Genomic DNA, 42654 nt, shown 5'->3' with positions numbered 1-42654 from the left:
CAACGGTAACGCCGACACCGACCGTAACGCCAACACCAACGGCAACGCCTGTCGGCAGCACGGCAACGATCTATTATAAGAATGCGGCTTATAGCAGCTCGTATATCCATTATAAGCTCGATGGTTCAACGGTCTGGACGACGTCTCCAGGCGAGCAGCTTCAAGCTTCTGCTTTTACAGGATATAAGGCGGTTACGATTCAGTTGGACACGGCAGCTGGGCTGACCGCAGCCTTTAATAATGGCAGTGGCACATGGGATAACAATGGAGGCAATAACTATCATTTTGCTGCGGGCACCTGGAGTATGGTGAATGGCAACATCACCGCAGGAGAACCACAAGCAGATAGTGTTACATTCCGAGTAACTGTTCCTGCGTCTACTCCTGTGAGTGGTCCCGTTTATCTCTCCGGTTCCTTCAATAGCTGGAATGCGGCAGATCCGAACTACCAACTGACGAAGGGCAGTGATGGTATTTACTCCATCACACTAAGTCTACCGGCGGGAACAGCAATTCAATACAAAGTTACACGAGGCGCTTGGACTAATGTGGAGGTGAATTCGAATGGATCGGATCTTTCCAATCGAACCCTTACGCCATCAGGCGGTGCACAAACCGTAAATCTGACGGTTCAGCGCTGGAAGGATCTATAAGCTTCATAATATCTATTGCTTAAACACACCAAGGAGCGGCTCCCGTATGGGGCCGCTCCTTGGTAAGCAGTATGAAGCTTTTTAATTGCAGAAAGTACAATTAGACTTTCTGTTTGAAGCTGGAAGAAAGGTTTAACTGTATTTTGTGCAGTAGAATTCAGGAAAAAGACTGTTTTTTTGCCGATTTCACGAGTTTTGACTGCACAAAGTGCAATTAAATCGAATGTTACCCATCTTATAAGGATTTCTATTGCACAAAGTGCAATTAAATCCGATGTAGCCATTTTAGCTACTCAAATTCGATCAAGCTAAAACAGTTACTCCAGACAATCAAGCCGAATGGCATGCAGCGCAACCAAGCTTCCCACCTCTTCACTAAGTTCCCGCCGGGAACTGGGATCTCATGGTTGACTCACGAGGAATGAGTTCTGGCTCGAGAAGCAAATGCCTAGAGGGGATGTTGTTATTACGAATGCGTTGCATCAGCAGCTCGCCTGAAGATACCCCTAGTTGGAATGTGTCGATATTCAGCGAGGTTAGAGGAGGCGTAGTATAACGGGATAGAGGATATTCATCAAAAGCGGCGATACCGAGCTGTGATGGAACATGAATATCCAGTGATTTTGCAGCTTGAAGCACCCCGAAGGCAACATAGCTGTTCATGCATACTACGGAGTCTGGTCGATCTTCGCTCTGTAGAAGCTCAAGTGCAGCATGATAGCTCTCATGTTCATCAGCCTTACAATTGATAATCCATTGCTGCTGATCTGCAAGATCTGCTTGCTGCAATGCTTGCAAATATCCACTCAGGCGATGAGTATAAATCTTTTCCTGCTGCTGCCCGCCTATGAAGGCTATTTTGGAATACCCCTGCTTTATTAAATGTGAGGTCAGCATGCTGCCGCCTGCTTCATTATCGAAATCGACCCAGCTTCCGGGAGTCATAATTTCGCCGATGGAGATGTAGGGAAACTCTAAGCGGTTCAGTTCTTCGCAAAGCTCTTCCGTAAGTACGGAGTTATTCGCTATGATTCCGTCGACACGTTTGCTGAATACAAGTCTATTTAGAAAATGTCCTTCCGGACTACTATGCTGCACATTGGAAATAGTCAGCTCGTATTTTAAAGGCGCAATTACACTTTCTATTCCACCGATAATGTTGTAGAAAAACTGGTTTAGGAATTCACTTTCCTTGGACATATCGACCAGGAGACCAATATTACAGCTGCTTTGTCTGGCTAATCCAGTCGCGATACTGCTTGGTGTATAGTTCATCTGCTTCATAATTTCGCGAACCTTGTGTTTCGTTTCCTGTGATATTTTTGGGGAATCGTTTAATACTTTGGATACGGTAGATTTAGCCACATTGGCTGCTTTGGCAATATCAGAAATGGTTACTTTCATTGGCTTCCCCTCATAATCCGGAACGGTATTTGTAACCATAATAACACAAATTTAGCAGTCTCTCTAATCACAAAGAGTCTCATAGATTTAACGATAAAAGCATAAAAAGGAGTTTAGAAGTTATGCCTCATACATGGTTTTTATATCATACAAGTGAAGATCCGTTTGCCTATCCTGTGGGTACGGGCATCTTGAAGCTCAGACTGTTCACGCAAGCTGGACAGCAATTATCCTGTACCGTCATCTACTCAGACCGTTATGATTCCCCGGGGCATGAAGTTCCTTTGCAGATGGAGCGGATTGGGTCGGCAGGTGTTTATGAGATACATGAAGCGGTCATTGAGACCCCCACTAAAAAATGCAGATATCTGTTCCATGTAGCTAATCCTGTGGGTGAATATGTCTGGTATGGAGAGAGAGGGGCGTCGGAGAACCGGGAACGTGCGGGTTCTTTTCAATATGCATATCTCCATCATTCTGAGGCGTTGAAGTTACCTTCATGGAGCATGGATGCAGTAACCTATCAAATCTATCCCAGCAGTTATAACGAAGGGACCTTACAAGGCATCTCTGACAAAATGCCCTACCTGCAACAGTTAGGAGTAAACGTTGTTTATATGACGCCTGTATTTGAGTCTCCTTCAGAGCATAAATATAATACCTCCGATTACTATAAGGTTGATCCAGTATTTGGGGATACGGATGGATTGAAGGCGCTGGTCAGCCAGGCGCACAGGCATGGAATCAAAGTGATTTTAGATGCTGTGTTTAATCATTCGGGAGACCGCTTTTTCGCGTTTAAAGATGTGTTGGCAAAAGGAGAGGAATCTCCGTATAAAGATTGGTTCTTCATTCATTCCTTTCCGGTTACGCAGACCCCTGTACCCAATTATGAAACGTTTGCCAAAGCTGAAGCGCATATGCCAAAGCTGAACATGGACAATCCGGATACGGCGGATTACATGATTGAGGTTGCGAAGTATTGGGTGCGCGAGACAGCGATTGACGGCTGGCGTCTGGATGTGGCGAATGAAGTTAATCCGCGTTTTTGGTCCCGGTTTCGGCAAGAGCTCAAATCTGAATATCCTGAAATCCTGCTGATCGGTGAGATTATGCATGCTTCTGGGCCATGGCTTAGAGGGGATCAGTTCGATGGAGGAATGAATTATGTGCTTCGTGATGCAGTGTTAGAATTTTTTGCGGAACAATCGACGGGGCCGGTTCGCTTTATGGAGCAATTGCTCCATCAGGAGGCGTTGTATAATGACCAGGCGAATTCGGCTATGTTTCAGTTGCTTGGCAGCCATGATACCCTGCGGTTTCTTACGGCATGTAAAGAAGCTGGGCGTGGTTGGGACCGCGTGAGTACCGCTGCTGAACGTATGATGCTGGCTGTTTTTTTCCAGATGACCTATATCGGCATTCCAATGATCTATTACGGGGATGAGGTTGGGATGGAAGGGGCGACGGACCCCCACTGTAGAAAAGCTATGGTATGGCAAGAACAAGCACAGAATGCAGTGATGCATAAGTGGTATCAACAGTTGATTTCTCTGAGAAAAAGCCATGAGGTTCTGCGCAAAGGCACCTTTCGTCCTTGGTTTACTGATGAAGTTCGTAATGTGCTTGGTTACATACGAGGTGTGGAGCACGAGAAGATAGGGCTGATTATCAATAATTCTCCAAATCCTATCCAACTAGAGCTTAGCCCATTTCGAGCTGATAAGAACGAATTAACTGATTTATTGTCTGGAGCAATCTTAAAAAATAATAATAAGCTTACGGTCAGCATTGAACCTTTCGGCTGTTTGATGTTGTATTAAAAAAGAAAAGGCCCCTCTCTAAGGAAAGGGACCTTATTCTAATTTACAGCACTTTTTTTGCTTCTTTTGTTCTTTAAGTCTCTATATTCCTGATTCTCCCACTGCTTAAGCAACGGATAGGGGTCAAAAGCCCATTCGGTAATTCCGCGATCGCGGTAAATGCCAAAATGTAGATGTGGAGGGAATTTTCCTTGTGTTCCTGGATTGCCGTAACCCGAGCTGCCTACCCAGCCAATAATCTCACCGGGGGTGACTATATCTCCGCGAGAAATGGTTTTGTTATATCCAGATAGATGAGCGTAATAATGGTAACGGTTCTCGATATCGCGAATCCCGATTCTCCAGCCGCCGTACCGGTTCCAGCCTTTTGTCTCCACTAAGCCAAAACAGGTGCTTCGGACGGGCACTCCTTGAGGTGCAAATAAATCTGTTCCTTCATGGATACGTGCACCGCCCCAGCTTCTTCCAGTGCCCCAAGTGCTACGATAAGAATAAAGGTTACTTAGGGGAAGCGGGAAGGCATTGCCGGATAGGTCCAGCCGTCCAAAATGTTCATATAACTTCGCGAACTGGGTAATGCGCTGCGAAGCGCGGCCATTGTGATAATACTCCCAGACCCCGATACTGAAATCACTAGCGGATTGTCCATACTTCAATAAGTGTCTAGCCATACTATACAGAACGTCCGCATCATTCTCTGGATCAGCTATGCCGTCTCCTGAGCCATCACTGCCAAAACCATCAAAGAAGCTAATGGAGTTTGGGGAAGTATCCCCCTGATCCGGATTGAGTGGACCAGCCCATACCGGTGCCGGGATCTTTATGGCTGTAAGGCGCGTCGAGACAGGCTGCCCTGAAGCTCCCTTTTTGGCGAGCGTGCGTTCATATTGATCAATGGCTGCGAACCTAAACCAAGGGATACCAGTAGCTGCACTCATTTGCTCGTAAATCTGTCTACGGCCAGACCATTGCGCTTCTTTGCTAGCACTAGCGGGATCCCCGCTGCTCATCACCGGTTGGATTGTAGGCCGCGCTACAGCTGCTGAAACAGGAAGGTTTAAACCACCCCAGAGGATAGCGGCCGCGGACAGGCATAACAGGGTTCTCCGGTCTTTAATATTCCTAAATAGGGCTAGCAAGATAACAGCCTCCTTTGTCCGGGCATTAAATTGAATGTAGTCACTTCGGAAGAAGCTTTTTTATAGATTGGTGCAAAATGCTACTTTTTATCCGTTCTTGTCTAAAGGTACCAGAAAAATCTCGCTGGAAACTCCAGATGATGCACCCTGCATATTTCACAAAAACAGGCAATTGTAAATCGCACATGTTATAATATGAGGCAGCAACTTTCATCTGCAGCATCACATTCAGGAGGAAGCGGGGTTTATCATTTTGTCTAATAAAACAGCAAAGCAACCTAAACCGGATTGGATTAAGATTAAGCTGACTACCGGTGACAATTATCAGGAAATCAAAAGCATGATGCGTTCCAAAACTTTACATACCGTATGTGAAGAAGCCAGGTGTCCGAATATTTATGAATGCTGGGCAAACCGTACGGCTACCTTCATGATTTTAGGTGATATTTGTACACGCGCATGCCGTTTTTGTGCAGTGAATACAGGGATGCCTACAGAACTGGACCTGCAGGAGCCTGAACGTGTAGCTGAAGCTGCAGAGAAAATGAATCTTCGTCACTGTGTGGTGACTAGTGTGGCCCGCGATGATCTTGCGGATGGTGGCGCTCAGATTTTTGCTGAGACGGTAGCGGCGATTCGTAAGCGCCTTCCGTTATGTAGTGTTGAAGTGCTTATTCCAGACTTTTTAGGAGACCGGAATAGTCTTGAGATTGTCATGAACAGTAATCCAGACATTCTTAATCATAATATTGAGACCGTGGAACGGATGTCAGATCGTGTACGGGCTAAAGCGAAGTACGCTCGTTCCTTGGAATTGCTGCGCAGAGCCAAGGAAATGAAACCCAATATTCCAACCAAATCGAGTATCATGCTTGGTGTCGGTGAAGAGTGGAACGAGATTTTACAAGCAATGGATGATTTGCGAGCCGTAAATTGTGATATATTGACTTTAGGACAATATTTGCAACCCACTCCAAAACATTTAAATGTGGAGAAATATTATCCACCGGAGGAATTTGCACTGTTGAAGGAAGAGGGAATGAAGCGTGGCTTCAGCCATGTGGAATCAGGCCCGCTAGTTCGCAGCTCTTATCATGCGCATGAGCAGGTGAAGTCTGCAGCTCAAGCTCGCGAGGAGCGTGCGGTTTCTTCTAGCTAATTATTGCTTTTCTGTGGTTTAATTCACGGAGAATGTTAGTAAGAGGAGGAAGAAGCAACAGCGTTCTGATATCTCTGCTTTTAGGTTACCCATAAAAACGTTGATTTGCGTCATCGGAGGGGAATATTGGTGCTGTAGAAGCGGTTCTAGAACAGCGACCGAAAGCCCAATATTCCACATAGATGGCGGCATAATCAACGCCACGATACCCAAAGAAAGGCAGGCGACAAAAGGTTTGATCGTAATAGGCGGAAAAGGCTATGAACTTATGTTGGATCATAAGGATGGTTGGAATCCGGAGGCGTTTCGCGGGAGATATAGCGAGGTGCTGGAAAGATACGACTATATTATCGGTGACTGGGGTTACAGTCAGTTACGTTTGAAAGGTTTTTACCGGGACAACCATCCTAAGGTGAATCGGGATACAGCGATTTCGGGTATGGTTGATTATATTAATGAATACTGCAATTTTGGCTGCGCTTATTTTGTGCTGCATAAATTGAAAGAAGTACCCCAGGAAGGCATGTTCAAGGATATTTTAATCAAAGAAATACCAGAGCCGAGCGATGAAGAGGCCTTGGAGCAAGAATCGGAAGCTAGTGATGAAGCGGCTGCAGATAAAGAGTTCTCTGTTAAAGAAACATCCTCTAAGCAAGGCTCGAATCACTCATTGGCATTTAAAGAGATGACTTCTTCTAAGGACAATATGGCGAAGGATAGACCTGTGAGAGAACATCAGAGCCGAAATCACCGGGGCAAGGATTCACAGGGCAAGAAATCCAAAAAGGATTTCCAAGGCAGACCGCCACAAGGTCAGTCTCAGAAACCCCAAAACACACCAAAACCTCAAAGCGCTCAGAACAATCAAAACAACCAGAACAATCAAAGCGCTCAGAACAATCAAAACAATCAAAACATAGAAAATTCACAACCTTAATGATGAGAGCTGAACCATAAGTAGAGTCCTTCTACGAATGAGCCAGCTTTTTTTCTTATAAAAAATAGCAGAGCAGCGTTTCTTCCGTTACTTGGAGATCGCAGCTCAGTGTTGTGGTGTTGCTCAGTGTTGTGGTGTTGCTGTGTGCGCTCAGTAATGCTGTGCTGCTCAGTGTTCTGCTACTGTAGGTTGCTCTGCTAATCTGTGCTGTTAATCGTTGGCTACTTGACGCAGCAGTTTCATCATCTCCTGAGGCTTAAGGACCCAGATGCCGTTATTTGCGAATTTTCAGCCTTTTGAGCGGGGTTTCGGACTCCAATGGTGCTATTCGTTAGAAAGAGGCATAATTAGGGTGTTTTTCATACCTATAGCGACTATGGAGTCCGATAGCACCACAAATATGGATTAATTTTGCGTTTAGGGTCATCCATGTCCGATAGGTGCTACAGATGTTTCGTAGGTACAAATATTATCAAACTAAACAAAGAACAGGAGTTGTCCCAACGGCCATTTCATGGCTTATGTGACAACTCCTGTTTTTACTCATTGTTGCTTGATTCAGCAGCTTAATGATTAGTGAGATTAAGGATCTATTTTACAGATAATTTCAATTGTTTCTGTGTTGCATTGTAACTCCATACAAGCGCAGGGAACTTCTTCTTAAAGGCATTTAATTCAATGAAGGTCTCGCCGTTCTGAGAAAGCGCCTCTTTGGAGGACAACGTAAAGCCGGTCGCTTTACCTGCCCCGTTCGTTACGATGACTTTTTTGTTCTTGGCATCCCATGTGATGTCGCCTTCGATCAGTGCACCTAGTACGAGCGAAGAAGCATAAGTCTTATCTCCTTGCTTTATTAGACCCACATTACCAGCAAAGGCAACCCCGTTGACGTTCAAGATATGATGATCACCGGAAATCTCAATGCTTTTCATTCCTGCAATCTGAAGAGCGGTAATCAGTTGTGCAGTTTTGCCTTTAACCTCAATATCCGGTGCAAGCCCGATGTGATTAAAGTCTTCTTTATTTGGAGTTAGGTATTTCTGCGTAGTCAGCTTCAGCATGTCTCCATTAGACATTGGAAGCAGGCTCTGAATACGTGCTTTACCGAAAGAACGAGTGCCTACGACGGTAGCGAGCTTATTGTCACGTAATGCGCCAGTAAGCGCCTCAGAGGCGCTGGCAGTATACTCATTCGTTAGAATAACGACGGGTACGCCTATTTTGCTGCCGCTGGTAATCGTTACTGGAGTAAGTGCTCCGGTTTGATCAGAGGTATACATCATAATGCCTTTATCCATAAAATTGGAGGTAATGTTGTATGCCGAATCCATATAGCCGCCTAAGTTGTCACGCAAATCAAGCACCATCGATTTCATACCTGCTGCGCGCATCTTTTTCAGCATAGCGGCAAATTCTTCATCGGAATTCTGTGTGAAACCGCTCAGTGTGATGTAGGCTATTTTCTGTCCAACAATAGTTCCGGTAACAGAAGTAGAGCTAATTTCATTCCGGGTTACACGAAATGATTTAGTCACTCCATTCCGGAGGACCTGCAGAGTGACCTTGGTGCCTGCGGCTCCGCTTAACTCGTCACCTTCAGTCTCTTCAACGGGGATTCCGTTAATTTTGACTATCGTATCGCCGCGTTTCAGACCTGCTTGTTCTGCAGGCGAACCGGGTGTTATGTCTTCGATGTAAAGTTCTGTTGCAGTATATTGCAATCTAACACCGATACCAACGTATTCCAGATCAACATCATGTTCAAATTGTGCCGCTTCCTCGGTATTGAAGTATTGGCTATAGGGATCATCCAAGGTGTTCACCATGCCGTCAATGGCTCCACGAATCAAGGTATCCTTATCTACACCGGAGAGGTTATAGTTCTCCAGAATATTCATGACTTCATTGATAAGATCACGGTTATCTGTAGATGCCTGAGCGGCATCGGCAGCAGAAACCACTGGAGCAAAGGTTAGGGATAAAGCCAGACAGCTGCCTAAAAGTGCACTTATTACTTTATTGGATTTCATGGAATCATACGCCCTTTTTATATAATTTATAAGATAAGAAAGTATACACTGCACGAATTAACTTTCTGTGACGTATGGTTATTAGGATTTCACGAGTTTATAGTAAACGCTGTAGGTGTTATCAGTAGTCCATACCCCGCTATCTGACTTGGATAAAATGAAGATCGTGCCTTGCTCAAAAGTTTCCTCTTCACTGGCATCCTTCTCTTTGCTTTCTACATAAATAGCTGCTTCTTTCGCGCTAAAATAGTAGATATTCGACACGCTTGGAGTATAAGTGACGTCATATGAAGTAAAGAAATCTTCCAGATCTTCCTTAAGGGAGGTATCATATTCTTCTCCGTATGAAGTCATGGTGGAAAGAACAGCGGCCGAATTTTGTTCATTCATAGCTTGATAATATTTGGTGATATTCCCTTTGATGGCATCCGCATCATTTTGAGGAATGTTAGCTGCTGTTTTTAGAGCTTGTTCACGAGTCAGCAGTATCACGGAGCTTTGGGATTCCACAGATGATATTTTCCAGCTTCCATTTTTGCGGACAAGTGTATACATGTATTCGTCCTCTGTATCTGGCGTATAGGCTCCACCTGTCCGGCGAGAGCTTTCCAGTGTATAGACAGTAGCGTCATTGCCTGAAATATCAATGATTTCCAAACTCTCAATAGTATTTTTTATGTCAAAAATCTCAAAGGAGGCATTAAGATCCGCCACTGACTCCGCATTTGAGGATTCTGAATCCATAAGGGAATAGAAGCTAATCGCTTTTTCTTCATTGAAATACTTATTTGACAAACGGATTAATGCTGTAATCGCTGCTTCGTCCTTATCTTTGGATACTGGGGTGGTAATTTGCACGCTTCTGCTGGTTGAATTCCAGACGGCTGTGCCTCCGGTTGCCTCTGCGATAAAACGTAAAGGAATGTATGTAGTGCCAGCTGAGGAGACTGGTGCGGTGGTCAGTTTTTTCACGGTTCCGTTAACGGTTGCGCGGTTGCTGCCAATTTTTAGGCTGATCGCCAGATTTGAACTTTTACCTGTTACTGTTCCAGTCTTGGCATCCCAAAGCACCTGCAGTCCAAGCTTTTCGAAGATGACCCGGAAAGGGACAAGTACAGAATTGTTCGCTAAGTATGGGGTTCCTGCGGTAAAGGAAACCTTACTGCCGTTGATATAAACATCAATCGGTTTTGAAGCAGCAAAAGCCGGGACCGCCAGTATCAGGGCCAGAAGACTTATGCTCAAGAGGGATAATAATTTTTTCAACAGTACTCTCTCCTTTTATGTAACTCTTTGTAAAATAGCCTCATTATACCATTTGATTTCTCTCTATGTCTATCAATTGGTGTTAGTTTTGTCACACCAAAAAGAGCCGGAGATATTGAAATCTCCAGCTTTTTGATCCCCTGATCTCAGACTAAGAAAGCTTCACGGACACGGTTCCAGAACGGAAACGGACGATACCTTGCGAAGCTGACTTTTTTGTCTGAAACTTGACAGCGTACTGAAATCAGGTCATCAACAGGAATGTTGTTATGATCTACGGTGAGCAGCAAACGCTGGTCTTTACATGAAAAAATGTCACAATGATGATGCTTCGGCAGTAGTAGCGGCGAGCCCATTGTCCGGAATACACGGTTGTTAATAGACGCGATTTCGGCAATCTGCAGCGCTTCTATTGAAGGGTGAACCATAGCGCCCCCAAGACTTTTGTTATAAGCGGTGCTGCCAGAGGGAGTTGAAATGCAAAGTCCATCGCCCCGGAACATTTCGAAGGTGACATCATTGATGTCGATTTGGATCATTATAGTTCCATCCACGCCTTTAAGGGTAAATTCGTTGAGGGCAATGTGAGACGAAGATCCCGATTTTTTGTGAATCTCCAGCTCTATTAATGGATATTTCACAATGCGCGGTTTCTGCGGCTCAGAATCACCGGTTCCGCACATATAATCGATTAAGGTGGGCAGCTCTTCTGCTTGCCAGTCCGCATAGAAGCCGAGGTGTCCTGTGTGCACACCTACAAAGGCTAAGTTGGGAATCTGATCGATAAAGGTATGAAAAGCGTGCAGCATTGTGCCGTCTCCACCTATCGAGATGACGATTTCCGGAGACTCGGCATCCAGTTGCAAATCCCGCTCCGCCGCCAGCTTGTGAAATTGCTCGGCAAGTTTGATTGACAGCTCATCACCGCGGTCCAGAACATAATATCTCAAGATGTACAAGCTCCTTTATATAATTCCGTCATACACCGATCATAATCAATCTTGCCCCGGAACACAATATGTAATCAACTTCGGCGCATCAATCGGAGCATTGCCATAAAGGCAGGGATAAGCAGTGACACTAGAAGAGCAGCAGCCAGTATAAGACTCAGTAGAGCTAGGCTGGCAGTGACACCTGAGGCTGAAGGTGTAAAGGCAGTGGAGGCTGGCAGTGAGACCCAGGCAGAAGACAATCCTGATCCCATCACAGGCTTCCATAGCAGCACCACGAGACCTGCTGCGAGTACGGCATGTATCAGTCTCGCAGTTAAGAACGGCAGATAACGCAGCCCGGTACCGTTCAAAATACTTGCGACTTGGGCATGTACAGATAATCCGCCCCAAGAGAGAATAAAGGCAGCTGCTGCGACCTTGAATTGAAGGGGGATGGAAGAAGCGGCTTCACCAGCAGAACGGGCACCTATGGTGACCTCAAACAATCCGCTGATCAAGGCCTGAGCTAATTCGGGAGGCCCTCCAACAAGGGAGACGAGAGATCCGGCCAGGCTAAATAGTGAGGGCAGGATTCCGGCACGGGCAAGCAGCTCCATTAGCACGTTGAAGAATACAACCAGACCCCCTACGACAATAATAAGCTGTAGCGAGGATTGGATCGCTCCTTTTAACAGCTCCCCGAAGCTCCGTCCATCCTTGCGCCGGGCTTCGGACATCGCAAGGAGTGCGGCATGTATTCTGCCGAATCCTTGTTTTGCTGGAGCAGAGGGGGCGTCAGAACTACTTTTTTCTGGGTCTTGGGTGGGAGTCTTTTGTTCCTTGCGTCCATGAAATGACATTAGGAGACCAACCATTAAGCCACTTCCGTAGTGGGCCAGTGCCAATATTAGCCCCAAAGAAGCATCGCGAAAAAACCCAACGGATACCGCCCCTAGTAGAAAAATAGGATCGGAGGAGGTTGTAAATGCTACAAGGCGTTCACCTTCGATTCTGCTAATCAGCTTCTGCTCCCGCAGCTTAGCGGTTAATTTGGCTCCGACGGGATATCCTGATACATATCCCATGGCCGCGACAAAACCACCGCTGCCTGGTATACCGAAGAGGGGACGCATCAGTGGATCAAGTAAAGCGCCGAAGAGATGGACAATGCCTAAGCCTAGCATGATTTCAGAAATGACGAAGAAGGGAAACAGTGAAGGGAAGAGCACGTCCCACCAGATGGCCAGGCCACGTAAAGCTGCGGCAAGAGATGCTTCAGGATGAAGTAACATAAGCAGCATACAACCAGCCAATATGAATCCCAGCAGCGGGCCGCCAATCTTTTTAAAAGTCATAATTAACGCCTCCTGGTCTATGGTTAGATGTATGCAAAAAGAGGGACAAACAGCACAAAAAAATGGAGAAAGCGGTTACAATTATCTGTGCTTTTTCGCAGGAATTATGATATTATGTAATAAATAAATGCACCCTCTGTTACACGATTAAATGGGATGGAGTGATGGCGATGAGCGTTATAGCCGGAGTTCTCGTTTGTGCTTTTGTATATGTAATCCGGGTCTCTCTCGTCCCTCCTGGTGATGAGGAATTTAGGACCTACTAACCTTACTCTTCAGGCGCTGAACTATAGTTTAGCGTCTTTTTTCTGTAGTTTAGAGAGCACTTTCGACGGATATCCGTGTTATGCTTATCTTTGGTATAATAAAATAAGTAACGTTTCATTAATATGGAAGAAGGCTGGTAACCTCAATGAATCCAAATGAGAGTATATATGACAATCTAGGGGGGGCTGAAGCACTACATCGGTTGGTGGAAGTGTTCTATGCCAAGGTACAGCTTCATCCGCAGCTGGGACCCTTGTTCCCTGAAGATATTACTCCAGTTCTGGAGAAGCAATATCAATTCCTGACACAGTTTTTTGGCGGGGGTCCACTTTATTCGGAATTACATGGACATCCCATGATGAGAGCAAGGCATATGCATATTCCTATTACTCCAGAACGTGCTGAGGAGTGGTTACAATGTATGAAAGAGGCACTGGTGGAGACTGGAGTCGAAGAACCACTGCGTTCATTCGTGCTTAGCCGCCTTGCAGGTCCTGCACATCATTTTGTTAACATGCCCCAGGAATAACAAGGGACAGGTTGATCCTGAAAGGAATGAGAGTACTTGACAGAGTTAATACCCCTATATTCTATTAAGGTCAAGTGTTGCAACTGTGAAAATGAATTTTCAACCTCGCGGGTACGTCCCAGTCTAAAAACGGCTATTCGACGTGATGCTGATTTCTGCGCGTATTATAAAAATGAGAATCCGGATTATTATGTTGTACGAGTCTGCCCCAATTGCGGATTTGCCTCCACAGAAAATTCGGCTGACAAGCTGACGGAACGTCAGCGCAAGGCATTTAATGAACAGGTAGGGAAACGCTGGAAGAGCCGGGACTTTGGAGAGAAACGAGACTGGGAAACTGCGCTCGAGACCTATAAACTGGCGCTTTTATGTGCTCAGAGTATTAACGATAAAGATCGGATTATCGCAAGTCTGCTGCATCATATTGCTTGGCTCTACCGCTATCAAGGGGAGACTGAGCAGGAGAAGCGTTTTTTACGCTATTCTTTGGACGAGTATGTTAAGGTCTATGAAATAGATGGCATTGCCGGCAATGATGCCCGGCTCATGTACCTGATCGGCGAACTTAATCGGCGGATCGGGGAATACTCAGTGGCTGTAATGTGGTTCTCCCGTCTGATTAATGATCAGAAGATCATGGATGCGGCGATGATTCGGGCGGCACGTGAGCAGTGGGTTATTTTACGGGAGCAAATGCGTGCTGAGGCTCTAGATGTTGAAGTTGATATCGAAGGCTTGTCTTCAAGTTCATAACGTTTGCGAACAACAAAAAGCGCAGAAGAGAATTAAATTCTCCTCTGCGCTTTGTAGAAAGAAAATGTTAGAATTTGCTTATCTGACAGCTCGATCGAACAAAAGGTAGTCGCCGTCATTATCTATAACTGTAGGACTGGCGCTGCAGCAGGGGAAGACGAGCAGTTTTTTCTTGCCGTCACGAACGATTTGTAATTCTTTTGGCTTCATAGGCAGAAGCACATTCTCTGAGTTACAGAATGGACAGTATTGCACATACATATCGCCTAGAATGATGTCATAAGGCCAGGTATGACTAAATGGAATCATTGTGAGTCCTTCCCAGAAGGAGTCTCTTCATTTTCGCCCTCAGTTTGTGGGGGATTTTGTTTTTTGGATAGCTCCGCTATTTTTTGTAGTAAAATATGTTGGGGCATATGCATCAAGTGTTCCAAAGGAACGCCTAGTTGCTTGGATAACGTAATGGCTGTTTCCGGTGAAATTTGTAGTGGCTTCATATGGATGCCCTCCTAAAGTTTATCGGCTATAAATGTTCAGATATCGTTATTCACTTTACCATGGTGTTAAGACAATTACAAAGAAAGTCAAATGAAAGCAAAGGAATGGTGAGTACACATGAAACAACCTTTATCACTGACTTGGGAACTCGATACTATTTTTCCGGGGGGTTCTTCGTCTGCAGAGTTAGAAGGGTTCTTGAGCAAGCTTGAAAAAGATATTTTATCCTTGCAAGGCTTTGTGAAGGATGCTGTGGCACCAACGGATGTTGCGTCTACAAAAGCATTGGATGAGGTTATAGCATTGCTTCAGAGCTGTTCAGGAAGACTTGTGGAGGTCACTTCCTTCGCAGACTGTCTAGGCGCTCAGAATCAGATGGACAAGGGAGCGGTAAGACTGGCGGCCAAAGTGACAAGCATGCGCGCCGGATTCGAAGGGATCAGCTCGCAATTTAGCAATGTACTTCGTCAGACTACGGACAAGGTTTGGGCAGAGTGGATGGCGCGTCCAGAGATAGCTCCTTTAACGTTCGTACTGAGCGAGAGCCGTGATTTGGCCCGTGAGAAGATGAGCCCTGAGCTGGAAAGCTTAGCGTTGGAATTAGCTGTTGACGGGTATCATGGATGGAGCGGGCATTATGATACAATTGTGAGCTCGATCAAGATCCCATTTGAGGATGAAGAGGGAACAAAGCTGCTATCTGCAGGTCAAGCTTTTAATAAGCTGGATGATCCAGATCCAAAAGTGCGTCAAGCGATGTTCCATAAATGGGAAGAGGCTTGGACTGAAGCGGCAGATAATTGCGCGGATACCTTAAATCACTTAGCAGGCTTCCGCCTGAAGCTCTATAAGGGCAGAGGCTGGGACGATGTTCTGAAAGATCCGCTCAGCATCAATCGTATGACACAGAACACCTTAAATACGATGTGGGACGTAATTACAAATAGCAAACCTGTGCTCGTGTCCTACCTTCAGCGTAAAGCCAAGCTACTGGGGCTGGATTCTCTCTCATGGGTCGATGTCGAAGCTCCTGTAGGCAAATCTTCCGGCAAGATCCCTTATGATCAAGCTGCGAAGGATATCGTCACACAGTTCCGTAAATTTAGTCCTAAGATGGCTGAGTTTGCAGAGCATGCCTTTGATAATAACTGGATCGAGGTTGAGGATCGTAATGGCAAACGTCCTGGTGGATTCTGTACTTCCTTCCCTGAGAGTAAAGAATCACGGATATTCATGACTTACAGCGGCACACCTTCCAATGTTTCAACATTGGCCCATGAGCTGGGACATGCGTATCATTCCTACCTGCTTGATGATCAACCTGTATTTAATCAGAATTATGCAATGAACGTTGCAGAGACCGCTTCAACCTTTGCAGAAGTGATTGTATCTGATGCTCAGGTTAAAGCTGCGGGCAATGCAGAGGAGAAGCTGGCACTGCTTGAGACGAAGATACAGAACAGTGTGGCATTCTTTATGAACATTCACGCTCGATTCTTGTTCGAGACTCGCTTTTATGAAAAACGTAAGGAAGGTCTTGTAAATGCTGAGGAACTGTCTGCTCTGATGGTGGAAGCACAGAAAGAAGCTTTCTGTGGTGTGCTTTCTGAATACCACCCTCATTTCTGGGCGTCGAAGCTGCATTTCTATATCACAGATGTACCTTTCTATAATTTCCCGTACACCGTTGGTTATATGTTTAGTACAGGCTTATATCGTCTGGCATTACAAGAGGGAGCTTCCTTTGCAGACAAATATGATAGCTTGTTGCAGGATACCGGCGTGATGACATTGGAGGATTTGGTGCTCAAACATTTGGGTGTGGATCTGACAAAGCCGGATTTCTGGCAAGGAGCTACAGATCTGATCGTGGCTGATATTAACGAGTTCTTGCAGATGACAGAGCATTTAGCGTGAAATGTCTAAAATAAGACAAATTTCAGGACGCAAAAAATAAGGGAATTTCAGTGTGAACACGCAAAGACCCCGGTTAAGGGGTCTTTTTTTAATGGTTAAATGTCGAAAACCCCCGGTTTATAAAAATTAATATACGAATGATCCATGAATTTTGCGCATTACTAGGGATAATAACCCAATTTTGTAGAATAATGTTGTTGGACGTATGTAAGGGGTCTATAATGAGCCTTGAGCCTTATAAAAGGCTTGCAAGGAAGACTAATGAGCTCAGCTCAAAAAGCTTAAGTAAGCGCTTACTAAGCCGATTTTGTACGAAGTAAACTCGAAGTAGCTAAGCCCACAAAACTTTTAGGAGGAAAGATATGCTTAAGACAGAACAGCTATCATTAGCAAGACAAATGGATTTGGTGTTTAGGGAACTGCAAGAGGAATTGTCAGGACTATCTTCCGGTACGGTATTTGTGCAAATACGCAATAATACCATTGGCAAATTCGGCATACGTCACCATCCTTTAGCCGGTCGGGGGGGTGGATTCACAGAAGTGAAGGAAGGAATATCGGAGAGCCAGCAGTCTTCTTTTCGTCTAATGGCACTGGAGAGTCTGAAATACAAACGCCGTTGGACTCATGGTGAGATCAGCTATGAGTTCGCTATAAGACAGGGCAAGCTAATCGTAGATGCTACGCTGGAGTCTAATTATAATATGGCGAATCTGATGATTCGATCTCCCCGTAATGCTTACGCCGAGAGTGCTGATCAATTTTTAAGTTAAACGTTTTACATAAAAATTACTTGCAGCTGGGACTATAGGCTATAAATTAGAAAAACCCCCCACAACTTCTAGAAGAAGTGTGAGAGGTTTGAAAGCTAGTCGGCAATAGGCTTTTTAAGACCTCTGCCGGATAAAACACTTAAGATAACGATGTTACTGACGACCGGACAGTTGTTGTTCTGCCAGTTGTACTAGACGTTTAGTGATGTAACCTCCCAAAGAACCAGTTTCGCGGGAAGTGTAGTTCCCGTAATAACCGTCAGCTGGGATCGTTACTCCAAGCTCTTGTGCTGCTTCATATTTCAATTGTTGCAACGCTGCATTTGCTTGAGGAACTACAAGGTTATTGGAACGGCTGCTACGACCTTGACCTGCTTGACCCATGTGTGTCACCTCCTTCGCCCGTTGTGAAGATAGTATGAGCGCTAAGAGGCTAATTCATGCATGCTATCGAAAGGTTTTAAGGATGGTAATTATTAGTCGATTAAAAGTAAGGGTAGAAAGCCTAAATAACTAAGCTCGCACAAAAAATCGGCCTTCTCTTACGTAAACGCAAGGGAAGACCGATATAATGTTATATCTGCTTTAATTCTCGGGATAGATCATTTCCAGCATAGTGGACAGCTCAAGACTTTGACCTGGTTCTACCTTCAGCAAGCCCGTGAAGGAAGGGTCATCGGAAACGTTAGGAGCATCCGGGAGCCAGGTGTAAGGTTCGATGCACAGAAATTGATCGGCCGGCCCTTTGGTATACAGGACCCAGTGGCGGAAATGATTCTCGTCAGCTGTATAACGAAGACCATAACCATCATCGCGTAATAACAATGCTTCTACGGGCTGCTTGTCACCAATACGCAGAGCAGTATCAAAATTAGTTCCCTGGAGGTTGATTCCAGAATTTAGAGAATCTAGATCACCAAGTGGAATTAGATTGCCACTAGGGAGCAATTCATCGTTTAGTTCATAAATGCTGTTTACGGGCAGCTTGAGATTCCAGCGTTCAGGTTCTCCATCGATCATAAACCAGGTGTGATAACCGATCCCAAAGGGAATACGATGATCGCCGAGATTTGTAACCTTTAAAGTCTGGCTGAGCCGGGAATCCTGAAGCCTGAATGTCATTTCGAATTTGAGTGGAATGGGAAATTGCTCCATCCAGTGCGGATCATCTTCAGTAAGGAATTCAGTAGTGACTGCACAACCGTCCTCGTCTTCTTCAATATCGCTGACACACCAGGATTGAGTCCGGTGTAGGCCATGGATATGATTGTCACCTGCGGTATTCTGGTCAAATTGATAACTTGTACCCTCGAATTGAAATTTTCCTTTACGAATTCTTCCGGGTGGAATTAAGAGCGGGATGCCAAAATGGTAAGGTTTTTGCATAAAGAAAGCTTGATCGCTTTCATCAGGCCGCCGCAGAATTTCCCGTTGTTCCTTTACATCAAACAATGAAATCACGTTGTTTCCTAGTCGCGGCAAAAGCGTGACTTCCAGTTCGCGGCTGTGCAAAATATAAGTATCATAACCGCCCCACTGCCCTTTGGTCACCTGTTTCATGAGATATGCTCCTTTATCGTAACTGTAATCGAATAGAACATGGATAACCTTATCATAACAGATTTATGCGGAAGTGGTTAAGTGATTTGACAACTTCTCTTTATGGTTCTATGATGAAGGCATTAAATTATGATGAGAATGTGATGACGGGGACAAGTAGACAGGAAATGCACCTTCAGAAAGCCGGTGGTTGATGCGAACCGGTAGGACACTCCTGATGAATGGACCCCTGAGCGCCGCGCTTGAACGGGAGCAAGATGCCCTAGTAGACCGGCCGGATCTTCCCCGTTAACGGAAGACTAAGGCTGTTTCCTTTTGACTATACAAAGGTTAAGCAGCGAATAAGGGTGGCACCACGGTCTCACGTCCCTTGCGGATGAGGCTTTTTTTGCGTTCTCGGAAATCGGAAATTACATCTAACGGAGGTCTATATTATGTTGAAAAAAGTAATGTCAGGCATACAGCCGAGCGGTTCTCTAACTTTGGGTAACTATATTGGAGCACTGAAAAATTTTGTGAAGCTGCAAGACGATCATCAATGTTTCTTTATGGTTGTCGATATGCATGCGATCACCGTTGCTCAAGATCCTGCGGCACTGCGTGAGCAGTCTGAAGCTGTAGCTGCACTCTTTATCGCGGCAGGAATTGATCCTGTGCGTTCGAATGTATATATGCAGTCCCATGTGCCTCAGCATGCGGAATTGGGCTGGATCATGACTACGCTAACGGCAATGGGCGAGCTTGAGCGTATGACACAGTTCAAAGATAAATCATCAGGTAAGGATTCGGTTGGCGCGGGCCTATTCGTATATCCTTCTTTAATGGCAGCAGATATTCTTGTTTATAATGCGGATCTTGTGCCAGTAGGTGAAGATCAGAAGCAGCACTTGGAGTTGACCCGTGATTTAGCTGGCCGTTTCAATAACCGTTTTGGCGAATTCTTTACGATTCCTGAACCGTATATCCCTGAAGTGGGCGCACGCATTATGTCTTTGGATGATGGCACTAAAAAAATGAGCAAGAGCAGCCCGAATGCAGGCAGCTATATTGCCCTGTTGGATTCGCCGGATGTGATCCGTAAAAAAATCAGCCGCGCAACGACTGATTCTGGACGTGAAGTGATCTTTGATCCGGCTAACAAGCCAGAGATTAGTAACTTGATGAGTATTTACTCGGAATGTTCTGGAATGTCCCTCCAGCAAATTGCCGATCGTTATGAGGGACAAATGTATGGTGGCTTTAAGAAGGATCTTGGGGAAGTGGTTGTATCCACACTTGAGCCTTTGCAACAAAGATATCATGAAATTCGCAGTTCAGGTGCGATCACTGATATTCTTGCCGAAGGTGCTGAACGTGCGCGTATTGTTGCAGCTGAGACATTGAATGGCGTAAAAGAGCGAATGGGCTTTCTACCAGCTCGTTAATCTAATCAGAGCTTAAGCTTTCCTGTTTGCGTCTAATTCTGGCTTTGAGGATAAATCCCCAGCCAATATTCAATACGCAGAGAAAACCAAGCAGAAGTGCCAGCCAGAAGCTATAGCTGATCGCGATTGAAGCGGCAGTGAGAATAAGAATAGAAGAACAAGCGAACCAAAGTGAGAGTCCTTTACTCATTAAGAGCCTTCCTTTCCGTGTCTGCTAAAATGAATCCCGGAGTATTATAAAATACTCCGGGATTTTTTGTGATTATAGAATAGATCTCTCAGTAAGTCTACAGTTTCATCGTAAAGAACCAGGGTCGATGGAAAATCGTTTGTCGAGCTTATCACTGCTAAGCCAGCCTACATAAGTATTTAAAGGTTTATATTGGTTATCCATAACTAATACAGCCACAAAAGGGTATTGTTTGCGGTGTAAATAACGAACGTCTCCCCAGCGCACCATATATCCTGAAGGAAGCTCCTCCACTTCGGCAACCGCATAAGAGGTGAAATATAGAAAGGACTGAATATCTGGGTGCGACTTGGATATTTCCACAGCCGGATGATTCGAGCAGACCGCATGTTTGAACCATTCCAGACGGTTGTTCAGTAGCTGCCCAACGTCATAGCTGCCGTCTTTTTTCACTTTAACTACGTTCCAGCGTTTAAGTGAAATTGTAGGGATTACAATATAACGTTCGCCAGCATTATGGTGTATATCTTTAAGCTTGATGTTTCGTGTAAGGCGGGCATGAACAATCGTTCTCCAAATATAATAAAGAATGGTACAGGCGTAAAGCGTAATAAATAAAGGTTTGGGCGGCACAATCCCAGTGATCCAGAGTAGAATAGCTGCGATATGGCTGCCAAAAATAAATGGATCGAAAATGTGGATGATATTCCAGGCAATCCATTTCTCAGTAAATGGACGGGCGGCCTGGGTTCCATAGGTGTTAAACAGATCAGAGAAGACATGCACGCCTACGCCTATGAAACCCCAGAGTGCAACATGGCTTAAAGCCGCCAAATCAGTAAATCCAAACAGAGGCCCTAAGACTAGGGCAATCAGAGCGGGCCACAAAATTAGAAAAGGTAAGGAGTGTGTGATTCCCCGGTGATTACGAATATATATTGCATTGTCCTTTAGTCTTAATGCGGTATCGGCATCAGGAGCCTGTGAGCCTAAAATCGTAGCCAGCATAACGGCCCCGGCCAGTTTAGGGTCAGAAGCAACGACAGGATCTACGAATGAAAGTCCGGCTAGCCCTATGCCCATAACTAAATGTGTAGCGGTGTCCATTGGTCAGTTCTCCTTTGTTGTTCGGAAGTACATTATTAATAATTACCCAAATACAGCTTAGGTTATTAACGGGCTGAAAATAAATATCGTCACGTAATTGTCAAATTCATGAACATACTGTGCCATGACTGTCAAAGTCTCTTCGGGTTTGATATGATAAAGTTAACAGCGAAGTCTATTTAGTGCTTCGGCTAGAACGTTAGAAGTTCGTTTAGAAGGAGGATCATTTGGTGTGGATAATCATATAACATTTCAAGCTTCTTCCGATTCTGCAGCTATGTCTGCAAAATCTCCACCGGAAGGTGCAAGTTGGCGTGATTTCATTACCGTAACAAAACCCGGTATTATCCGATCTAACCTCATCGCTGCCTTTGCAGGATATTGGCTGGCTTCAGGTTGGGATGTTCAATACGGCAGATTAGTTCTGACTCTGCTCGGTACAATGCTGGTTATGGCTTCGGCCTGTGTTTTTAATAACTATTTCGACCGTGACCTGGACATGAAGATGGAAAGAACGCGCGATCGGGGGCTTCCTACAGGACGACTGAAACCCAAAACCGTATTGCTGTATGCTATTGGGCTTGGAATTGCGGGCTTGATTGTGCTGTTTGCTTTTTCCGGAGTTTTAGCCGGTCTGTTCGGGATTGTAGGGATGTTCGTTTACGTTGTAGTATACACCCTTTGGTTGAAACGGACATCAACATGGAGCACTTCAGTAGGTGCGATCTCTGGAGCTATGCCACCGGTAATTGGCTACGTTGCAGTTACGGGAACAGTTGATCTAGGGGCTTGGTTGATGTTTGCGATGTTGTTTCTGTGGCAACCTCCCCATTTCTGGGCGCTCGGGATTAGACGTAAAGAAGAATATAGAGCCGCTGGATTTCCGCTGCTGCCTGTAGTCAAAGGAACACGTCGTACGAAGTTTCAAATGATTCCTTATGTAGCACTGTTGCTGCCTATTCCAGTGTTAATGTACGCCTACGACTATGCGGGTATTTTTTATCTGGTGATTTCAACAGCGCTGTCCCTGGCCTGGTTAATCATAACCTTGATGGGCTTTGCAGCAAAAGATGACGAAGTCTGGGCGAAGAAGAACTTCCTCTTCTCCATTAACTACCTAACGGTAAGTTTGATCGTACTTGTATTGAATACGATTCACGGTTAAGAAGAGGGAGGGTATTATTGTCCGTGCAGACCTTTAAGCGTTATAAATGGACCTGGATTCTACTATTGCTTGCTTTGGTAATGGCTGGTTATCTGGCAGTTAATTCTTTGAATTTAGGAAAAGAAAAACTGCCGGTAATCGGAGAAGTGCAGGACTTTTCACTTGAAAATGTGGATGGAGACCAGATTACTCTGGCTGATACACAAGGTAAGGCACGGCTGGTATACTTTTTTTTCACGCAATGTCCGGATGTATGTCCTATAACTACGTTCCTGTTATCTCAGACGCAGAAAATTCTGGTCGACGATGGCAGCTTTGGAAAAGATACGGCCTTCGTCTCCATTTCTTTTGATCCAGAGAATGATACGCGTGAAGCCATTAAAGGCTTTGCGGACCGTTTCCAGGCAGATTATAAGGGTTGGTACTTCTTACGGGGGGATCAGGAAGTGATTCGTAAGCTGGCAACTGATTCTTTTAAAGTACTAATTGCAGGGAATAGTAAAGAAAATTTCGTACATGCCAATCGCATAGCATTGGTTGATCGGGACAATCGTCTCCGTGCATTGTATGACGCAGGGGATACGGATAACATAACGCCTGAATTTCTTGCCGATAGGCTGAATGAATTGGCTCGTGAATAGCATAACCGCATAACAGAAACGCCTTTTTCGAATCCCATTTATTAAGGGGGGAACGAAAAAGGCGTTTTTAATTTCTTAGGTAATATATCGCGAATCAAAAAGGAATGGGTTCAGGGTAAATGATGAACTCTTCCAGACCCGCTTTTTCAAGCTGATTAATATTGTATTCATCTGGAGTGCCTTCCACTCCGGCATAACCTCGGCGCGTATAGATGTGACCAGCATCGGGAAAGGCATCGCGGAGAATCCCGCGTATTTTTTTGCCTGAACTGTCGTTATCCATATAAAGATATACTTCTCCATCTCCTACTTTTTGTCGCAGGGACTCGAGTTTGAGCGTATTTAATGTACCAAAGGTACAGAGGATTTCGACTTCCGGTACCAGCACGCGTCGTAATCTGCTGCGATCGTTTTTGCCTTCGACAATAATCGTAATGGACATTTGCTGACAATCACCTCCGGAAATGAAGCCTGAACTTACAGACTCATTATAGTTTACCGAAGGAGGAGCAGTTTTAACAACTGTTTCTACAGGAAAATCTTCATTCCCCGGGAAATGTCGTAAAAACAATAAATCATGCGGCCCGCCCATTCCATTTGGAAGAGTAGGAGGACAGCTTGGTTGAATTTTTTGGCGGAAGCAGTAATAGTGCAACCATCAGCAATAGAAAGGCAATGAAATAAGGCGAAACAACGGCTCTTAATTGTCCTGCGGCCACAGGCCCTGCGAATGCGCCTAGTGACATGGCTATCGACTGCATGGAGAAGGTGCGTCCCATACGTCCTGGTCCACCTAGACTAATAAAGAGCGATGCCATTGCAGGAAATAATATTCCTTTGGCTGCACCCAGCATAAAGAGAATAACGGAAGCGGGAATGCTGTGAAGTGAGGCGAGCGCAAAAAAACAAAGGGCCATTCCTAACAAGGCCACGGCTATTCTTCCTCCTGGGGAAAAGCGGTTCAGGAAGAATAAACTGAGTGTTACCAAAGCTCCTAAGCTAAGGAGCGATAAAAGAATGCCTGTGGAAACAATGCTATTACTTCCGGTCTGAGATAGAGGAAGCTCAAAGAATAGAACCCCTTGTGAACAAGAAACGAAAAAAGGCAGCAGATAATAACGTTTGGAAACTGGATTGGCATCGGATATAGGGAGCGAAGGAAGATCCTGTTTTTTTAAAGGAGGTGCTGCAGAGTTTACAGGGCGTACTAAACGCCGGGCAGGCGCCGGTACACTGAAAAAAGCCATGATGCCTGTAGCGATAAGCAGCCATCCCAATGTGGTGAAGGTGCCGGAATAGCCAGCTTTAGCTACGATAAAGGCCCCCGCTGCTGGGGATACCACTGAAGCTAAGGTATGAACGATACCATGTCCGGACATATATTTCCCCTGCTCAGTAGCATCAGATGATAATGAAGCCAGCAAGGTCATGCACGCCGGAGAGAGAAAGGCGAGCGCGAACCCGCTTGCTGCTCGTAGCATCAGCAAATGCCACGGAAGCTGAGCGTGAGCCTGCAGCAATAGAATGGCTCCCGCACTAACAAGGCTAAAGACGATGTAGCGGCGGCTGCCATTACGATCGACGAGTACGCCTGCGAGCAAATTGCCAGGAAGATGGGTCAACGAATACATGCCCATCATCCAGCCAATAAAGGCGGGTCCCGCACCAAGAGAGATGGCAAAGGGCGTTAGAATAGGATACTGTGCATGTAAATCAAAAAACGCCAGAAAAAGAAACAGGTACAGCCACAGCGCAGTTTTCACAGGAAACACCTCCGAGAGCCACCTACAATAAAGGTTAATGCAGGAAGGCGTATTATAAGAAGATCAAATTTAAGCAACTACTTGTACTTTACGTGGGACAGAGAGGGCTTATACCGCATTTTTAATTCCTATAAGCAGGTATACCTTTCTCTGGCTGTGGAACCATGAATTATGATGGGCATTCATGTATAATAATTAATATTGGCGTCATGTCTGTGGAGGAGATAATCCTTAGGACGAAACTAGGTGATAGGGGTGTTGTGAGGTTGATGGATCCAGAGGTGTGGTCACAGTTTATTAGAGAGAATTGGTTAGTTATTGTTATTGCGCTTGTTCTGTTGTTCGCGGTTGTTAATTTGGTCAAAACGATGTTGAAATGGGCGATTGTCATTATTATCGTTGTAGGTCTATTCATCTATAGTGGTGTGACAATGGACCAAATTGGTAACGCTGTGAATAAGGTGGCAGATGGAACGGTAAGTACGCTGAAGAAGGAAGCACAAGAGGTTATGCTTAAAGAGGCGCAGGATGCGAAGTACACTTCAAATGGTGACGGAACATTTACGATCACAACTCCGAATATTGAAGTGAAAGGTACGACTGGCGAAGATAAGGTAGAGGTTACTTTCCGCGGAGTTAGTCTTGGGAAGTGGAGTATTACTGATACCACACAAACATTTATCGAGGAAGCTCGGAAACATCAATAAACGGCCTCAGTTTAAATCATTATCAAAAACAAGCAAGCGGGCGACTGAAAGGGGAGATTGGATATGATAAACGGTTGGTTGACTAGTCTGAGTGATGCAAATATCATCTCCATCGCCCTCCTGCTGGTAGTAGTCTTTTCACTATTGCAAGGCTGGAGCAGAGGGTTCTCAAGTGCTACCGGAAGATTATTCGGTCTGTTGGGAACAGGACTGTTTACAATAGCTTCTTTGGTGCTGGCCATTCCTGCTGCGGCTTATCTCAACCCTCATGTTCAGACTTGGGCAGCAGGAATAAGTCTGCCTGATAAACAGCTGACCCAGTGGCAGCAAATTTATTATACGGCTGTGTCTGTGCTGGCGGAATCGCCGCTGGTGCGGTTTCTATTGTTGTTATTGCTCTCTTATATCTTAATTCGCATGCTTCTGGGATTGTTGTCTATGCTGCTCCCGTTCCACCAGCTACGGCGCACCAAGACATTTAAGGACAGAAAGATTACGCAAGTAAGCCGTATGGGTGGAGCTATCATAGGATTAATTATAGGCTTGACTCGTGGTTTAATTATTGTGCTCGCTCTTTTCATTTGTGTTGGCCTAAATCCAGAAAGTCAATTTAGCCGTTATGTGGAATCTTCTCCGATCTACAGTCAAAGCGCTGCCGCTGTATTTGAACCCTTTGTTGGGGAGACCGTGCAGAAAAAGCTGCCTATTCTGACGAAGACCGTTGCAGCTGAGATGAATGATATCCTGCGCAGAAAATATGAAGTTATCGATCATGATATCCCACAAGATATTGTGGGTGCGGCTGAAGATATTATTGGACAAGCGCAAGGAGACGAGAAGAAAGCCAGATTACTGTATGAATGGGTAGGAACAAGAGTAACTTATGATTACGCCAAAGCGGAAAATTATGAAAAGAATAGAATTTGGCATGAACAGACCCCACAGGATACCTTCGACACACGCATAGGGGTATGTATTGATTATGCCCGTCTTTACGCTGTAATGGCCCGCTCCCAAGGATTGCAGGTGCGCGTTGTAACGGGTCAAGGCTATGATGGTAGAGGCGGGTATGGCGCACATGCCTGGAATGAAGTTTATATAAGTGACCGGCAAGCTTGGATTCCACTGGATCCCACTTGGGCGAGTAGTGGAGATTGGTTTAATCCGAAGGATTTTGACGATACGCATATTAGGGAGAACGCACTCTGAGTGAGGGCGCCGCACTCCTTCCGTGTGGTACAATAAACTCATACCAACCGCTCTAACACAAATGCGAGTGCAATGCTCACAATCAGCTTCTTAGAAATCACCTTCATTATAAGAGCAATGTCGCTGGCTAAGGCAAATCAGACATTATTTTTATATAGAAGGGAAGAAAGCTGGTGAGCTTTGGGAAGCAGCTCCCGCCTGCGGACGGGAAATCTTCGAAACATTCTGTAGGTCTGAGATTGAATCTGTTTTTCTTTGGCACTTTTTTTATTTTTTGTATCATTATTGTGCGTCTTGCAGGTTTGCAGTTTACTGAGGGAGCTTTGCTGACAGAAGAAGAGATCAAACGGGATACGAAGTTTGTTCCGCTGGCAGCCATGCGAGGGATTATTTTTGCTGCCGGGGGTGAGCAGATAGCCTATTCTACACCTGTTGAGTCGCTCTATCTTACCCTAAATAAGGAATATACAGCTAAAACTACTGATAAAGTAACGGGTGAAACCTCACTAACGGAAAAAGCGAAAAATAAGTCCAATGACCTTGCAGCAAGATTAGTAGCGGAGTTTGAGAAATATGGAAGTGCAGATGCCCCTAAGTTAACGCAGCAGGACGTGCTGGATTTACTTGATCTGGACTTTAAAAAGTACCTAGGTTATGTACCGCGTCGTATAAAAGCAGGGCTAACTTCAGAAGAAATAGCTTATTTCATGGAACATAAGGATGAATATCCAGGTATTACCATTTTGGAAGAAAGTGTACGCCACTACGATAAAGATACGGTAGCTGTGCAGACGGTGGGTTTTGGCAAACCTTTTAAATCAACCGAAGACATAGCGATGTACAAAAATATTCGTAGTGCAATGAAAGACAATTCTTCACCGGGACTTATGTATAAAACGGAAGAATATGTGGGGTTTGATGGTCTGGAAATGCAGTATCAACGCGAACTGCGCGGAGAAAATGGTTATCAGGTCATTTCGGTCACTCCTCAAAATATGGCGGAGAAGGTAGAACAGACCGTTCCCCCTGTAAAAGGCAATAACATTTGGATGACTATTAATAAGAATGTTCAGATGAAGACTGAACAGGCCATATTAGATCAGATTAAATGGCTGCACACCAATGCTGTTCAAGGCGAAACTCATCCAGATGCTTTAACAGGTTATGCAGTAGCAATGGAAGTAGAGACTGGTAATATTGTCGCTATGGCGAGTATGCCGGATTACGATTCGAATGTATGGACAAAGGACTCGTTGCCTACATCCGTCTGGAATAAAATTATGAACAATCATCTGAATGGTACAATTACCTCGAATTCTTCCGGGAGATCGGGTCATGATTTTAGCTCTCTTGTATTCATGGGATCGACCATCAAACCGTTAAGTGTATTAATTGGTCTAAATGAAGGTTTTTTTAGCACCTCGAGCACCTATCCAGATGTGGGGATTACCTATTTCGGTAAGGATGATAAATCATCGGTTAGAAATTCATCAGGTCACGTCTATGGAAAACTGTATCCGGCTGATGCTATCAAGCAATCCTCTAACGTATTTATGGTGGATATGGTCGGAAAGCAACTTTATAAGAAATACCTGGGGAATAAAGGCGTAGAGGTCTGGGACCAATATATGAAAAAGTTCGGACTGGGTGTGTCAACACAAAGTGGTCTTCCCGGTGAATCACCAGGTCAGATTAACTATACAGATTTCAAGGCTGCAGGGAGCTCGCAGGCCGCGCTCGTCTACGCATCTTTTGGCCAGCAAGGCAGTTATACTACATTACAGCTTGCCCAGTATGCTACTACACTTGCAAATGAAGGTGTGCGAATTAAACCACAGCTTATAAGTAAGATTACGGATGCGCAAGGTAAGGTGGTTAAGGAATTTAAAAAAGAAGTGCTTAATAAAGTAACCTTTGATAAATCGTTCTGGAGAGAAATCAAACAGGGAATGAGCAGTAAAGTTAGTGCTTTTGACGATTTTCCTTATGATTTTTCCCGTAAGACAGGAACCTCTGAAAAAACGGACAGAAAAAATATAAACCGTGATAACGGGGTTTTTATTGCCTTTGCTCCACGTGAGAATCCGAAGCTGGCTGTAGCGGTTGTGATTCCGGAGGGCGGCTTTGGCTCAAATAGTGCAGCTCCGGTTGCCCGTAAGATTTTTGATGCTTATGATTGGGAATATGGGCTGGATGGGGTTCCAAAGAAGAATATTCCTCCTGTGGCAGATCCCGTTCAAGAACAATAAGCTTAAATTAGAGAAAAAGGAGAGACAAACTGTGAGTTTTTTCCGTAAGCAGGCCTCACCTCCTGACGAGACCAGCAGCAAAAGTTCCATCGGCCTGCGACTCAACGTGTTTTTCTTTAGCACGTTCGTTATATTTTGCGTAATCATCATCCGACTAGCTGTTCTGCAATTCGTGGAAGGTCCAACTTTAACTGAGGTAGAGACGAGTAGAGATACTAAAAATGTACCGTTAGCTTCCATGAGAGGGGTTATATACGCTGCAGGCGGTGAGAAGCTAGCTTATTCCACTCCTGTTCAATCGCTGTATATCACACTCAATAAAGAGTATACGGCTAAGGAAACAGATAAAGACACCGGTAAAACAACGCTGACCCCAGAGGCTAAGGTCAAGTCTGATGCCTTGGCAGCCAAGCTGGTAGCTGATTTCAATAAATATGGTGATCCAAATGCAGAGAAGATGACGGAGAAAGATGTAATTGATGCGTTGGATTTATATTTTCGTAAATCACTTGGCTTTATGGCACGGCGAATTAAGGCTGATCTGACTACTGAAGAAGTAGCTTATTTCATGGAACATAAAGGAGAATATCCGGGGCTTGAGATTGTCGAGGAGAGCATTCGTCATTACGATAAAGATACGGTTGCTGTACAGACGATTGGATATATCAAACCCTTCAAATCCGCGAACAGTCTTAATATTTATAAAAACATTCTTAGTGCTATGAAAAACAATCCGGAGCCAGGGCTAACGTATAAGGATGATGAATTTGTTGGATTCGATGGGCTGGAGCTGAAATATCAGCGTGAGCTTCGCGGGCAAAACGGATATCAGGAAATTTCCGTCAATCCACAGAATATGGCGGAGAAAATTGAGCGTGTCGTTCCGCCTGTCAAAGGAAATGACATCTGGACAACGATTAATAAGAATGTTCAGATGAAGACAGAACAGGCGATAACAGATCAGCTCAAATGGTTGCACTCTAATACCGTACAAGGCAGAACGCATCCGAATGCTTTAACGGGATATGCAGTAGCGATGGAAGTAGATACTGGTAATATTGTCGCTATGGCGAGTATGCCTGATTATGATACGAATGTTTGGACATCAGGTTCTTTGTCTTCAGATGTCTGGAACAGTATTATGGATAATTATCAGAACGGAACGATCACTCCTATTTCTTCGGGAACCTCAGGGAACGGACTAAGATCTGTACTGCTTCTAGGTTCAACGATTAAACCTTTGAGTGTACTCGTGGGTCTGAATGAAGGGTTGTTTTCAACTTCTTCTTATTATCAGGATAAAGGTTTTGCGACTTTTGGTAAGTCTGGGCATGAAACGAAGGTAAGAAACTCTTCTAACCACGTATATGGTTCTTTGGATCCTGCTAGAGCCATTGAGAAATCCTCGAATGCATTTATGGTCGATATGGTCGGTAAAAGATTGTATGACAAATATAAAAGCAAGGGGATAGACATCTGGGATGTCTATATGAAAGAGTTCGGCCTTGGTGTATCTACGGGAATTGACCTGCCTAATGAATTCTTGGGTCAAAGAAACTATACCAATATAGAAGCTGCTGGTAGTGCGCAGTCCGCACTGGTCTATGCCTCTTTCGGACAACAAGGAAGTTATACAGTAATGCAGCTTGCACAGTATGTTACTACACTTGCTAATGAAGGACAGCGGATTAAACCTCAACTGGTTAGCAAGATTACTGACGCAGATGGAAATATAATCAAAGAGTTTAAACGTGAGGTGCTTGATGAAGTAACAAACTTCGATAAGTCCTACTGGAATGAAATTAAGCAGGGGATGCGAAGTGAAGTTAGTGCTTTTTCTGATTTCCCTTATGACTTTGCACGTAAGACGGGAACCTCTCAGCAAGTAGCTAAGGGTGAAATTCGCGATAATGGGGTATTTATTGCATATGCTCCACGTAATAATCCTAAGTTGGCTGTGGCGGTTGTAATCCCTGAAGGTGGCTTTGGTTCACAAAGTGCGGCACCAGTCGCACGTAAAATATTTGATGCCTATGATTGGGAATATGGGCTTGATGGAGTTCCAAAGAAAAGTCTCCAGTCTGGCAATAATACTAATGATAATGCGAAGGAGGGAGAGACTACAGGTACCGAGTAACTCTGACCCTATGGCTAAGATTTAAAAAATAAACAGCTTCTCAATAGAGAGCATACAAGAATGGAGGGGTGGCAAATGATTGCCAAATACCGCCTGCTTGCATTGGATATGGATGGAACCCTACTGAATGATGAACAGATAATTACACCCACAACGGTGGAATGGATTCAAAAGGCGGTCAACGCAGGCGTTCATGTCTGTCTGTCGACAGGCCGAGCATTTGTAAGTGCCTTACCCTATGCAGAGCAGCTAGGTCTAGAGACACCGATGATCACTGTGAACGGCAGTGAGGTATGGAGAGCGCCACATGAAATATACCGGAGATCACTAATGGATCCCAAGCTGGTACAAGAAATGTATGATCTTGCAAAAGCAGATGACATCTGGTTCTGGGCTTATTCTCTGGACGAAGTTCTTAAACAGGATAACTGGGATGGGGATGTTACGGGTAGAGAATGGCTTAAGTTCGGTTATCACACTGAAGATGATGAGCTTCGTCATAAGCTGTTGCTTCGTCTTCAAGATATGGGTGGACTGGAGATTACGAACTCTTCTCCGCACAATCTGGAGATTAATCCTCTAGGCGTGAATAAGGCAGCAGGAATAAAGGAAGTCTGCAAGCTGCTGGGAATAGAAATGTCGCAAGTTGTAGCTGTGGGCGACAGCCTTAACGATCTGGCGGCGATCCAGCAGGCTGGGCTTGGCGTTGCCATGGGCAATGCGCAAAAGACGGTTAAACAAGAGGCTGATGTTGTGGTTGCGACCAATAATCAAGACGGGATTGCTGAGGTCATCCAAAAGTATATCTTTACCGAAGCTGCAGCCTCTGTAGGCAGCAAATAATAAAAGCAGTACTGCGAAGTGAATCCATGGAGCATTATGCTAGTAGGAGGTTAAGGAATTGACGATCCTGGGTTGGATTCTTATCATTGTTTTGTTTGCTGTAGGATTGGCAGGGGCTGTGTATCCTATACTGCCGGGTGCGTTAGCGATCTATCTTGCCTTTTTTGTATACGGCTGGTTCTTTTCTTTTGAGCCCTTTGGGGTTTGGTTCTGGATTATTCAAACACTGATCGTTGTAGTTCTGTTTGTTGCTGATTATGTTGTAGGAGCGTGGGGTGTCAAAAAATTTGGCGGCTCACGTTCATCGATTATCGGGAGCACGATCGGGCTGATCTTAGGACCTTTTGTTATTCCAGCTTTTGGTCTTATCATTGGACCATTTCTAGGGGCTTTTATTGGAGAATTGATTGTGGGATCTTCCCCGTCTAAAGCTGCTAAGGTAAGTGTTGGCTCCATACTCGGCTTATTTAGCAGTACCTTGGTCAAAATCGTATTGCAGGTAATTATGGTCGTCCTCTTTTTTATATGGGTCGCCCGGTTTTAATTTAACAGTGAAGAAGGGGAAAGAGTTTGTCCAAGAAAGAGTCTTTTGTTAAAGGCACGCTTATCCTTGCTGCTGCAGCTTTGGTGGCAAGGGTACTCGGGCTTGTCCAGCGGGTGCCGCTGGACCATATCTTTGACGGTGTGGGGAGAGCATCGTTTGGAGTTTCTAACAATATCTATTTAATGCTTCTAACCGTAGCCACCGCTGGGATTCCAAGTACACTCAGCAAAATGGTCTCTGAACGATACGCCTTGAATCGTCCTGAAGAGGCGAGACAAGTGTATCATGCTGCACTGCTGTTTTCAGTGGCTGCAGGGGTGTTTATGACTGTCTTGCTGTACATAGGGGCTCCATTTTATGCAACTCATATTGCTGATGTCCCTGAATCGGCGATGGCGATAAAAGCTATTGCGCCTGCGCTGCTGCTTTTTCCGGCAATAGCGATGATGCGTGGATATTTTCAAGGCCGCAACAATATGATGGCAGGTGGGATTTCTCAGATTGTGGAGCAATTCGCTCGCGTACTGACTGCTATTTTGCTGGCTTATATTTTATTACATCAAGGTTATAGCAACACTACAATTGCTGCGGGAGCATCTTTTGGTAGCGTGATTGGTAGTATCGCGGCGTTTGGCGTAATGATTTATTTTGCAGTCAAACTTCGCCGTGAGGACAAGCAATTAGGGTTGAATTATGATGCTGCTCAAAAATTACCGATTTGGGGTATCTACAAGGATATTTTTACACTGTCTATTCCTATTGTGCTCTCTTCCCTTACGATTCCGGTTGTGAATGTAATTGACACTTCTCTTACGGTACGATTATTGATTGATCAAATAGGTAGGGAGAGTGCCACTTCAGCGCTGGGTATTTTATCCAATCGAGCGCAGAGTGTAGCGGGCATTCCACCTGTTCTAGCTATCGCACTTGGAACTTCATTGATTCCGATCATTTCGGCTGCCTATGCCCGCCGTGATGAGGGGCATTTGAAAAAGCAGATAACGCTCGCTTTGCGGATTTCTATTTTGACAGGGATGCCGATTGTATTGGCGCTTGTAGCAGCTGCTTATTCTGTAAATGGATTATTGTTCGCCAGTTTAGATGGCAGTGGTATCGTAGCCATGCTTACTTTAGGAACGATCTTTCAGATTACGATGATGACAACGAACTCTATTTTGTTAGGTATGGGCAAATCGCGAATTTCCATGTATTATGTGTTAGCGGGTATTATTGTAAAATTAGTGGCAAGCTTATTACTTAGTAAGGTGTTTGGCATCTACGGAATCATCGGTGCAACAGCACTTTGTTTCGTGGTCATTACTTTGCTTAACTTACGTATGCTGAAATCGATTGTGCCTTTTGAAATTATGGGCAAACGATGGGGCGGTTTCGTGATTGCGGTACTTGTGTCCGGCGGGATTGGTTATGGCTTGAATGAGGCTGGGATTCTGTTAACAGATCTGATGCCTGCACGTTTGGCGTTTCTGATCACTTGTCTTGTTGTAGGAGCCGCTGTTGTTGTTATTTATCTAGTACTGCTTATTGTGCTGGGCGTGCTGACTAAACAGGAAATCTCCAGTTATCCGCGGGCGCTGCAAAAATTATTGAATCCGCTGATGAAGTTACAGCCTGCACGTGTTCGTATGAGAGAATAGGTTTGACTTCTACCCTGCATTTTGCTTCACTTAAAGAGTAGAAAATAGACAGATATTGAAGAAGGGACTGAGTAAATCATGGACAAAATTAGTTCTCCTGCTGAATTTCAGGTAGCCATTCAATCACCTCGATTAACAGTGGCCATCTTCAAGGCTGACTGGTGCTCGGATTGCAAATTTATCGATCCTTTTATCCCAGAGGTAGAGCAGGCTTATGCAGACCGCCTTACACTGGTTGAGGTAGATGTTGATGCCGTGGGCGATGTTAGCCAAGAACAAAATATTATGGGTATTCCAAGCTTCGTCGCATATTCGGATGGACGGGAATTGGTTAGATTCGTTAATAAATTGCGCAAATCCCGTGAAGAGATTGAGAATTTCCTTGATAAAGCGGTCCAAGTGCATCAAAGCCTTCAAAAGTAATTCCTAAGGAACCACCGCTTTCGCCTGTTTGTGCAAAAGCGGTGGTTTTTTGAAATATAAGTCTGGCTGCTTCTTCATTACTAAAAACTGCGGGTGATATTTTTGACGACAAATCAGTTGAAATGGCTTAGTTATCTTACTTGCCTTATCATGTTCCTCGCTGTACTCGGAGGAGCGGTAGTGACGAAGACTGGATCGGGCTTGGAATGCGGAAATGAATGGCCGCTCTGTCATGGGAAATTAATTCCGGCTTATACTATAGGCTCGATGATTGAATACACCCATCGCTTGTTTAGCGGTTTGGCGGGGTTATTCTCACTTGCCTCGATGTTTGCTTTTTGGCGTTATGCCCGTACTCGGCGCGATTTGCTGGGATATGCATTTATGACTTTATTATTCGTCATCGTTCAAGGTGGTATGGGAGCGCTTGCAGTAATTAAATCCCAATCCGCCGCTGTAATGGCGCTGCATATGGGTTTTTCTTTGATCGCCTTTTCGAGCGCTATGATGTTGGCTCTTGGAACCAAGAGATGGCATGAAGCACGCGAATATGATCATAAGCTGGAAGCTCAAAAGAAGCCTGTAAGTAAGGCTTTTCGCAATTTAACCTGTTTTACTGCCATCTATTCTTATATTGTCGTGTATATTGGAGCTTTTGTAAGTCATACGGATTCACAAGGCGGGTGTTCGGGTTGGCCGCTTTGTAATGGAGAATGGGTTCCAGAGCTTTCCGGAGGTGTGGGTGTTGTTTTTATGCATCGGATTGCGGCTTTGATCTTATTCATGCTTACGGCGCTGCTTGGGCATTTAGCATTTTGGAAACATAAGGATTATCCAGAGCTTAGAGCGCTAGGTGTAGCTGCAGTGCTGTTATGCTTGATGCAGGTATTTAGTGGGGCGGCTGTGGTTTACACCTTAGATAATGAAAGATTGTACATATTTGCCGCTTTGGCTCATATTTTGCTGATTGCCAGTTTGTTTGGTGTCTTATGTTATATGAGTGTAAGAGTCTGGCAGTTAAATCGCGCGAGTAGTGTCGTGTCTGGAAAAAATGTAACGAACCCAATGATTCCACCGCCTTGGTAGAACATTCCCTCCGTGGATAGAGGTGCTTCACCCGCGGAATAATAAAGTGGAAATCGGTATATCGTGGAGCTGATTGGCCGATGCTTACGTCGCGAGTTTTGTACGAAGCAGTCCATGGAAGCAGACGCTGAACAAAACTTTAGGAGGACTGGGATATGCTGCGGGTATTACTTGGAGAGCCGCCTCGAAAGAACAGTGGTGTGTTGGCTGATGCGATGGAGAATATGGCCACTTTTGCAGCATTGCTGCGCAAGGAAATGAGTGCCCATGAGGATAATGACCATGAATACCGCAAGCTGGAGATTTGGACACGTGGGCTGATTTCCTCTCTGGATGAACTGGAGCAAAGTTGGTTCGCGGCCGCTTTTTACCGGAAATTAGTGATTGCGGGTTATATGGATGATATGACACCGGTGGAACAGGGCGATTATGCACGTTATGTTTATTTTTATAAAGATGGCTTTATCCGGGTTTTCTCTCTCCTGGACAAGCTTGGGACGGTACTGAATCATTTTTATGATCTCAAAACATCCAAATTAAAAACGCATTTTTCTTACTTTACAGTGCTGCGTCAGCTTCAATTATTGAATGTGCATCCTGCATTAGCGGATCAACTGGAGCAGATTAAGAACTCCTACCGCGATCCATTGGAGAATTTACGCAAGCGCAGAAATGCTGAAATTCATTATATGAATTCCGAAATGCAAGATGATCTGTGGCAGCGGCACCAGGGTTTGCATGACAAAATTCAGCTCGAGGATCTGGATAGCCATCTTGAGGATTTAAAACAATCGCTCGAAATGAACTGTAAGACATTAATTGCGGCATTCAGCTACAGCAATGAACAGCTGCGTAAGGAAATAAGCAAGGCAAAGAGCATAAAATCGTAATCGTTCAATATATTTCCTTTTGACAAAAATCGATAAACTCACTATACTTATGCTTGCATTAAAGTATGTACGATTTCAGAAAAAATATAATTTCATAACTTTATCTTATCGAGAGCGGCGGAGGGATAGGCCCGATGAAGCCCGGCAACCGATTTGTATCCAGCGCGTGAAGCGTTGTACAAATGTCATGGTGCTAATTCCTACAATGGCGCAGGTTGCGGTCGTTGGCAGATGAGAAGGCATTGTCTTAATAAACCCACAGAGCCTCTTGCGATCTGCATCGATCGTTGGAGGTTTTTTTGTATAGAATAAGTGAAGTATAAAGGGGGGGCGACGAGAGTTGATTAATCTAAAAGGGATAACAAAGGTTTATGGAAAAGGGAGTAATGCGGCAACAGCACTTTCTGGATTAAATCTGTCCATCGAGAAAGGTGAAATATTCGGAGTCATCGGCCACTCTGGAGCCGGGAAAAGTACATTGATCCGTTGCATTAATCTGTTGGAACGTCCGACAGAAGGAGAGGTCTGGGTAGACGGTGTTGAGCTAACCAGTCTTAACCAAGGTCAGCTGCAGGAACAGCGGCGCAAGATTGGGATGATTTTTCAACATTTCAATTTGCTGTCTTCGGCGACCGTATACGATAATATTGCCTTTCCACTGCGCCTTGCAGGTACATCTAGAACAGCTATTGATACAAAAGTGAAAGATCTGCTCGCTCTAGTTGGGCTTGAAGAACATAAAGATAAGTATCCTTCTCAGTTATCTGGAGGACAAAAGCAGCGGGTCGGCATCGCCCGGGCGCTAGCCAGTGACCCTGATGTACTGCTGTGTGACGAGGCCACTTCTGCGCTTGATCCTCAGACAACGGACTCCATTCTTAAGCTGCTGCTCGATATTAATAAAAGATTCCATTTGACCATTGTGCTGATCACACATGAAATGCATGTAATCCAGAGCATCTGCGACCGTGTCGCGGTCATTCATGGTGGTGGGATTGTTGAGCAAGGCAAAGTTACAGAGGTATTTCTCAAGCCGCAGCATGAGGTTACACGCGATTTCATCCGCAGTGAGACACAGAATGAAGGACCTCTTCGAGTGGCGCTTGATGCTGCTGCCGGGGATAACTCTCAAGCTGTCAAAATTACTTTTTTCGGAGAAAAAACTTACGGCTCGGCACTATCCGATGTCGTACGTGATACGGGTGTAAGCTTTGCAATCTTACATGGTACCATCTCAACGATTAAAGATGTGCCTTATGGACAGATGATTGTGCGGTTTGAAGGGCCAGGTGAGGCGATTGCTGTAACGATCTCCAGACTAATTGCTCAAGGCCTTGATGTGGAGGTGATTTCGTAATGAATTTTGCAGATCTAAATTGGCAAGAAATGATGGATGCTACGGTTGCTACTATAAAAATGATATTTTTTTCCGGATTGTTCACAATTATTCTTGGTTTACCACTCGGAATTCTATTGTATTTATGGGGGAAATCGAATAGTATAGTAATCAGAGTAACTTACTCGGTCTTATCATTACTTGTAAATATTCTACGTTCCGTACCCTTTATCATTTTGATGGTGGCTCTAATTCCTTTCAGCAAAGCCGTTGTTGGAACCTCCATTGGTGTACTCGGTACGATTCCACCTCTGGTGATTGGTGCAGCTCCGTTTTTTGCCCGCTTGGTAGAGACGTCGTTAAGAGAGGTAGACCGCGGAGTCATCGAAGCCGCACAGGGTATGGGAGCATCGACGAACCAAATTGTTATGCGTGTTCTTTTGCCAGAAGCTCGTCCAGGTCTGCTAGCTGGAGTTACGATCACACTGGTTACACTGGTTTCCTATACAGCAATGGCTGGCATGGTTGGGGGCGGCGGATTAGGTGACTTGGCGATTCGTTATGGTTACCACCGCTATGAGACGGAGATTATGATTGTTTCTATAATATTTATTGTCGTACTGGTGCAATTGCTACAAATGGCCGGTGACCGACTCGTAAAACATTACACACGGAAATAAGGTACATCCATATATATCCTTATTCAATACAAAATATAGACTAGAGGGGGATTTACAATGAAAAAAGTACTACTTACATTTTTTAGCCTGACACTGGTTGCGGTGCTTGCGGCTTGCGGTAACAACAATGCATCTAATAATGCTGGGAGCTCGGCTGCTACAACAGCACCAAACGCAGAAGCAACAAGTGAACCTACTAAAGATCCTGTGAAACTGGTCATTGGTGCCTCACCTGTGCCTCATGCTGAAATTTTGAAGGCTATTGCTCCATTGCTTGAAAAAGATGGAATTACACTTGAAATCAAAGAATTCACTGACTATATCCAACCTAATGTGCAGCTTGATGAGAAGGAGTTAGACGCTAACTTTTTCCAACACCAACCGTATCTGGATGACCAAAACAAAAATAATAAAACAGATCTGGTCTCCGTTGCATCCGTTCACGTTGAGCCTTTTGGAGCTTATTCCAAAAAAATCAAATCGATCGATGAGTTGGCTGATGGTGCAAAAGTTGCCATTCCGAACGATGCTACTAACGGTGGCCGTGCACTAATCCTACTTGCAAAAAATGGTCTGATTACCTTGAAAGATGATACAAACATTGCTGCAACGAAAGCAGATATCACTGAAAACAAGAAAAACCTCGACATCATTGAGTTGGAAGCAGCAATGCTCCCACGTCAACTGGATGAGGTAGATCTTGCTTTGATCAACACGAACTTTGCACTAGATGCTGGTCTTGTGCCAACTAAAGATGCACTGTTCATCGAGGGTGTAGATTCCCCTTATGCTAACATTTTGGTAACCCGTCAAGACAATAAAGATTCCGAAGCCATCAAAAAGCTGGTTGCTGCCCTGAATTCTCCAGAAGCTAAAGCTTTCATTGAAGAAAAGTACGAAGGTGCGATCATTCCAGCGTTTTAAGGAATTAAGCTAAATTTGTCTATAGTCATAACAAGAACCCGCAGCCAAGTTGGCTTGCGGGTTTTATGTTCTAAGGTTGTGAGAGAATGTTAAATCCTCTATAATAAGAAAATCCCGATCTCCTTTACAGGAGGATCGGGAGGGTTATTGAACGGGATTTAGAATACTTGAACTACTTCTTCAACGCCTTCTACTTCTTCAAGGAGGGCGCGTTCAATCCCGGCTTTCAAGGTGATCGTGGAGCTTGGGCAGCTGCCGCAGGCACCCATAAGTTTCAACTTAACGATGCCGTCTTCTACATCGACCAGTTCTACGTCACCGCCATCGCGCTGCAGGAACGGACGAAGCTTATCCAGCACTTCTAGTACTTCATCATACATTTCGGTGCTTTGTGCATTCTCACTCATTTCTCAATCACTCCTTTCGTAAGTTCATTATAGTACAAAAAGTTAAAAAATAAAATGGTTAGGCGGAATAGGGAGATCATCATGAGACCAATTATTGAATTTTGTTCCAGCAACATGGGTCACGGAACAGACAAGCTAATGCATAAGCTGGAGGAAAATCCGGATTATGATGTCATTGAATACGGATGTCTGAACAATTGTGGAGAGTGTTATTTAATGCCTTTCGCCATGGTTGAAGGTGACATTATTGCAGCAGACACTGTTGCAGAGCTAGAAGAGAAAATTGAAGCCAAGATCAAAGAGCTTGAGGCTTGGTTTAATATAGATCTTGACTAAATTTCTCGAGAAAAAAAGAGGGAGCACTCCATAATCTAAATTATGGAGTGCTCCCTCTTTTTGGAACCTTGCTTGAACAAAATCCACCAATTTGATCGATTAGGCAACATATTGGAGAGTGCAGGTGCTACCGTGAAGGTGCCACCGGACTCAGGTGACCTTATATTGAGTGTCTTCCTACATTTGGATAGCTATCGGACCCCATAGTCATTATTCACCTGAAAAGCAGCATAAATGAACCTCATTATAAGCAATAACTTCACTGGAGACCGAAACTCTCATCCAAAGGCTAAAAATTTGCGAATAAGGTCATCTGAGTCCGCAGGGTATACGCACCAATAACGTAAGAAAAGCTACTCTCGCGTTTATCTGAGAGTAGCTACCTTGAATACTTATGAACCAGCCTTAGGCTTATCCTAAAGTGCGTTTCGACATCCAGAGCACTCCGCTCTTGAGGATGCGGGGAACCCGTCCTTTGACGGAGCGTTGTCCCATAAGTCCGAATCCTGCTTTTTTGCCTAGTGATCCTAAAGTACCCTTCAGGCGAATAGGATGAAGCTTAGGAGTCTCTCCGCGCCAGGTCGCTTGAATAACCTGAGCTACCTGCTCACCCTGTGCTCCAGCGGCTTGTGCGCTTGGTGCGAATGGCAGACTGGCACAGTCACCAATCACATATACCTCAGGATAATCCGGTATACGATAATACTCATCCAGCATAATCCGTCCACCGCGGTCCTTCGACACATTCAAATCTTGAACTACTTTTACAGGTTGAATCCCTGCGGTCCATACTGTCACATCTGAAAGGATTTCCTCGTTACCGTTAAAAATCGAATCCTTCTCTACATGAGATACAGAGATTCGTCCCAGCGTTTGCACCTGATGGTGATGAAACCATTCCTCTACGTACTGTGACAGCTTTGCCGGAAAGGCAGACAAAACACGTTCACCGCGATCCAGAATAGCAATGTTAAGGTCTGGACGGCTCTCCCGAAGCTCTGCGGCTAATTCAACACCGCTTAATCCTCCACCTACAATGTTTATCGTTCCGTAAGGCTTCACATCATTTAAACGGCGGTAGGTTTCCCGAGTACCAGCAAAGGTCTGGATGCTGCAGGTATATTGATCAGCACCAGGGATGTTGTGGTAATTATCGGTACAGCCAAGAGCAATGGCTAGGAGATCATAAGATACAATCTCACCGGATTCCATACTGACTATTTTGCTCTCCAAATCAATGGAACTCACTTCACCGTACCGGACAGTAAGCCGGGGGTGAACCGGAAAATGAATGCGCAGGTGATAATCAGTTACGGTACCTGCGGCGAGCGCATAATATTCCGTTTTGATTCCTTGATAAGGCATTCGGTCAATTAAGATAATTTCAACATCATGAGGAAGATGATTATTGAGTAATTCTTGAATTAAGGCTAGGCCGCCGTAGCCACCGCCAAGAACGAGTATTGTTCTCATGCTGACCGAACTTCCTTTCCAATATGGGATAACAAATCTCAGGTAGTTTTCTTATTCGTATACCTTAACCTCATTATAGAAAGTGTCACGTTCAACAGGAATTCGTCCAGCACCTTTCACTAGCCAGATCAATTCGTCGCGAGTCAGACCTTCCGGTGTTAAGGCGCCAGCCGCGTGGCTGATACGTTCTTTTAGAATTGTGCCATGCACGTCTGATGCACCGAAGTTCAGCGCAACTTGAGTAAGCTGAGGGCCAATGTTAATAAAGTACGCTTTGATGTGATCGAAATTGTCCAACATCAATCTGCTGATCGCAATGGTCTTCAGATCCTCATAAGCAGAGTTGCGGCGCATGATGCCAGCGTTTTTATTCTTAGGCTGCATGGACAATGGAATGAATACCATAAAGCCATTAGTTTCGTCCTGCAAATCACGGATTTGCATCATATGGCGGATACGGTCTTCGTGAG

Annotated in this window: 43 protein-coding genes, 1 riboswitch and 1 other annotated feature (1 of these 45 cut by a window edge); of the genes, 25 read left to right on the top strand and 18 right to left on the bottom strand. The window is 44.8% G+C overall.

The genetic code is table 11. The annotated features are described in order from the left end of the window. The coding region (locus MHH60_RS23640) for a carbohydrate binding domain-containing protein (protein ID WP_341161165.1) at positions 1-653 on the top strand (653 nt) is incomplete at its 5' end. On the opposite strand, the gene MHH60_RS23635 is transcribed toward MHH60_RS23640, so the two are convergent. After that, positions 632-937: a hypothetical protein gene (locus tag MHH60_RS23635; protein WP_076134169.1), complete on the bottom strand. Its 306-nt coding sequence runs from the start codon at positions 935-937 to the stop codon at positions 632-634. The genes MHH60_RS23640 and MHH60_RS23635 overlap by 22 nt on opposite strands. Positions 938-1028: 91 nt before the next feature. Continuing rightward, a complete protein-coding gene (locus tag MHH60_RS23630; RefSeq protein ID WP_076128009.1) occupies positions 1029-2057 on the bottom strand; it encodes a LacI family DNA-binding transcriptional regulator in 1029 nt (342 codons plus the stop codon). A 122-nt stretch (positions 2058-2179) separates the two neighbouring features. On the opposite strand from MHH60_RS23630, the gene MHH60_RS23625 reads away from it, so the two are divergent. Next, positions 2180-3880 (top strand): glycoside hydrolase family 13 protein, encoded by a 1701-nt coding sequence (locus tag MHH60_RS23625; protein ID WP_076134170.1) that lies wholly within the window; start codon positions 2180-2182, stop codon positions 3878-3880. A 38-nt stretch (positions 3881-3918) separates the two neighbouring features. On the opposite strand, the gene MHH60_RS23620 is transcribed toward MHH60_RS23625, so the two are convergent. Then, positions 3919-5019 (bottom strand): M23 family metallopeptidase, encoded by a 1101-nt coding sequence (locus MHH60_RS23620; protein ID WP_076134171.1) that lies wholly within the window; start codon positions 5017-5019, stop codon positions 3919-3921. 253 nt (positions 5020-5272) lie between these two features. Here MHH60_RS23620 and lipA point away from each other — a divergent pair, with 253 nt between their 5' ends. Beyond that, positions 5273-6178, top strand: coding sequence for a lipoyl synthase (gene lipA, locus MHH60_RS23615; protein ID WP_076134172.1), 906 nt, complete (start codon positions 5273-5275; stop codon positions 6176-6178). Between the two features lie 268 nt (positions 6179-6446). Further along, entirely contained in the window at positions 6447-7115 is a 669-nt protein-coding gene (locus MHH60_RS23610; RefSeq protein WP_076134257.1) for a YutD family protein, read from the top strand. A 590-nt stretch (positions 7116-7705) separates the two neighbouring features. On the opposite strand, the gene MHH60_RS23605 is transcribed toward MHH60_RS23610, so the two are convergent. From MHH60_RS23605 to ylbJ, 4 genes are all read right to left on the bottom strand, one after another. Further along, the gene (locus MHH60_RS23605; RefSeq protein ID WP_076134173.1) at positions 7706-9145 is read right to left on the bottom strand and encodes a S41 family peptidase; all 1440 of its coding nucleotides are present in this window, start codon (positions 9143-9145) and stop codon (positions 7706-7708) included. Between the two features lie 81 nt (positions 9146-9226). After that, positions 9227-10411 (bottom strand): copper amine oxidase N-terminal domain-containing protein, encoded by a 1185-nt coding sequence (locus MHH60_RS23600; RefSeq protein ID WP_076134174.1) that lies wholly within the window; start codon positions 10409-10411, stop codon positions 9227-9229. Between the two features lie 146 nt (positions 10412-10557). Further along, the gene (locus MHH60_RS23595) at positions 10558-11361 is read right to left on the bottom strand and encodes an NAD kinase (RefSeq protein ID WP_036685317.1); all 804 of its coding nucleotides are present in this window, start codon (positions 11359-11361) and stop codon (positions 10558-10560) included. Between the two features lie 74 nt (positions 11362-11435). Continuing rightward, a complete protein-coding gene (gene ylbJ / locus MHH60_RS23590) occupies positions 11436-12698 on the bottom strand; it encodes a sporulation integral membrane protein YlbJ (protein WP_076134175.1) in 1263 nt (420 codons plus the stop codon). 412 nt (positions 12699-13110) lie between these two features. Between ylbJ and MHH60_RS23585 the strand changes: the two genes are divergently transcribed. Together MHH60_RS23585 and MHH60_RS23580 are read left to right on the top strand one after the other, a co-directional pair. Next, positions 13111-13494, top strand: coding sequence for a globin domain-containing protein (locus MHH60_RS23585; protein ID WP_076134176.1), 384 nt, complete (start codon positions 13111-13113; stop codon positions 13492-13494). Positions 13495-13530: 36 nt separating this feature from the next. Next, positions 13531-14247 (top strand): DUF2225 domain-containing protein, encoded by a 717-nt coding sequence (locus tag MHH60_RS23580; protein WP_076134177.1) that lies wholly within the window; start codon positions 13531-13533, stop codon positions 14245-14247. A 78-nt stretch (positions 14248-14325) separates the two neighbouring features. Here MHH60_RS23580 and MHH60_RS23575 read toward each other — a convergent pair whose 3' ends face one another. Then, on the bottom strand, positions 14326-14556 hold the full coding sequence (locus MHH60_RS23575) for a hypothetical protein (protein ID WP_036685307.1): 231 nt from the start codon (positions 14554-14556) through the stop codon (positions 14326-14328). Further along, positions 14553-14744, bottom strand: coding sequence for a YycC family protein (locus MHH60_RS23570; protein ID WP_076105309.1), 192 nt, complete (start codon positions 14742-14744; stop codon positions 14553-14555). The genes MHH60_RS23575 and MHH60_RS23570 overlap by 4 nt, the downstream gene beginning before the upstream one ends. 118 nt (positions 14745-14862) lie before the next feature. Between MHH60_RS23570 and MHH60_RS23565 the strand changes: the two genes are divergently transcribed. Beyond that, positions 14863-16662 (top strand): M3 family oligoendopeptidase, encoded by a 1800-nt coding sequence (locus MHH60_RS23565; RefSeq protein ID WP_076134178.1) that lies wholly within the window; start codon positions 14863-14865, stop codon positions 16660-16662. A gap of 362 nt (positions 16663-17024) precedes the next feature. Then, positions 17025-17435, top strand: coding sequence for an O-methyltransferase (locus MHH60_RS23560; RefSeq protein WP_076134179.1), 411 nt, complete (start codon positions 17025-17027; stop codon positions 17433-17435). Positions 17436-17588: 153 nt separating this feature from the next. Here the strand turns inward: MHH60_RS23560 and MHH60_RS23555 are convergent, their stop codons facing one another. Next, positions 17589-17819, bottom strand: coding sequence for an alpha/beta-type small acid-soluble spore protein (locus tag MHH60_RS23555; protein WP_036685295.1), 231 nt, complete (start codon positions 17817-17819; stop codon positions 17589-17591). A gap of 201 nt (positions 17820-18020) precedes the next feature. Next, the gene (locus tag MHH60_RS23550) at positions 18021-18995 is read right to left on the bottom strand and encodes an aldose 1-epimerase (RefSeq protein ID WP_036685293.1); all 975 of its coding nucleotides are present in this window, start codon (positions 18993-18995) and stop codon (positions 18021-18023) included. Positions 18996-19129: 134 nt separating this feature from the next. After that, positions 19130-19369 (top strand) — a binding site (T-box leader). Between the two features lie 63 nt (positions 19370-19432). On the opposite strand from MHH60_RS23550, the gene trpS reads away from it, so the two are divergent. Then, complete coding sequence (gene trpS, locus MHH60_RS23545) at positions 19433-20419, top strand: tryptophan--tRNA ligase (protein ID WP_036685592.1); 987 nt, start codon at positions 19433-19435, stop codon at positions 20417-20419. A gap of 1 nt (position 20420) precedes the next feature. On the opposite strand, the gene MHH60_RS23540 is transcribed toward trpS, so the two are convergent. Together MHH60_RS23540 and MHH60_RS23535 are read right to left on the bottom strand one after the other, a co-directional pair. Beyond that, positions 20421-20609 (bottom strand): hypothetical protein, encoded by a 189-nt coding sequence (locus MHH60_RS23540; RefSeq protein ID WP_076134180.1) that lies wholly within the window; start codon positions 20607-20609, stop codon positions 20421-20423. A gap of 105 nt (positions 20610-20714) precedes the next feature. Beyond that, positions 20715-21716 (bottom strand): metal-dependent hydrolase, encoded by a 1002-nt coding sequence (locus tag MHH60_RS23535; protein WP_036685288.1) that lies wholly within the window; start codon positions 21714-21716, stop codon positions 20715-20717. Between the two features lie 232 nt (positions 21717-21948). On the opposite strand from MHH60_RS23535, the gene cyoE reads away from it, so the two are divergent. Both cyoE and MHH60_RS23525 read left to right on the top strand, forming a co-directional pair. Next, the gene (gene cyoE / locus MHH60_RS23530) at positions 21949-22881 is read left to right on the top strand and encodes a heme o synthase (protein ID WP_036685285.1); all 933 of its coding nucleotides are present in this window, start codon (positions 21949-21951) and stop codon (positions 22879-22881) included. Between the two features lie 23 nt (positions 22882-22904). After that, on the top strand, positions 22905-23522 hold the full coding sequence (locus MHH60_RS23525; protein ID WP_111506403.1) for an SCO family protein: 618 nt from the start codon (positions 22905-22907) through the stop codon (positions 23520-23522). Positions 23523-23616: 94 nt separating this feature from the next. On the opposite strand, the gene MHH60_RS23520 is transcribed toward MHH60_RS23525, so the two are convergent. Beyond that, positions 23617-23964: a DNA primase gene (locus tag MHH60_RS23520; protein ID WP_036685586.1), complete on the bottom strand. Its 348-nt coding sequence runs from the start codon at positions 23962-23964 to the stop codon at positions 23617-23619. 133 nt (positions 23965-24097) lie between these two features. Further along, a complete protein-coding gene (locus MHH60_RS23515) occupies positions 24098-25285 on the bottom strand; it encodes an MFS transporter (RefSeq protein ID WP_076134260.1) in 1188 nt (395 codons plus the stop codon). A 269-nt stretch (positions 25286-25554) separates the two neighbouring features. Between MHH60_RS23515 and MHH60_RS23510 the strand changes: the two genes are divergently transcribed. The 13 genes from MHH60_RS23510 to MHH60_RS23450 all read left to right on the top strand — a co-directional run bounded on the left by MHH60_RS23510 (position 25555) and on the right by MHH60_RS23450 (position 39968). Continuing rightward, on the top strand, positions 25555-25992 hold the full coding sequence (locus MHH60_RS23510; RefSeq protein ID WP_036685280.1) for a hypothetical protein: 438 nt from the start codon (positions 25555-25557) through the stop codon (positions 25990-25992). 63 nt (positions 25993-26055) lie between these two features. Then, positions 26056-27201, top strand: a complete 1146-nt coding sequence (locus tag MHH60_RS23505) for a transglutaminase domain-containing protein (RefSeq protein WP_076134181.1) — start codon at positions 26056-26058, stop codon at positions 27199-27201. 173 nt (positions 27202-27374) lie between these two features. Continuing rightward, entirely contained in the window at positions 27375-29450 is a 2076-nt protein-coding gene (locus tag MHH60_RS23500) for a peptidoglycan D,D-transpeptidase FtsI family protein (protein WP_256715075.1), read from the top strand. 31 nt (positions 29451-29481) lie between these two features. After that, on the top strand, positions 29482-31587 hold the full coding sequence (locus MHH60_RS23495; RefSeq protein WP_036685271.1) for a peptidoglycan D,D-transpeptidase FtsI family protein: 2106 nt from the start codon (positions 29482-29484) through the stop codon (positions 31585-31587). Positions 31588-31662: 75 nt separating this feature from the next. Next, the gene (locus tag MHH60_RS23490) at positions 31663-32430 is read left to right on the top strand and encodes a Cof-type HAD-IIB family hydrolase (protein ID WP_036685270.1); all 768 of its coding nucleotides are present in this window, start codon (positions 31663-31665) and stop codon (positions 32428-32430) included. A 58-nt stretch (positions 32431-32488) separates the two neighbouring features. Beyond that, complete coding sequence (locus tag MHH60_RS23485; RefSeq protein ID WP_038573189.1) at positions 32489-32974, top strand: DUF456 domain-containing protein; 486 nt, start codon at positions 32489-32491, stop codon at positions 32972-32974. 26 nt (positions 32975-33000) lie between these two features. Beyond that, on the top strand, positions 33001-34629 hold the full coding sequence (locus MHH60_RS23480) for a putative polysaccharide biosynthesis protein (RefSeq protein ID WP_076134183.1): 1629 nt from the start codon (positions 33001-33003) through the stop codon (positions 34627-34629). Positions 34630-34707: 78 nt separating this feature from the next. Beyond that, the gene (locus MHH60_RS23475; RefSeq protein WP_036685265.1) at positions 34708-35052 is read left to right on the top strand and encodes a thioredoxin family protein; all 345 of its coding nucleotides are present in this window, start codon (positions 34708-34710) and stop codon (positions 35050-35052) included. A gap of 93 nt (positions 35053-35145) precedes the next feature. Further along, complete coding sequence (locus tag MHH60_RS23470; RefSeq protein WP_370511475.1) at positions 35146-36138, top strand: COX15/CtaA family protein; 993 nt, start codon at positions 35146-35148, stop codon at positions 36136-36138. Between the two features lie 155 nt (positions 36139-36293). Next, positions 36294-37028, top strand: coding sequence for a Cthe_2314 family HEPN domain-containing protein (locus MHH60_RS23465; protein WP_036685261.1), 735 nt, complete (start codon positions 36294-36296; stop codon positions 37026-37028). A gap of 102 nt (positions 37029-37130) precedes the next feature. Then, a riboswitch (SAM riboswitch) is annotated at positions 37131-37266 on the top strand. 102 nt (positions 37267-37368) lie between these two features. Beyond that, positions 37369-38385: a methionine ABC transporter ATP-binding protein gene (locus MHH60_RS23460; protein WP_076134185.1), complete on the top strand. Its 1017-nt coding sequence runs from the start codon at positions 37369-37371 to the stop codon at positions 38383-38385. Positions 38386-38414: 29 nt separating this feature from the next. Next, positions 38415-39044: a methionine ABC transporter permease gene (locus MHH60_RS23455; protein WP_370510542.1), complete on the top strand. Its 630-nt coding sequence runs from the start codon at positions 38415-38417 to the stop codon at positions 39042-39044. Positions 39045-39101: 57 nt separating this feature from the next. Beyond that, positions 39102-39968, top strand: coding sequence for a MetQ/NlpA family ABC transporter substrate-binding protein (locus MHH60_RS23450; protein WP_036685252.1), 867 nt, complete (start codon positions 39102-39104; stop codon positions 39966-39968). A gap of 158 nt (positions 39969-40126) precedes the next feature. On the opposite strand, the gene MHH60_RS23445 is transcribed toward MHH60_RS23450, so the two are convergent. Further along, positions 40127-40375, bottom strand: a complete 249-nt coding sequence (locus tag MHH60_RS23445) for a NifU family protein (RefSeq protein ID WP_036685249.1) — start codon at positions 40373-40375, stop codon at positions 40127-40129. An 81-nt stretch (positions 40376-40456) separates the two neighbouring features. Here MHH60_RS23445 and MHH60_RS23440 point away from each other — a divergent pair, with 81 nt between their 5' ends. Then, positions 40457-40711, top strand: coding sequence for a YuzB family protein (locus MHH60_RS23440; RefSeq protein WP_036685247.1), 255 nt, complete (start codon positions 40457-40459; stop codon positions 40709-40711). Between the two features lie 411 nt (positions 40712-41122). On the opposite strand, the gene MHH60_RS23435 is transcribed toward MHH60_RS23440, so the two are convergent. Next, positions 41123-42184, bottom strand: a complete 1062-nt coding sequence (locus tag MHH60_RS23435; RefSeq protein ID WP_076134187.1) for an NAD(P)/FAD-dependent oxidoreductase — start codon at positions 42182-42184, stop codon at positions 41123-41125. Between the two features lie 51 nt (positions 42185-42235). Beyond that, positions 42236-42654, bottom strand: partial view of an aminofutalosine synthase MqnE gene (mqnE, locus tag MHH60_RS23430; protein WP_036685236.1) — the end only. The gene runs 688 nt beyond the window's last position; 419 of the gene's 1107 nt are visible here — the last part of the coding sequence; the start codon falls outside the window, past its right edge; the stop codon is at positions 42236-42238.

Source organism: Paenibacillus sp. FSL H7-0716, from assembly GCF_038002705.1.
In the GTDB taxonomy this organism is placed as follows: Bacteria; Bacillota; Bacilli; order Paenibacillales; family Paenibacillaceae; genus Paenibacillus_AQ; species Paenibacillus_AQ odorifer.
This window is presented reverse-complemented; position numbering and strand designations above follow the sequence as displayed.

Coding starts and splice junctions, on each gene's coding strand:
- MHH60_RS23635 (WP_076134169.1), bottom strand. CDS start 937: ATGGCTACATCGGATTTAATTGCACTTTGTGCAATAGAAATCCTTATA.
- MHH60_RS23630 (WP_076128009.1), bottom strand. CDS start 2,057: ATGAAAGTAACCATTTCTGATATTGCCAAAGCAGCCAATGTGGCTAAA.
- MHH60_RS23625 (WP_076134170.1), top strand. CDS start 2,180: ATGCCTCATACATGGTTTTTATATCATACAAGTGAAGATCCGTTTGCC.
- MHH60_RS23610 (WP_076134257.1), top strand. CDS start 6,447: ATGTTGGATCATAAGGATGGTTGGAATCCGGAGGCGTTTCGCGGGAGA.
- MHH60_RS23605 (WP_076134173.1), bottom strand. CDS start 9,145: ATGAAATCCAATAAAGTAATAAGTGCACTTTTAGGCAGCTGTCTGGCT.
- ylbJ (WP_076134175.1), bottom strand. CDS start 12,698: ATGACTTTTAAAAAGATTGGCGGCCCGCTGCTGGGATTCATATTGGCT.
- MHH60_RS23585 (WP_076134176.1), top strand. CDS start 13,111: ATGAATCCAAATGAGAGTATATATGACAATCTAGGGGGGGCTGAAGCA.
- MHH60_RS23575 (WP_036685307.1), bottom strand. CDS start 14,556: ATGATTCCATTTAGTCATACCTGGCCTTATGACATCATTCTAGGCGAT.
- MHH60_RS23570 (WP_076105309.1), bottom strand. CDS start 14,744: ATGAAGCCACTACAAATTTCACCGGAAACAGCCATTACGTTATCCAAG.
- MHH60_RS23565 (WP_076134178.1), top strand. CDS start 14,863: ATGAAACAACCTTTATCACTGACTTGGGAACTCGATACTATTTTTCCG.
- MHH60_RS23560 (WP_076134179.1), top strand. CDS start 17,025: ATGCTTAAGACAGAACAGCTATCATTAGCAAGACAAATGGATTTGGTG.
- MHH60_RS23555 (WP_036685295.1), bottom strand. CDS start 17,819: ATGGGTCAAGCAGGTCAAGGTCGTAGCAGCCGTTCCAATAACCTTGTA.
- MHH60_RS23550 (WP_036685293.1), bottom strand. CDS start 18,995: ATGAAACAGGTGACCAAAGGGCAGTGGGGCGGTTATGATACTTATATT.
- MHH60_RS23540 (WP_076134180.1), bottom strand. CDS start 20,609: ATGAGTAAAGGACTCTCACTTTGGTTCGCTTGTTCTTCTATTCTTATT.
- MHH60_RS23535 (WP_036685288.1), bottom strand. CDS start 21,716: ATGGACACCGCTACACATTTAGTTATGGGCATAGGGCTAGCCGGACTT.
- MHH60_RS23520 (WP_036685586.1), bottom strand. CDS start 23,964: ATGTCCATTACGATTATTGTCGAAGGCAAAAACGATCGCAGCAGATTA.
- MHH60_RS23510 (WP_036685280.1), top strand. CDS start 25,555: ATGGATCCAGAGGTGTGGTCACAGTTTATTAGAGAGAATTGGTTAGTT.
- MHH60_RS23505 (WP_076134181.1), top strand. CDS start 26,056: ATGATAAACGGTTGGTTGACTAGTCTGAGTGATGCAAATATCATCTCC.
- MHH60_RS23490 (WP_036685270.1), top strand. CDS start 31,663: ATGATTGCCAAATACCGCCTGCTTGCATTGGATATGGATGGAACCCTA.
- MHH60_RS23475 (WP_036685265.1), top strand. CDS start 34,708: ATGGACAAAATTAGTTCTCCTGCTGAATTTCAGGTAGCCATTCAATCA.
- MHH60_RS23465 (WP_036685261.1), top strand. CDS start 36,294: ATGCTGCGGGTATTACTTGGAGAGCCGCCTCGAAAGAACAGTGGTGTG.
- MHH60_RS23455 (WP_370510542.1), top strand. CDS start 38,415: ATGATGGATGCTACGGTTGCTACTATAAAAATGATATTTTTTTCCGGA.
- MHH60_RS23450 (WP_036685252.1), top strand. CDS start 39,102: ATGAAAAAAGTACTACTTACATTTTTTAGCCTGACACTGGTTGCGGTG.
- MHH60_RS23445 (WP_036685249.1), bottom strand. CDS start 40,375: ATGAGTGAGAATGCACAAAGCACCGAAATGTATGATGAAGTACTAGAA.
- MHH60_RS23440 (WP_036685247.1), top strand. CDS start 40,457: ATGAGACCAATTATTGAATTTTGTTCCAGCAACATGGGTCACGGAACA.
- MHH60_RS23435 (WP_076134187.1), bottom strand. CDS start 42,184: ATGAGAACAATACTCGTTCTTGGCGGTGGCTACGGCGGCCTAGCCTTA.